Annotated in this window: 60 protein-coding genes (1 of these 60 only partly in view); 28 read left to right on the forward strand and 32 right to left on the reverse strand. The window is 67.7% G+C overall.

Annotated elements, in window-relative coordinates; genetic code table 11:
* Together KDK82_RS22540 and KDK82_RS22545 are read right to left on the reverse strand one after the other, a co-directional pair.
* On the reverse strand, window positions 1–127 hold the start of the coding sequence (locus KDK82_RS22540; protein ID WP_017404209.1) for a MetQ/NlpA family ABC transporter substrate-binding protein. 680 nt of this gene lie to the left of the window's left edge; only the first 127 of its 807 coding nucleotides appear in the window; the start codon lies at window positions 125–127; its stop codon lies off the left edge, out of view.
* A 49-nt stretch (window positions 128–176) separates the two neighbouring features.
* Window positions 177–992: a MetQ/NlpA family ABC transporter substrate-binding protein gene (locus KDK82_RS22545; RefSeq protein WP_016449091.1), complete on the reverse strand. Its 816-nt coding sequence runs from the start codon at window positions 990–992 to the stop codon at window positions 177–179.
* A 362-nt stretch (window positions 993–1,354) separates the two neighbouring features.
* Here KDK82_RS22545 and KDK82_RS22550 point away from each other — a divergent pair, with 362 nt between their 5' ends.
* The gene (locus KDK82_RS22550; protein WP_013803947.1) at window positions 1,355–2,125 is read left to right on the forward strand and encodes an SDR family oxidoreductase; all 771 of its coding nucleotides are present in this window, start codon (window positions 1,355–1,357) and stop codon (window positions 2,123–2,125) included.
* A gap of 18 nt (window positions 2,126–2,143) precedes the next feature.
* On the opposite strand, the gene KDK82_RS22555 is transcribed toward KDK82_RS22550, so the two are convergent.
* The gene (locus KDK82_RS22555) at window positions 2,144–3,151 is read right to left on the reverse strand and encodes an AraC family transcriptional regulator (protein ID WP_088166365.1); all 1,008 of its coding nucleotides are present in this window, start codon (window positions 3,149–3,151) and stop codon (window positions 2,144–2,146) included.
* 192 nt (window positions 3,152–3,343) lie between these two features.
* Between KDK82_RS22555 and KDK82_RS22560 the strand changes: the two genes are divergently transcribed.
* The 8 genes from KDK82_RS22560 (at window position 3,344) to cutA (ending at window position 10,319) form a co-directional block, all read left to right on the forward strand.
* Complete coding sequence (locus KDK82_RS22560) at window positions 3,344–4,135, forward strand: SDR family oxidoreductase (RefSeq protein WP_012203717.1); 792 nt, start codon at window positions 3,344–3,346, stop codon at window positions 4,133–4,135.
* 36 nt (window positions 4,136–4,171) lie between these two features.
* Window positions 4,172–5,467, forward strand: coding sequence for a styrene monooxygenase/indole monooxygenase family protein (locus KDK82_RS22565; protein ID WP_088166232.1), 1,296 nt, complete (start codon window positions 4,172–4,174; stop codon window positions 5,465–5,467).
* A 14-nt stretch (window positions 5,468–5,481) separates the two neighbouring features.
* Window positions 5,482–6,009 carry a flavin reductase family protein gene (locus KDK82_RS22570; RefSeq protein ID WP_088166233.1) on the forward strand — a complete coding sequence of 176 codons (528 nt, stop codon included), beginning with the start codon at window positions 5,482–5,484 and terminating at the stop codon, window positions 6,007–6,009.
* Window positions 6,010–6,069: 60 nt separating this feature from the next.
* Complete coding sequence (locus KDK82_RS22575) at window positions 6,070–7,305, forward strand: dienelactone hydrolase family protein (RefSeq protein ID WP_088166234.1); 1,236 nt, start codon at window positions 6,070–6,072, stop codon at window positions 7,303–7,305.
* 150 nt (window positions 7,306–7,455) lie between these two features.
* Window positions 7,456–8,001, forward strand: a complete 546-nt coding sequence (locus tag KDK82_RS22580) for a MarR family winged helix-turn-helix transcriptional regulator (RefSeq protein WP_016454136.1) — start codon at window positions 7,456–7,458, stop codon at window positions 7,999–8,001.
* The gene (locus KDK82_RS22585) at window positions 7,994–8,827 is read left to right on the forward strand and encodes a class II aldolase/adducin family protein (protein ID WP_256974529.1); all 834 of its coding nucleotides are present in this window, start codon (window positions 7,994–7,996) and stop codon (window positions 8,825–8,827) included. The genes KDK82_RS22580 and KDK82_RS22585 overlap by 8 nt, the downstream gene beginning before the upstream one ends.
* Window positions 8,828–8,845: 18 nt before the next feature.
* Window positions 8,846–9,871 carry a 2-dehydropantoate 2-reductase gene (locus tag KDK82_RS22590; protein WP_088166236.1) on the forward strand — a complete coding sequence of 342 codons (1,026 nt, stop codon included), beginning with the start codon at window positions 8,846–8,848 and terminating at the stop codon, window positions 9,869–9,871.
* 49 nt (window positions 9,872–9,920) lie between these two features.
* Complete coding sequence (gene cutA / locus KDK82_RS22595; RefSeq protein WP_088166237.1) at window positions 9,921–10,319, forward strand: divalent-cation tolerance protein CutA; 399 nt, start codon at window positions 9,921–9,923, stop codon at window positions 10,317–10,319.
* Here the strand turns inward: cutA and KDK82_RS22600 are convergent.
* Window positions 10,306–11,295: a tripartite tricarboxylate transporter substrate binding protein gene (locus KDK82_RS22600; protein WP_088166238.1), complete on the reverse strand. Its 990-nt coding sequence runs from the start codon at window positions 11,293–11,295 to the stop codon at window positions 10,306–10,308. The genes cutA and KDK82_RS22600 overlap by 14 nt on opposite strands.
* Window positions 11,296–11,533: 238 nt before the next feature.
* Window positions 11,534–12,754, reverse strand: coding sequence for a signal recognition particle-docking protein FtsY (gene ftsY, locus KDK82_RS22605; RefSeq protein ID WP_034390747.1), 1,221 nt, complete (start codon window positions 12,752–12,754; stop codon window positions 11,534–11,536).
* A 28-nt stretch (window positions 12,755–12,782) separates the two neighbouring features.
* Between ftsY and KDK82_RS22610 the strand changes: the two genes are divergently transcribed.
* From KDK82_RS22610 to coaD, 4 genes are all read left to right on the forward strand, one after another.
* Entirely contained in the window at window positions 12,783–14,261 is a 1,479-nt protein-coding gene (locus tag KDK82_RS22610) for a pitrilysin family protein (RefSeq protein ID WP_013803936.1), read from the forward strand.
* 26 nt (window positions 14,262–14,287) lie between these two features.
* Window positions 14,288–15,649, forward strand: a complete 1,362-nt coding sequence (locus KDK82_RS22615; RefSeq protein WP_088166239.1) for a pitrilysin family protein — start codon at window positions 14,288–14,290, stop codon at window positions 15,647–15,649.
* Window positions 15,646–16,356: a 16S rRNA (guanine(966)-N(2))-methyltransferase RsmD gene (gene rsmD, locus KDK82_RS22620; RefSeq protein WP_012203729.1), complete on the forward strand. Its 711-nt coding sequence runs from the start codon at window positions 15,646–15,648 to the stop codon at window positions 16,354–16,356. The genes KDK82_RS22615 and rsmD overlap by 4 nt, the downstream gene beginning before the upstream one ends.
* 131 nt (window positions 16,357–16,487) lie before the next feature.
* On the forward strand, window positions 16,488–16,988 hold the full coding sequence (coaD, locus tag KDK82_RS22625; protein ID WP_034398214.1) for a pantetheine-phosphate adenylyltransferase: 501 nt from the start codon (window positions 16,488–16,490) through the stop codon (window positions 16,986–16,988).
* A gap of 105 nt (window positions 16,989–17,093) precedes the next feature.
* On the opposite strand, the gene KDK82_RS22630 is transcribed toward coaD, so the two are convergent.
* From KDK82_RS22630 to KDK82_RS22650, 5 genes are all read right to left on the reverse strand, one after another.
* On the reverse strand, window positions 17,094–18,215 hold the full coding sequence (locus KDK82_RS22630; RefSeq protein WP_034398218.1) for a putative zinc-binding metallopeptidase: 1,122 nt from the start codon (window positions 18,213–18,215) through the stop codon (window positions 17,094–17,096).
* Between the two features lie 172 nt (window positions 18,216–18,387).
* Window positions 18,388–18,708, reverse strand: coding sequence for a BON domain-containing protein (locus KDK82_RS22635; RefSeq protein ID WP_012203732.1), 321 nt, complete (start codon window positions 18,706–18,708; stop codon window positions 18,388–18,390).
* A 79-nt stretch (window positions 18,709–18,787) separates the two neighbouring features.
* Complete coding sequence (locus tag KDK82_RS22640) at window positions 18,788–19,177, reverse strand: hypothetical protein (RefSeq protein WP_013803931.1); 390 nt, start codon at window positions 19,175–19,177, stop codon at window positions 18,788–18,790.
* 111 nt (window positions 19,178–19,288) lie between these two features.
* Complete coding sequence (locus tag KDK82_RS22645) at window positions 19,289–19,450, reverse strand: DUF1328 domain-containing protein (protein ID WP_013803930.1); 162 nt, start codon at window positions 19,448–19,450, stop codon at window positions 19,289–19,291.
* A gap of 276 nt (window positions 19,451–19,726) precedes the next feature.
* Complete coding sequence (locus KDK82_RS22650; RefSeq protein ID WP_013803929.1) at window positions 19,727–21,106, reverse strand: CHASE3 domain-containing protein; 1,380 nt, start codon at window positions 21,104–21,106, stop codon at window positions 19,727–19,729.
* A gap of 143 nt (window positions 21,107–21,249) precedes the next feature.
* Here KDK82_RS22650 and KDK82_RS22655 point away from each other — a divergent pair, with 143 nt between their 5' ends.
* The gene (locus KDK82_RS22655) at window positions 21,250–21,882 is read left to right on the forward strand and encodes a response regulator transcription factor (protein ID WP_012203736.1); all 633 of its coding nucleotides are present in this window, start codon (window positions 21,250–21,252) and stop codon (window positions 21,880–21,882) included.
* An 88-nt stretch (window positions 21,883–21,970) separates the two neighbouring features.
* Here KDK82_RS22655 and KDK82_RS22660 read toward each other — a convergent pair whose 3' ends face one another.
* The 4 genes from KDK82_RS22660 to gpmA all read right to left on the reverse strand — a co-directional run bounded on the left by KDK82_RS22660 (window position 21,971) and on the right by gpmA (window position 25,619).
* Window positions 21,971–22,369 carry a response regulator gene (locus KDK82_RS22660; RefSeq protein ID WP_013803928.1) on the reverse strand — a complete coding sequence of 133 codons (399 nt, stop codon included), beginning with the start codon at window positions 22,367–22,369 and terminating at the stop codon, window positions 21,971–21,973.
* A gap of 119 nt (window positions 22,370–22,488) precedes the next feature.
* Window positions 22,489–23,241, reverse strand: a complete 753-nt coding sequence (locus KDK82_RS22665) for a HesA/MoeB/ThiF family protein (RefSeq protein WP_012203738.1) — start codon at window positions 23,239–23,241, stop codon at window positions 22,489–22,491.
* A 76-nt stretch (window positions 23,242–23,317) separates the two neighbouring features.
* On the reverse strand, window positions 23,318–24,754 hold the full coding sequence (locus tag KDK82_RS22670) for a S41 family peptidase (RefSeq protein WP_013803927.1): 1,437 nt from the start codon (window positions 24,752–24,754) through the stop codon (window positions 23,318–23,320).
* A gap of 121 nt (window positions 24,755–24,875) precedes the next feature.
* Window positions 24,876–25,619 (reverse strand): 2,3-diphosphoglycerate-dependent phosphoglycerate mutase, encoded by a 744-nt coding sequence (gene gpmA, locus KDK82_RS22675; RefSeq protein ID WP_034390756.1) that lies wholly within the window; start codon window positions 25,617–25,619, stop codon window positions 24,876–24,878.
* A gap of 98 nt (window positions 25,620–25,717) precedes the next feature.
* Here gpmA and KDK82_RS22680 point away from each other — a divergent pair, with 98 nt between their 5' ends.
* The 4 genes from KDK82_RS22680 to KDK82_RS22695 all read left to right on the forward strand — a co-directional run bounded on the left by KDK82_RS22680 (window position 25,718) and on the right by KDK82_RS22695 (window position 28,187).
* A complete protein-coding gene (locus KDK82_RS22680; protein ID WP_013803926.1) occupies window positions 25,718–26,125 on the forward strand; it encodes a rhodanese-like domain-containing protein in 408 nt (135 codons plus the stop codon).
* Between the two features lie 88 nt (window positions 26,126–26,213).
* Window positions 26,214–26,471: a glutaredoxin 3 gene (gene grxC, locus KDK82_RS22685; RefSeq protein ID WP_088166240.1), complete on the forward strand. Its 258-nt coding sequence runs from the start codon at window positions 26,214–26,216 to the stop codon at window positions 26,469–26,471.
* Between the two features lie 129 nt (window positions 26,472–26,600).
* On the forward strand, window positions 26,601–27,056 hold the full coding sequence (gene secB, locus KDK82_RS22690; RefSeq protein WP_088166241.1) for a protein-export chaperone SecB: 456 nt from the start codon (window positions 26,601–26,603) through the stop codon (window positions 27,054–27,056).
* A gap of 120 nt (window positions 27,057–27,176) precedes the next feature.
* Complete coding sequence (locus KDK82_RS22695) at window positions 27,177–28,187, forward strand: NAD(P)H-dependent glycerol-3-phosphate dehydrogenase (RefSeq protein WP_013803923.1); 1,011 nt, start codon at window positions 27,177–27,179, stop codon at window positions 28,185–28,187.
* A gap of 190 nt (window positions 28,188–28,377) precedes the next feature.
* Here the strand turns inward: KDK82_RS22695 and lysA are convergent, their stop codons facing one another.
* A complete protein-coding gene (lysA, locus tag KDK82_RS22700) occupies window positions 28,378–29,631 on the reverse strand; it encodes a diaminopimelate decarboxylase (RefSeq protein WP_088166242.1) in 1,254 nt (417 codons plus the stop codon).
* A gap of 102 nt (window positions 29,632–29,733) precedes the next feature.
* Here lysA and KDK82_RS22705 point away from each other — a divergent pair, with 102 nt between their 5' ends.
* Window positions 29,734–30,663, forward strand: a complete 930-nt coding sequence (locus KDK82_RS22705) for a LysR family transcriptional regulator (protein WP_013803921.1) — start codon at window positions 29,734–29,736, stop codon at window positions 30,661–30,663.
* Between the two features lie 12 nt (window positions 30,664–30,675).
* Here the strand turns inward: KDK82_RS22705 and KDK82_RS22710 are convergent, their stop codons facing one another.
* Window positions 30,676–31,632, reverse strand: a complete 957-nt coding sequence (locus KDK82_RS22710; protein ID WP_088166366.1) for a LysR family transcriptional regulator — start codon at window positions 31,630–31,632, stop codon at window positions 30,676–30,678.
* Between the two features lie 122 nt (window positions 31,633–31,754).
* Between KDK82_RS22710 and KDK82_RS22715 the strand changes: the two genes are divergently transcribed.
* Entirely contained in the window at window positions 31,755–32,732 is a 978-nt protein-coding gene (locus KDK82_RS22715; protein WP_256974530.1) for a tripartite tricarboxylate transporter substrate binding protein, read from the forward strand.
* A gap of 8 nt (window positions 32,733–32,740) precedes the next feature.
* The gene (locus KDK82_RS22720; protein WP_088166243.1) at window positions 32,741–33,934 is read left to right on the forward strand and encodes a M20 aminoacylase family protein; all 1,194 of its coding nucleotides are present in this window, start codon (window positions 32,741–32,743) and stop codon (window positions 33,932–33,934) included.
* Here the strand turns inward: KDK82_RS22720 and KDK82_RS22725 are convergent.
* The 5 genes from KDK82_RS22725 to KDK82_RS22745 all read right to left on the reverse strand — a co-directional run bounded on the left by KDK82_RS22725 (window position 33,919) and on the right by KDK82_RS22745 (window position 38,863).
* A complete protein-coding gene (locus tag KDK82_RS22725) occupies window positions 33,919–34,134 on the reverse strand; it encodes a DUF3079 domain-containing protein (RefSeq protein WP_034390767.1) in 216 nt (71 codons plus the stop codon). The genes KDK82_RS22720 and KDK82_RS22725 overlap by 16 nt on opposite strands.
* 45 nt (window positions 34,135–34,179) lie before the next feature.
* The gene (gene panC / locus KDK82_RS22730; RefSeq protein WP_012203748.1) at window positions 34,180–35,031 is read right to left on the reverse strand and encodes a pantoate--beta-alanine ligase; all 852 of its coding nucleotides are present in this window, start codon (window positions 35,029–35,031) and stop codon (window positions 34,180–34,182) included.
* Window positions 35,032–35,098: 67 nt separating this feature from the next.
* Entirely contained in the window at window positions 35,099–35,980 is an 882-nt protein-coding gene (gene panB, locus KDK82_RS22735) for a 3-methyl-2-oxobutanoate hydroxymethyltransferase (RefSeq protein ID WP_012203749.1), read from the reverse strand.
* An 87-nt stretch (window positions 35,981–36,067) separates the two neighbouring features.
* Complete coding sequence (locus KDK82_RS22740; RefSeq protein WP_088166244.1) at window positions 36,068–37,630, reverse strand: hypothetical protein; 1,563 nt, start codon at window positions 37,628–37,630, stop codon at window positions 36,068–36,070.
* Window positions 37,631–37,633: 3 nt separating this feature from the next.
* Window positions 37,634–38,863, reverse strand: a complete 1,230-nt coding sequence (locus KDK82_RS22745) for an ABC transporter ATP-binding protein (RefSeq protein WP_088166245.1) — start codon at window positions 38,861–38,863, stop codon at window positions 37,634–37,636.
* Between the two features lie 165 nt (window positions 38,864–39,028).
* Between KDK82_RS22745 and KDK82_RS22750 the strand changes: the two genes are divergently transcribed.
* The 5 genes from KDK82_RS22750 to KDK82_RS22770 all read left to right on the forward strand — a co-directional run bounded on the left by KDK82_RS22750 (window position 39,029) and on the right by KDK82_RS22770 (window position 43,402).
* On the forward strand, window positions 39,029–39,757 hold the full coding sequence (locus tag KDK82_RS22750; protein ID WP_088166246.1) for a Crp/Fnr family transcriptional regulator: 729 nt from the start codon (window positions 39,029–39,031) through the stop codon (window positions 39,755–39,757).
* Between the two features lie 221 nt (window positions 39,758–39,978).
* On the forward strand, window positions 39,979–40,290 hold the full coding sequence (locus tag KDK82_RS22755) for a DUF4148 domain-containing protein (RefSeq protein ID WP_088166247.1): 312 nt from the start codon (window positions 39,979–39,981) through the stop codon (window positions 40,288–40,290).
* 189 nt (window positions 40,291–40,479) lie between these two features.
* Window positions 40,480–41,637 (forward strand): aminodeoxychorismate synthase component I, encoded by a 1,158-nt coding sequence (gene pabB / locus KDK82_RS22760; protein WP_088166248.1) that lies wholly within the window; start codon window positions 40,480–40,482, stop codon window positions 41,635–41,637.
* 14 nt (window positions 41,638–41,651) lie between these two features.
* The gene (locus KDK82_RS22765; protein ID WP_088166249.1) at window positions 41,652–42,287 is read left to right on the forward strand and encodes an aminotransferase class IV; all 636 of its coding nucleotides are present in this window, start codon (window positions 41,652–41,654) and stop codon (window positions 42,285–42,287) included.
* 131 nt (window positions 42,288–42,418) lie between these two features.
* A complete protein-coding gene (locus KDK82_RS22770; protein WP_088166250.1) occupies window positions 42,419–43,402 on the forward strand; it encodes a tripartite tricarboxylate transporter substrate binding protein in 984 nt (327 codons plus the stop codon).
* 48 nt (window positions 43,403–43,450) lie between these two features.
* Here the strand turns inward: KDK82_RS22770 and KDK82_RS22775 are convergent, their stop codons facing one another.
* From KDK82_RS22775 to KDK82_RS22820, 10 genes are all read right to left on the reverse strand, one after another.
* Window positions 43,451–44,089, reverse strand: coding sequence for a tRNA-uridine aminocarboxypropyltransferase (locus KDK82_RS22775; protein WP_088166251.1), 639 nt, complete (start codon window positions 44,087–44,089; stop codon window positions 43,451–43,453).
* A 15-nt stretch (window positions 44,090–44,104) separates the two neighbouring features.
* Entirely contained in the window at window positions 44,105–44,464 is a 360-nt protein-coding gene (locus KDK82_RS22780; protein WP_034390779.1) for a 5-carboxymethyl-2-hydroxymuconate Delta-isomerase, read from the reverse strand.
* A 31-nt stretch (window positions 44,465–44,495) separates the two neighbouring features.
* Window positions 44,496–45,713 carry an 8-amino-7-oxononanoate synthase gene (bioF, locus tag KDK82_RS22785; protein WP_088166252.1) on the reverse strand — a complete coding sequence of 406 codons (1,218 nt, stop codon included), beginning with the start codon at window positions 45,711–45,713 and terminating at the stop codon, window positions 44,496–44,498.
* Complete coding sequence (bioD, locus tag KDK82_RS22790) at window positions 45,710–46,411, reverse strand: dethiobiotin synthase (RefSeq protein WP_088166253.1); 702 nt, start codon at window positions 46,409–46,411, stop codon at window positions 45,710–45,712. Before bioD ends, bioF begins: the two co-directional genes overlap by 4 nt.
* Window positions 46,408–47,730: an adenosylmethionine--8-amino-7-oxononanoate transaminase gene (bioA, locus tag KDK82_RS22795; RefSeq protein WP_088166254.1), complete on the reverse strand. Its 1,323-nt coding sequence runs from the start codon at window positions 47,728–47,730 to the stop codon at window positions 46,408–46,410. The genes bioD and bioA overlap by 4 nt, the downstream gene beginning before the upstream one ends.
* A gap of 27 nt (window positions 47,731–47,757) precedes the next feature.
* Window positions 47,758–48,138 (reverse strand): aspartate 1-decarboxylase, encoded by a 381-nt coding sequence (gene panD / locus KDK82_RS22800; RefSeq protein WP_012203760.1) that lies wholly within the window; start codon window positions 48,136–48,138, stop codon window positions 47,758–47,760.
* A gap of 142 nt (window positions 48,139–48,280) precedes the next feature.
* On the reverse strand, window positions 48,281–48,646 hold the full coding sequence (locus KDK82_RS22805; RefSeq protein WP_012203761.1) for a 6-carboxytetrahydropterin synthase: 366 nt from the start codon (window positions 48,644–48,646) through the stop codon (window positions 48,281–48,283).
* An 8-nt stretch (window positions 48,647–48,654) separates the two neighbouring features.
* The gene (gene queE, locus KDK82_RS22810) at window positions 48,655–49,293 is read right to left on the reverse strand and encodes a 7-carboxy-7-deazaguanine synthase (RefSeq protein ID WP_088166255.1); all 639 of its coding nucleotides are present in this window, start codon (window positions 49,291–49,293) and stop codon (window positions 48,655–48,657) included.
* 59 nt (window positions 49,294–49,352) lie between these two features.
* The gene (locus tag KDK82_RS22815) at window positions 49,353–50,246 is read right to left on the reverse strand and encodes a ScpA family protein (RefSeq protein ID WP_034390789.1); all 894 of its coding nucleotides are present in this window, start codon (window positions 50,244–50,246) and stop codon (window positions 49,353–49,355) included.
* Window positions 50,247–50,294: 48 nt separating this feature from the next.
* Window positions 50,295–50,498 (reverse strand): DUF3460 family protein, encoded by a 204-nt coding sequence (locus KDK82_RS22820; protein ID WP_012203764.1) that lies wholly within the window; start codon window positions 50,496–50,498, stop codon window positions 50,295–50,297.
* Window positions 50,499–50,544: 46 nt separating this feature from the next.
* Here KDK82_RS22820 and KDK82_RS22825 point away from each other — a divergent pair, with 46 nt between their 5' ends.
* Together KDK82_RS22825 and KDK82_RS22830 are read left to right on the forward strand one after the other, a co-directional pair.
* The gene (locus tag KDK82_RS22825) at window positions 50,545–51,042 is read left to right on the forward strand and encodes an outer membrane protein assembly factor BamE (protein WP_012203765.1); all 498 of its coding nucleotides are present in this window, start codon (window positions 50,545–50,547) and stop codon (window positions 51,040–51,042) included.
* Window positions 51,043–51,215: 173 nt separating this feature from the next.
* Entirely contained in the window at window positions 51,216–51,866 is a 651-nt protein-coding gene (locus KDK82_RS22830) for a YitT family protein (RefSeq protein ID WP_088166256.1), read from the forward strand.
* Between the two features lie 2 nt (window positions 51,867–51,868).
* On the opposite strand, the gene KDK82_RS22835 is transcribed toward KDK82_RS22830, so the two are convergent.
* On the reverse strand, window positions 51,869–52,165 hold the full coding sequence (locus KDK82_RS22835) for a hypothetical protein (protein ID WP_043824581.1): 297 nt from the start codon (window positions 52,163–52,165) through the stop codon (window positions 51,869–51,871).
* Window positions 52,166–52,258 lie beyond the last annotated feature (93 nt).

Genomic DNA, 52,258 nt, shown 5'->3' on the forward strand with positions numbered 1-52,258 from the left:
TGGCGGCCACGGCCACCGAGTCGGCGTAGGCGCCGGGCACCACGCCGATGCGCAGCTTGTCGGCAGCGTGGGCGGAGAACAGGGCCAGGGCGGCCAGCGGGGCGATCAGGGCACGGGAAAGCTTCATCGGGATCTCCGGAAAAAAAAGGGTTCGAAAAAGGCAGGAAGGGGCCGCGTCACGGCTTGCGCCACGGCAGGCTGTACAGCCTGTCGTTGGCGGCGAATGACTTGTGGATCTGCGCCTGCACGGCGCCCGAGGTCTGGTAGATGCGCACGAACTGCGCAATGCGCGGGTCCCGGGCGTTGTCCTGGCGCGAGACGAAGCGGATGGCGTAGTACAGGTCGTCAATGCCCGAATACAGCAGCGCATTGCCGGCCACCTGCGGCCGCCCGGCGTTGACGAAGTGGGCCGGGTAGCCCTGGGCCAGGTCCACATCGTCCAGCGCGCGCACCAGCTGCGGCCCTTCGATCTCGACAAAGCGCAGCCTGCGCGGGTTGGACACGATGTCGTCCAGCCCCGCGCGCGGGCCCTTGCCTTCGCGCAGCTGGATCAGGCCGGCCTTCTCCAGCAGCAGCAGGCCGCGCCCCTGGTTGACGGGGTCGTTGGCCACGCCCACGCGCGCTCCCTCCTTCAGGTCGGCAAAGCGCTGGGTCTTGAGCGAGTACAGGCCGATGTTGGGCAGCAGGCCCGTGGCCACGCTGGTGAAGGCATAGCCGCGCTCGCGGATGGCGTTGTCCAGGAAGGCCTGGTGCTGGAAGTAGTTGAGGTCGATGTCGCCGGCCGCCAGCGCCGTGTTGGGCGTGGTCCAATCGGTGAACTCGATGACCTGCACGTCCAGCCCCTGGGCGCGCGCCTCCTTGGCGGCGACCTCCACGGAGTCGGCCAGCGAGCCGGGTGTGACGCCTATCTTCAGCGCGGCGGCCGCCGCAAGGCCAGGCAGCGCCAGCGTGGCGGCGAGCGACCAGAGCAATGTGTTTCTGCGCGTGGGCAAGGCGTGGTTCCTCCAGCTCGGCCAGGCCCGGCGCCGGCGCCCACATGGCGCCTGCCGGCATGGCCTCTGAAGGCATTGCAACACCCGGCCCCGGCGCGCACCACGACGGAATTCACATTTCCTTATAGCGACTGCGAAGCGCTGCAAGGCCTTGTTTTGAAAGACTTTCCATGCCGCCTGCGCTTGAGCTTATTGCCGCAAGAGCTATGGATGGCTGCCGGTTGTGCGGCGGTGCAGCAATCGCCGTGGGCGACAGTCCACGCACGGACTGCGCCATCGCCGTGGGGGACAATGCAGCGGCGCCGCCCGCCACCGGTGCGCGGGCGGCGCCTGCAACACATGCACTACAGGATGGACAAGCAATGGAGATGAAGAACGCAAAGACGGCCGTGGTCACGGGCGGAGGAACCGGCGTGGGCAAGGCCGTGGCGCTGGCCCTGGCGGGCGCGGGCTACCAGGTGGTGGTGGCAGGCCGCCGCCAGGCGCCGCTGGATGAGACCTGCGCCGAGGCCCAGGCAAAGTACGGCGCGGGCGAGCGCATGCTGGGCATTGCCACCGATGTCAGCGATCCGGCTGCCGTGGAGCAGCTGTTCGCGCGCACGGTGCAGCGCTTCGGTCGCGTGGACCTGCTGTTCAACAACGCGGGCCGGGGCAATCCGCCCGGCTCCTTCCTGGACTGGACGCCCGAGCAGTGGCGCGAGGTGGTCGATGTCAACCTCAACGGCATGTTCTATTGCCTGCAGCAGGCGTTTCGCACCATGCGCGACCAGTCGCCGCGCGGCGGCCGCATCATCAACAACGGCTCCATCTCCGCGCATGCGCCGCGCCCCAATTCCAGCGCCTACACGGCCACCAAGCATGCCGTCATGGGCCTGACCAAGACCGCTGCGCTCGACGGCCGTGCCTACGACATCGCCGTGGGCCAGATCGATATCGGCAATGCCATGACCGAGCTGGCATCGCGCATGGCCAAGGGCGTGCCCCAGGCCAATGGCGAGATCGCGGTGGAGCCGCTGATCGACGCGGATGTGGTGGGCCAGTCCGTGCTCTACATGGCCAGCCTGCCGCTGGAGGCCAATGTGCTGTTCCACACGGTGATGGCCACCAAGATGCCCTTCGTGGGCCGGGGCTGAACCGGCAAAGGCAGGCCCTCAGGCCTGCACGCGGCGGCTCGCCGTCTCGGACGGGAGCTCGCCGAAGCGGCTGCGGTACTGGGCCGCGAAGTGGCCCAGGTGCAGGAAGCCGTATTTCTGCGCCACGTCGCGCACGCCGGAGCCGGCTGCGACGCCCGGGCCCTTGGCTGCCTGGAGTTCGGCGCGCACCCGGTCCAGCCGCAGCTGGCGCAGGAAATCCATGGGCCCCATGCCTGCGTGCTGGCGGAAGGCGGCCTGCAGCGTGCGCGCGCTGCAGCCAGCCTCGCGGCAGACATCGGCCAGCGACAGGGGCTGGTCGGCATGGGCCTGCATGTACTCCTGGGCCTTGCGCACGCCGCGCGGCAGCAGGCTGCGCCGGCTGTCCCCGGCCAGTGCGCGGCTGTGGCTGTGCGTGGCCGACATCAGCAGGCTGGTCAGCAGGTATTCCTCCGCATGCTGGGCCAGTGCCTGCGTGGCCTGCAGGGCGTTGCCCGCATCCAGCGTGTGCCGCAGGCAGTCGATGAAATGCACCAGCGGTGCCAGCGCCGGCTGGTCCAGCGGCACGCCCAGATCGAACACCAGCGGCCGGCCTGCGGGCGCCTGCAGCAGCGCCTCCAGCCGCGCCACCAGGGCCGGGCGGGCCATGCGCACGATCAGGTGCGGGCTGTCGTCGGCCCAGCGCATGGACAGCGGCTCGGTCGGCGAGGGCAGGGAGGCCAGGCGCGGCGTGGCATCCACCTGCTGCGCGCCGCAGCGGATCTCGGCACTGCCGCGCAGGGGAATCTGCAGCAGGAAGAAGTCCCGCAGGTAGCCGGGCTCGATGCGCACGCCGGGACCGTACTGCACATAGTTCAGGCTGACGTTGCGGGAAAGCGGCGCGCTGTGGTGGCAGGCGTCCAGCTCGGCGCGCGGGCGCAGCATGCCCAGGCCATGCGGACAGAAGACGCGCGCCACGCTTTCGCGGGCCTCGTCCATGTCGTGGCTCTCGAAAAGCCGGTAGCGCTGCAGCGGCAGCGGTGTGTGCATGGCGTGTTCCATAGGCTGGGCAGAACGTAGCAAAAACCACCCGCTCCCACAATTCGGACCATTCCCCGGGAGCCAATTTCTGCGCGCCAGGGACAGTGCCTGCGCTTGCCGGATGCCTGCGCGGCCCGGCCCCCCGTAACGTGTGCTGCACAGGCCAGCCCGGCCTGGCATCCACACGGGAGAACAAGCGTCATGTTCAAGGGACTCGAAGGCAAAAGCGCCATCGTCACCGGCGGCTCCACCCTGATAGGCGCCGGCGTGGTGCGTGCGCTGCACGCGGCCGGCGTGAAGGTGGTCATTGCCGACATCGATGCCGACAACGGCCAGGTGCTGGCCGATGCGCTGGGCGAGGGCGCGCTTTTCGTGCGCACCGACATCACCGACGACGCGCAGGTCGCCGCCTGCGTTCAGCAGGCATGCAGCCGGCACGGCGGCGTGCACATCCTGGTCAACCTGGCCTGCTCGTATGTAGACGAAGGCCTGCAGTCGCCGCGCGCTGACTGGCTGGCCTCGTTCAACGTGAACGTGGCCAGCGCCGTGGCCATGCTGCAGGCCGTGCACCCGCACATGGTGGCCGCCGGTGGCGGGGCCGTGGTGAATTTCACCAGCATCTCTTCGGAAGCGGCGCAGACGGGGCGCTGGCTCTACCCGGCCAGCAAGGCGGCCATGAAGCAGCTCACGCGCAGCATGGCCATGGACCTGGCGGCCGATGGCATCCGCGTCAACAGCGTCTGCCCGGGCTGGACCTGGTCGGCGGTGATGGACCGGCTCAGTGGCGGCGACCGCGCCAAGACCGACCGCGTGGCCGCGCCCTTTCACCTGCTGGGCCGCGTGGGCGATCCGCACGAGGTGGCGCAGGTGGTGCTGTTCCTGTGCTCGGACCATGCCAGCTTCGTGACGGGGGCCGACTACGCGGTGGACGGCGGCTACGGCGCCATGGGGCCCGAGCGCGCCGTGGCCGCCATTCCCCAATTGATGGACTAGTACGCAGTACGGACACGGAGCCGCAAGGAGACAGCCATGAAGAAAATCGCCATCGTCGGAGCCGGCCAGTCGGGCCTGCAACTGGGCCTGGGCCTGCTGGCCGCGGGCCATCAGGTCACGATACTGAGCAACCGCACGGCGCAGGACATCGCCCAGGGCCGGGTCATGTCCAGCCAGTGCATGTTCGACAGCGCGCTGCAGATAGAGCGCGGCCTGGGCCTGGACCACTGGTCGCGCGAATGCCCGCTGGTCGAGGGCATCGGCCTGTGCGTGCCGCATCCGGCGCAGCACGGCGGGAAATCGGTCGACAAGGCCATCGACTGGGCCGCGCGGCTGAACGCGGGCGCGCAGTCCGTGGACCAGCGCCTGAAGATCCCCGCATGGATGGACGACTTCCGCCGCCAGGGCGGCGAGCTGGTGCTCAAGGACGCGGGCATCGCCGAGCTGGAGGAATGCACGCGCAGCCATGACCTGACCCTGGTCGCCAGCGGCAAGGGCGAGATATCGAGGCTGTTCGAGCGCGATGCCCATCGCTCGCGCTTCGACCAGCCCCAGCGCGCGCTGGCGCTGACCTATGTGACGGGCATGAAGCCGCGCGAGCCGTTCTCCGCCGTGTCCTTCAACCTGCTGCCGGGTGTGGGCGAGTATTTCGTGTTCCCTGCGCTGACGACCACGGGCCCCTGCGAGATCATGGTGTTCGAGGGCGTGCCCGGCGGCCCCATGGACTGCTGGGGCGATGTGAAGACACCGGAGCAGCACCTGGAGCGCAGCCGCTGGATCCTCGACACCTTCGTGCCCTGGGAGGCCGAACGCTGCCGCGACATTGCGCTGACCGATGACAACGGCATCCTCGCGGGCCGCTTCGCCCCCACGGTGCGCAAGCCCGTGGCCACGCTGCCGTCGGGGCGCAAGGTGCTGGGCATGGGCGACGTGGTGGTGCTCAACGACCCCATCACGGGCCAGGGCTCCAACAACGCGGCCAAGTGCGCCGACACCTATCTGCGCAGCATCCTGGCGCGCGGCAATGGCGACAGCAATGGCGACGGCAATGGCGCATTCGACGCCGCCTGGATGCAGCAGACCTTCGACCGCTACTGGTTCGGCTATGCGCAATGGGTTACGCAGTGGACCAACATGCTGCTGGCGCCACCGCCACCCCATGTGCTCAAGCTGCTGGCCAGCGCGGGCACGCTGGCACCGCTGGCCAGCGCCTTTGCCAACGGCTTCGATGACCCGCGCACCTTCTTCCCCTGGTTCGCGGACGCGGGCGAGGCAGACCACTACATCGACAGCTGCGCGGCCATCGCCGCCATGGCAGCCGTCCCCGCCTAGCTGCAGAGGCCGCCATGAGCACATGCGAAACCCCGGCCGCCGCCACGGCCTGCTCCTTCGATCCGCGCGAGCTGCGCAAGGCCTTCGGCCAGTTCACCACGGGCGTGACCGTCATCACCACGCGCGCGCCGGACGGGCGGCGCGTGGGCATGACGGCCAACTCGTTCTCCTCGGTCTCGCTGGACCCGCCGCTGGTGCTGTGGAGCCTGGCGCGCCAGGCGCCCAGCGTCTGCGATTTCCAGGGCGCCAGCCATTTCGCCATCCACGTGCTGGCTGCGGACCAGCACCTTCTGTCGCGGCGCTTTTCCACGCCGCAGCAAGACAAGTTCGGCGGCCTGGACTGCGCGGAAGGCCCGGCCGGCGTGCCCTTGATCGATGGCGTGCTGGCCCGCTTCGTCTGCCGCAACGTCCGGCAATACGATGGCGGCGACCACCTCATCTTCATCGGCCAGGTCGAGCGCTGCGAGCGCTTCGGCGGCGAGCCCCTGGCCTTTCACGCGGGCTACTATCAGGTGACGGTGCGGCACCCCGAATGCGTATGACGGGTCATGAAAAAAGCGGCACCGCAGCTTTCCCCACCCTTTGAAACGGAGACACCCCCCATGCAGCAGAAAGAACCCCCGGCCAGCCGCCATGTGCACATCAACGCGCTGGACGGCAGCGGCAGCTTCAACGCCTACCTGGCCGTGCCGGCCTCGGGCAGCGGCCCCGGCCTGGTGCTGGCGCAGGAGATCTTCGGCGTCAACGCCACCATGCGCGAGGTGGCCGACTACTACGCCGAAGAAGGCTACGTGGTGCTGGTGCCCGACCTGTTCTGGCGCCAGCAGCCCGATGTGGAGCTGGGCTACACGCCGGCGGACTGGGAGCGCGCCTTCGGCTTCTACAAGGGATTCGACGAGGCCCTGGGCGTGCAGGACATCCAGGCCTGCCTGAACGCCTTGCGCCAGCGCCCCGAGGTCACGGACGGCAAGGCCGGCGTGCTGGGCTTTTGCCTGGGCGGCAAGCTGGCCTACCTGGCCGCCTGCCGCACCGATGCCGATGTGGTGGTCGGCTACTACGGCGTGGGCATCGAGGCGGCGCTGGACGAGGCTGAGCGCATCCGCTGCCCGCTCACCCTGCACGTGGCCGAGCTCGACGCCTTCTGCCCGCCCGAGGCGCGCCAGCGCATCGTCCAGGCGCTGGGCGGGCGTCCCGGCGTGGCCGTGCATGTCTATCCGGGCGTGGACCATGCCTTCGCGCGCAAGGGCGGCGATCACTTCCACCGCGCCTCGGCCCTGATGGCGCACGAACGCAGCATTGCCACGCTCAAGTCCGCCATCGGCCCGCACTTCGACCTGGCCGCGCTGTGGGACAAGCACTGCGAGTACGAGTTCGCCACGCGCAACGTGGACGACACCATGGCCACCATGGTGGCCGAGCCCTATGTGAACCACATCCCCACCATGACCGGCGGCGTGGGCTTCAGCAACCTGCACGCCTTCTACACGAACCACTTCGTCAACAGCAATCCGCCCGACACGTCGCTGACGCCGATTTCACGCACGGTGGGGGCCTCGCAGGTGGTGGACGAGATGCTGTTCTGCTTCACGCACACCACCGAGATCCCGTGGATGCTGCCCGGCGTGCGTCCCACGGGGCGGCGCGTGGAGATCCCGCTGCTGGCCGTGGTCAAGTTCCGGGGCGACAAGCTCTACCACGAGCACATCTACTGGGACCAGGCCAGCGTGCTGGTGCAGGTGGGCCTGCTGGACCCGGCGCTGCTGCCCGTGGCGGGCGTGGAGACGGCCCGCAAGCTGCTGGACGAGACCCTGCCTTCCAACGAACTGCTCAAGCGTTGAGCGCGGCGCGGGCGCATGGGTTTCACCCTGCGCCCGCTTGCGGCCTGCAGGCCGCCAGGGCTCTCAGGGTTGCCACCAATGTTGATATGTCAACATTTGCGGATCATGCGGCCATCGCAATCGCCATCGCCGCCCGGTTCCCTCCGCCCAATGCCCCGCCCACGCACATCCACGATCCCTGCCGCCGATGCCGCCACCGGCCCTGCACCGGACACGCAGGTCTGCAGCCAGACGCTGGCGCTGGAGGACTTCATCACCTTCCGCCTGGGTGCGCTGTCCAATGCGCTGCAGACCCAGGTGACGCGCCACTACATCGCACCGGCATCGCCCGTGGGGCTGACGGAGTGGCGGCTCATGGGCCAGATCCAGCGCCACGGTGAACTGCACGCCAGCGCACTGTCACGCCTGAGCCTGATGGACAAGGCCCAGATCAGCCGCGCGCTGCAGCCGCTGATCGACCGGGGCTGGGTGCTGCGCCGCGCCGATCCGCAGCACGCGCGGCGCCACCTGCTGCAGCTGAGCGAAGCAGGGCAGGCGCTCTTCGACGAGGTGCTGTCCCGCGCCCGCCCCTACCAGGCGGCCCTGCTCAATGCCCTGACGGCCGATGAGCGCGCCATGCTCGACCGCATCCTGGACAAGCTGGGCCGTGCCTCCCAGGCGCTGGACCAGGGGCTGGACCAGGGGCTGGATGCCTGATTTCCCCACAAGCCACTGCACAACCCACCTCAAGACCCACCTCAGAACCCACCCCACGAGCCACACCATGAATTGCTCCATGCACCCTGATGAGCGGGCCGCCCGCATCGAACTGGCCGCCTGCTACCGCGTCTTCGCCATGCTGGGCTGGGACGAGCTGATCTACAACCACATCACGGTGCGCCTGCCCGACAGCGTGACGGGCGGGGAAAAGCAGTTCCTGATCAACCCCTTCGGCCTGCACTACGAAGAGGTCACGGCCAGCAACCTGGTACGCATCAACGTGCGCGGCGAGGTGCTGGACGGCTCGCGGCATCCGGTGAATCCGGCCGGCTTCGTGGTGCATGCGGCCATCCACGACGGGCTGCCGGGCGCCCACTGCGTGATGCACACGCACACCACCTCGGGCATGGGCGTGGCCTGCCTGGAGCAGGGCCTGTCGCAAAGCAACTTCTACAGCGCCCAGCTGCACGGCATGGTGGCCTACCATGACTTCGAGGGCATCACCATCCATGCCGACGAAGGGCCGCGCCTGCTGGCCAGCATCGGCAACCGCAAGGCCGTGATCCTGCGCAACCATGGCCTGCTCAGCTGGGGCAGCGATCTGCCCCAGGCCTTCGTGGTGCTGTGGACGCTGCAGCGCGCCTGCGACGTGCAGATGGCCACCCTGTCCATGGGTGCGCCGCGCATGGTCTCCGACGCCATGGCCCGGCGCTGCAACGAGGACTCGCTGACCTTCAACGACAGCCACGGCGGTGCCCGCGATGTGTTCGACCACCTGGTGCGCCGCGTGAACCGGCGCGACAGCAGCTATCTCGATCTTTGAACCCGGAGCTTCCCGCGCATGATCATGGAACAGACAAGCATTTCATTCGACAAGGCCTGCATCTTCGGCGCCGGTGCCATCGGCGGCTGGATGGGCGCGGCCCTGGCCCGCGCCGGCTGCCAGCTCAGCGCCGTGGCGCGCGGCGCTGCGCTGCAGGCCCTGCGCACCCAGGGCCTGACCCTCGTGCACGGCGAGCAGCGCGAGCACTTCGCGCTGCATGCCGAACAGGACCCGGCCGCCCTGGGCGTGCAGGACCTGGTCATCATCTCCGTCAAGGCGCCGGGCATGCCCGATGTGGCCGAGCGCATCGCCCCGCTGATCGGCCCGCAGACCGTGGTGCTCACGGCCATGAACGGCGTGCCCTGGTGGTTCCTGCACGGCGGTGTCGATGCCAGCGTGCGCGGCAAGCAGCTGAAAGCCGTAGACCCTGAAGGCCGCATTGCGCAAGCCATCCCGCTGGGCCAGGTGCTGGGCTCGGTGGTCCATGCGAGCTGCTCCAACGATGCGCCCGGCGTGGTGCGTCGGCACTTCGGCAACAGCCTCATCCTGGGCGAGCCCCTGGCCACAGGGCCCGGCCAGCTGCCCACGCCGCGCCTGGCGGCACTGGCCCAACTGCTGCAGCGCGGCGGCATCGAGGCCAAGGTCTCCGACAACATCCAGCGCGACGCCTGGTACAAGCTCTGGGGCAACATGACCGTCAACCCCGTCAGCGCGCTGACGGGTGCCACCTCGGACCGCATCCTGGGCGACGACCTGGTGCGCGGCCTGATCACGCGCGTGATGCTGGAGGCCAAGGAAATCGGCGCGCGCATCGGCCTGCCCATCAACGAGTCGCCCGAAGACCGCCATGCGGTCACGCTCAAGCTGGGCGCCTTCAAGACCTCCATGCTGCAGGACGTGGAAGCGGGAAAGCCCGTGGAACTCGACGCCCTGGTGGGCGCGGTGCGCGAGATGGGGCAGCTGTGCGGCGTGGATACGCCCTTCACGGATGCGCTGCTGGGCCTGGCGCGGCTGCAGGCACGGCAAAAGGGGCTGATGGACTGAGGGCCGGAGCAACGTGCCCGCGCGGCCCGCAACCTTAGACTACGCCTCCATGACTTCCGCCAAGAACCCCGCCTCGCCCTGGTCCACGCTGTGCGTGGTGGCCACCACCGTCCCCAGCGCCGAGGAGGCCGCCCATCTGGCGCGCAGCCTGGTGCAGCAGCAGGCCGCGGCCTGCGTGCAGGTGGAGCCCATCACCTCGCACTACGTGTGGGAGGGCGAGCTGCATGCCACGTCCGAATGGCGCCTGGTCTGCAAGACCCTGCCCGACGTGCTGGAGCGCCTGGCCCGGCTGCTGCGTGCCGGGCACCGCTACAGCGTGCCGCAGATCACCATGCGCACCGAGCGCTGCATGGCCGACTATGCGCAGTGGCTGCGCTCCCAGGTCTCGACCCGGGACGTGGCGGACACTGCAGAAAGGGCCGCCGCGCCCCGCATCACTGCGGCGTGACGTTGGCGGCCTTGATCACAGGCACCCAGGTCGCTGTCTCCTTGCGGATCAGCTCGCCGAAGGCGCTGCCCGTGACCACCCACGGCTCGATCCCCTGCAGGTCCAGCTGCCTGACCACGGCCGGCGTGTTGAAGATCTCCTGAATATCCTTTTCCAGCTGCCTGAGCACGGCCGGCGGCGTCTTCTTTGGCGCCATCACGCCGTACCAGGACGATATGGCAATGCCCGGCACGCCCGCCTGGGCCAGAGTGGGCACATCAGGCAGGTACTTGCTGCGCGCCGGGTCTGTCACGGCCAGCGCGCGCAGCTTGCCCGACTGCACATGCGGCAGCAGCGCGGGCACATTGCCCACGATCATTGGCACCGTGCCGCCCAGCACATCGTTGAGGCCGGGCGCCGTGCCCTTGTAGGCCACGTGCAGGATGTCGGCGCCGGTCTGCTGCTTGAACAGCTCACCGGCCAGATGCAGGCTGGAGCCCACGCCGGGCGAGGCATAGCTGATGGTGGCCGGCCTGGCCTTGGACAGGGCCACCAGCTCCTGCACCGTTTTGGCGGGCACGCCAGGGTGCACGGCGATCACATTGGCCGCCCTGGCCAGCGAGGCCACGGGTGCGAAGTCCGCCTCCACGCTGTAGCCGGGCCTGGCCAGCAGCGTGGGATTGATGGTCAGGTTGCCCTGGGGCACGACCAGCAGCGTATGGCCGTCCGGCGCGGCACGCTTGACCATGTCGATGCCGATATTGCCGTTGGCCCCGGGCTTGTTCTCCACCACCGAAGTCTGCTTGTAGCGCTCGGCCAATCCCGTGGACAGCAGGCGGGCCAGCGCATCGACCGGGCCACCGGGCGGAAAGGGCGCGACGATGGTGAAAGGCTTGGCAGCCATTTGCTGCTGGGCGGCGGCATCCTGGGCGAGGGCGCTCTGGCATGCGGCTGCGGCCAGCAGGGCGGCAGTGCCGAGCAAGGTGGGGGCTTTCATGGGGAACTCCGGGGAACAAGGCAAGGCAGGTACAAGCAAAAGGAATGCCTGAGGGTTATTGGTTGTTTCTTATATAAAACAACGTTCTTCTTATAAATCAATGCAAAGCATAAAACCTGCGGCTTGATTCGAATCAAGGGAAAACCCTTGCCTGCATGCCTGGGCCTTCGCTGCGCTCGCATGCCCATGAAAAAAGGAGCGCAGCGCGCTCCTTTGGGTGGTGGTGGGCCGGGTGGCCTCAGGACAGCAGCGCCTGCGCGAATTCCCGGGCGTTGAAGGTTTCCAGGTCCTCGACCTTTTCGCCCACGCCGATGAAGTACACGGGGATCGGCCGTTCCTGGGCAATGGCAGCCAGCACGCCGCCCTTGGCTGTGCCGTCGAGCTTGGTGACGATCAGGCCCGTGAGCTGCAGTGCATCGTCGAAGGCGCGCACCTGGGCCAGCGCGTTCTGGCCGGTGTTGCCGTCAATGACCAGCAGCACCTCGTGCGGCGCCGTGGCGTCGGCCTTGCTGACCACGCGGCGGATCTTGCGCAGCTCTTCCATCAGGTGCAGCTGGGTGGGCAGGCGGCCTGCCGTGTCCACCAGCACCACATCCTTCTTGCGCGCGCGGCCGGCGGTGACGGCATCAAAGCTCACCGCCGCAGGATCGCCCCCTTCCTGGCTGACGATCTCCACCGTGTTGCGGTTGGCCCAGACGCCAAGCTGCTCGCGCGCGGCGGCGCGGAAGGTGTCGGCGGCGGCCAGCAGCACGCTCTGGCCTTCATCGGCCAGGTGACGGGTCAGCTTGCCGATGGAGGTGGTCTTGCCCGCGCCGTTGACGCCAGCCACCATGATCACGGTGGGCTGGTGCTCGCCGATGACCAGCGGCTTTTCCAGCGGGCGCAGCAGGTCGGCCAGGGCATCGGCCAGCAGCGCCTTGACGGCGGCGGGGTCGGTGGCCTTGGCCTCCTTGACGCGGCGGCGCAGGTCGGCGAGCAGGTGCTCGGTGGCCTTGACGCCGGTGTCGGCCATCAGCAGGGCATCTTCCAGTTCCTCGTACAGCGCATCGTTGATCTGCGTGCCCGTGAAGACCGTGGCAATGCTGCTGCCGGTCTTGCGCAGGCCGGTCTTGAGGCGCTGCATCCAGTTCTGGCGGCTGGCACCTTCGGCCTCGGGCTTGGCCGTGGGCTCGGGCGCGGCAATGAAGTCCGCAGGCGCGATGGTGGACGCGGGTGCTGCAGCTGGGGCAGGCGGGGTCTCGGGCGGCGCGGCATCGCCCTTGCTGCCGCCAAAGGGCTTGCGCCACCAGGCACTGCCGGTGTCGGCGGCCGGGGCTGCTGGTGCGGCCGGTGGCAGGGCAGGGGGGCTGTCCTGCGGTGGGGTTGCGGGAATGCCGGCCTTTTCAGGCGCGGCGCTGCTGTCCGTCGGGGAAATCTCGGCGGCGGAGGGGGTGGGCTTTTTCTTGAAAAAACTGAACATCGGCAGGTTCTTAGAATCACAGCATTCTATGAAACATGCACTCACCCTCCTGGGCTTAATGGCCTGCATGGGCACCGGGGCTGCTTTGGCAGCCCCGGATGCATCATCTTCCATCCCTTCATCGCTGCTGCAGACGGTGGCCAGCCAGGCCGCCGGCGGCACGCGCACCGCCACTTCGGCACAGCAATTCACCTTGAAGAACGGCATGCAGCTCATCGTGCAGCCCGACCGGCGCGCGCCCACGGCCGTGCACATGGTCTGGGTGCGCGTGGGCTCCGTGGACGAGGTCGATGGCACCTCGGGCGTGGCCCACGCGCTCGAACACATGATGTTCAAGGGCTCGCGCAAGGTGGCTCCCGGCGAGTTCTCGCGCCGCGTGGCCGCGCTGGGCGGGCAGGAAAACGCCTTCACCAGCCGCGACTACACGGGCTACTACCAGCAGATTCCGTCCAGCCGCCTGGAAGACGTGATGAAGCTCGAATCCGACCGCTTTGCCAACAACCACTGGCCCGACAGCGAGTTCAAGAAAGAGATCGAGGTCATCAAGGAAGAGCGCCGCATGCGCACCGAGGACCAGCCGCGTGCCGTGCTCATGGAGCAGCTGATGGCGGCGACCTTCGTGGCCTCGCCCTACCACCGCCCCGTGATCGGTTGGATGAGCGACCTGGACGCGCTGACGCCCGGCGACGTGCGCGACTTCCACGGCCGCTGGTATGTGCCCGGCAATGCCACCATCGTCATTGCCGGCGACGTGGATGTGGCCAAGGTCCGCGCCTGGGCCGAGAAGTACTACGGCAGCATTCCCGCGCGCGCCCTGCCGGTGCGCAAGCCGCGCACCGAGCCCGCGCAGATCGGCATCCGCCGCATCGAGGTCAAGCAGCCGGCCGAGCAGGCCTTGGTGGCCCTGGCCTTCCGCGCGCCCTCGCTGACGCGCGTCAGCGACCTGCAGGCCGACGACCGGGATGCGCTGGCGCTGCTGGTTCTGTCGGCCGTGCTGGACGGCTATGACGGTGCCCGCCTGGAGCGCGCCCTGGTGCAGGGCGAAGGCCGCGTGGCCGATGGCGCGGGCAGCTCCATGTCCCTCATGGGCCGTGGCCCCGGTCTGTTCATGCTGACGGGCGTGCCCGCCACGGGCAAGACTGCCGCCGAGGTCGAGGCGGCGTTGCGCGCCGAAGTGGCCAAGGTCGCCAAGGATGGTGTGGAGCCCGCCGAGCTGGAGCGCGTGAAGACGCAGTGGATGGCCTCCAATGTCTATGAGCGTGATTCGGTCATGGGCCAGGCTCAGAGCCTGGGCAATTACTGGATACAGGGCATGCCGCTGGATGCGGAAGACCAGCTGCTGACCCAGCTGCGCACCATCACGCCCGATGACGTCAAGCGTGTGGCTGCCAAGTACTTTGGCGATGACCAGCTCACGGTGGGCACCCTGGTGCCGCAACCGCTGCCCGAAGGCGGCAAGCCCCGTCGCCCCGATGCGGGTGCCGGCATCGGCGGACCCCTGCATTGATGCCCCCGAAGCACGCTGGAGTGAAGATGAAGAACATGAAAAAAATGGTGGCCAGCACGGTGCTGGCAGGCGTGGGCATGGGCTTTGGTGCCACGTCCGCATGGGCCCTGCTGCCCATCCAGCACTGGACCCAGCCCAGCGGGGCGCAGGTCTGGCTGGTGGACAGCCCGGGCATTCCCATGGTCGATGTGCAGATGGACTTCGATGCCGGCAGCCGGCGCGATCCCGCCAACCAGGTCGGCCTGGCCAGCGCCGTGGCGCTGATGGCCTCCAAGGGCGTGACCGCCCAGGGCGATGCGCCTGCGCTGGACGAGAACGGCCTGGGCCAGGCCTGGGCCGATCTGGGTGCCAGCTTTGGCGCCCAGGCGGGCCGCGATAGCTTCAGCTACGGGCTGCGCTCCCTGACCGAGCCTGCGCTGCTGCAGCGCGCCGTGGCGCTGGCGGCGCGCCAGATCGCCAGCCCCAGCTGGCCGCAGGACGTGTGGCTGCGCGAGCGCGAGCGCTGGACCGCGGCCATCAAGGAGTCGGACACGCGCCCCGGCACGGTGGCCGGCAAGGCCCTGAGCCAGGGCGTGTTCGGCACCCATCCCTACGGAGCGCGCGCCACGGGCGAGAGCCTCGCGCACATCGACCTGTCCGACATGCAGTCCTTCCACCGCCGCCTGATCGCGGCCTGCCGCGCCAAGGTCAGCATCGTCGGTGCGGTCAGCCGCGAGCAGGCCGACCAGCTGGTGCAGCAACTGCTGGCTCCGCTGCAGGCGGCGCAGGGCCAGGACGCCAGTGCCTGCGCGCCCCTGCCCGACGTGCCCAAGGTGCAGGCGCTCAAGGCGCCGGTCAACGAGAACATCCCCTTCGCCTCGGCCCAGGCGCAGGTGCTGATCGCCCAGCCCGGCATTGCACGCAACAGCCCGGACTTCATGGCCGTGCTGGTGGGCAACCACATCCTGGGCGGCGGCGGCTTCACCTCGCGGCTGACCGAGGAAGTGCGCGAAAAGCGCGGCCTGAGCTACAGCGTCTACAGCGATTTCTCGCCGGGTCTGGACGCAGGCGCCTTCACGATCGCCCTGCAGACGCGCCCCGACCAGGCAGCCGAGGCCCTGAAGGTGTCGCAGGACACGCTGCGCCGCTTCGTGGCCGAAGGCCCGACCGAGAAGGAGCTCAAGGCCGCCAAGGACAACCTGATCGGCGGCTTTGCGCTGCGCATCGACAGCAACCGCAAGCTGCTGGGCAATGTGTCCAACATCGCCTGGAACGGCTTGCCGCTGGACTACCTGGAGCACTGGACCGAGCGCGTGCAGGCGCTCACCGTGCGTGATGTGCGCGAGGCCATGCAGCGCATGCTGCAGCCCGAGCGCATGGTGACCGTCGTCGTGGGAGGCAAACAATGAGCCGCAACAGCATCAAAATTCATACCCCTGCCGGCAAGCGCTGGCTGGAAAAGGCCACGGCCGAGGCCGCAGCACCCAAGGCAGCTGCCGCAGCACCTGCTGCCGCCAAGGCGAAAGCCGGACGGCCGGCGCCGGTGGGCGCAGGCGAGGTCCGCATCATCGGCGGCCAATGGCGCCGCACGCGGCTGCCCGTGGCGCAGCATCCGGGCCTGCGGCCCACGCCGGATCGCGTGCGCGAGACCCTGTTCAACTGGCTGGGCCAGGACCTGACGGGCTGGCACTGCCTGGATGCCTTCGCGGGCACGGGCGCGCTGGGCTTCGAGGCCGCATCGCGCGGCGCGACCAATGTGCTGATGAACGAGCAGGACGCCACTCTGGTCCAGCAGTTGCAGCGCCTGCGCGAGCGCCTGGACGCCCAGTCCGTGCGCGTGCTGCGCGGCGATGGCATCGGCTGCCTGCGCCAGGTGGCGCCGGGCACGCTGGACCTGGTGCTGATCGATCCGCCCTTCGACCATGCCGATCTGTTCGAGCCTGCGCTGAAGGCCGCCGCGCAGGCGGTGTCCGCCACGGGCTATGTCTATCTGGAGGCGCCCCAGGCCTGGACCGAGGAGCAACTGGCCGAGGCCGGTGGCCTGCAGCTGTTCCGCCATCTGAAGGCGGGCGCCGTCCACGCCCATCTGCTGCGCAAGGCACCGCAGGACGAGTAAAGGGCGCAGCGGCGGCCGCGTTCCCTGGCAGGAGCGCGGCTGTCGCACAGCCGACCGGCCATGCTGCAGCGCAATGCATAATGCGCCATCCGTGCCGGACAGGGCACGCGCAGCCAATGAAAGCGACCGCCATGAGCCACGACGTGATTGCCGTCTATCCCGGAACTTTCGATCCGATCACGCTGGGTCATGAAGACGTGGTGCGCCGCGCGACCCAGCTGTTCAGCCACGTCATCGTCGCCGTGGCGGCAGGCCACCACAAGAAGACCATGTTCAATCTTGAGGAGCGCATGGAGATGGTGCGCGAGGCCGTGTCCATCTATCCCCATGTCCAGGTCGAGAGCTTTCATGGCCTGCTGCGCGACTTCGTGGTCGAGCGCGGCGGCAAGGCCATGGTGCGCGGCCTGCGTGCGGTCACCGACTTCGACTACGAGTTCCAGCTCGCCGGCATGAACCGCACGCTGATGCCCGAGGTGGAGACCGTCTTCCTCACGCCCAGCGACCGCTACCAGTTCATCAGCAGCACCTTCGTGCGCGAGATCGCCACGCTGGATGGCGAGATCGACAAGTTCGTCTCTCCCAGCGTGCGTACCCGCCTTCTGCAGAAGGTACAGGCCAATCGTGGGTCGTGATCGCACAACCTGATCGCACGCCTTGATCCCGCGCCCTGATGCCCTGCCGCCTGGCTGTCCTGAGGCCCGGCAAGGGGGCGGCCAGGGCCCTCTCGCAGTTCCTTCTTAGAAGGCAGCCTGCCGCGTGGCGCTCGCATTCACGGCGGCGTGCACGAATTCCAGCTTGCGCCTGGCCCCGGCCGAAAGGGCAAACGGATAGGCATCGCCATGGCCCAGGCTGCGGTTGAGGCTGTTGGTCAGCAGCGTCAGCGGCACCCACTGGTCCAGCATGGTGCCGAAGTCCGGCCGTGCATGGACCGCGAAAGGGTCCTGCACGCACAGCGCGGGCTGCGTGCCCGAGCCTGTACTTGTCCCTGAGCCTCCAGGCATGGTGATGCAGGTGCCATAGCTGGCCGCAGTCTCCAGCAGATCCACCATGTGCAGGTAATGGGCCCAGCTTTCGGCCCAGTCTTCCCACGGGTGGGAGGTGGCATAGGCGCTGACGAAGTTGTCGCGCCACTGCTCATCCATCGGGTCGCGCGCATAGTAGTTCTGCAGGGCCTGGCCATAGTCCTGGCGCTCGTCGCCGAACAGGCGGCGGAATTCCTCGATACGGCCCGCGCCCACCACCAGCCTGTCCCAGAAGAAGTGGCCGGACTCATGGCGCAGATGGCCCACCAGCGTCCGGTAGGGCTCATGCAGGGCCTGGCGGCGCCGGGCACGCTCGGCATCATCTGCCTCCACCACGTTCAGCGTGATGGTGCCGTTGGCATGGCCGGTCATCACGGGTGCCTGCCCCGGCAGGTCGGCCAGCAGCTCGAAGCGCGGCCCATCCTCTCCAGGCCGCGGACCCAGGCCCAGGTGGGCCAGCGTGTAGAACAGCTGGCGCTTGGCGGCCTCGATCCGGGTCCAGCGCAGCGCATTGGACGGGTCTGACAGATCGGGCAGCCAGCGTGTCTGGCGGCAGGACTCGCACAGCGCATGGGGATCGTCTGCGGGCAGGGCGAAGTTGCACTGTCCCACGGGACCCCGGTGGCTGCACATCTTGTAGAGCCGGCCTGGCGGCTTGCCGCTCGTCAGCGAGGACAGGCTCTCCCACAGCACGCTGTCCCGCGTGCCGGAAACCGGGCGCAGGCAGGCCACATGCAGTCGCTCGGGCAGGAAGGCCAGGGTGGCGCCGCAGTGCACGCATTGAACGCTGTCGAAGAAGACCGGGTGGCCACAGGCATCGCAGTTGAAGACTCGCATGTCGGTCACTTTACGCCGTATGTCCGGCGCACGGTGGAAAGGGGTCGTACCTGCCGTCGGCTGCAATGGTCGGCAATCCTTGCGGCGGACCGTGCGGCAGTTGGGGCCCTGGATGAAAAAAGGCCGGAAGTCTCCGGCCTTGTACTTGGATCAGCCCCCGCAGGGGCCTGCATCAGGGGCGAACCACGATGCTGTTGCGCACTTCACGCACGTTCTTGGTGGTGCGGGCGATCTCGGCGGCGCGGGCCTTTTCCGATTCGGACTTGGCAAAGCCCGACAGCTGCACCGTGCCGTTCAGGGTCTCGACGCTGATGGAGGTGGCCGAGACGCTCTTGTCCTCTGCCATCTTGGCCTTCACCGCAGTGGTGATGCCTGCGTCATCCACATACGAACCCACGGTCTGCTGGTCGCGGGCGACGGAGCAGGCGGTGGTGCCGAGCACGGTGGCGCCGGCGACGAGAGCGAAAGCGATGGCACGGGTGTACTTTTGCATGATCAATTCTTTCTTGGGTAAGAAAATTGGGGTAACTGGACTAACGGTACTCGGGAGACTCAGGGAACTGGGCGACCGCTCACTTGCGCGAGCGTGAGCTCATGAAGAACGCGGTGGCAAGGGCTGCGCCCGTGGCCGCGGCCAGCAGGATGGAGCGGCCCGGCTGTTCGATGACGTAGCGCGTGGTGGCCTCGGTGGCCGATTGCAGCTGGCGGCGGGCGCGGTCGGAGCTGTCGGCGCAGAAGTTGATTCCGCGTGTGGCCAATTCCTGGGCACGTGCTGCGAGGTCATCGATGACGGGATTCAGTTCACGCTCGATGGACTGGACACCTTCCTCGGCCTTGTCCAGCGCATTCGCTGCAGTGCGGCGTGTCGTGTTGACGGCTTCCTTGGCGGCATCCGCGACATCCTGGGCAACGTCCTTGGCGGTATCGGCGGCTTTGTTCACGGCTTTCTCGGCTTGGCTCATTGGTTCTATCTCCTCAAAACTGGCATGAATGCGAAAGGCGGTCGGGCTGCCGGGCTGGCTGCCCGCGGTAAGCGGGCTTGGGCTGGCAGGGGGCTGAAGGCGGCGCCGCCGCTACTTCTTGATCAGGCTCATCACAAAGGTGACGACAGCCATGATCACGAAAATATAGAACAGGATCTTGGCGATGCCTACAGCACCTGCCGCAATACCACCAAAACCGAAGATGGCGGCTACCAGGGCGATGACGAAGAACACGATGGCGTAGTGCAGCATGTAAAACTCCTTGGGTTGTTCGTTTCCAAGAAACGGCACGGGGCGGATGGGCCAAGTGCTGTTTGCATGGGTTCGACTGTACTGAGCCGCCAAAGGTGTATCTGACGGTGGCCGGCGTGGCATGGCGTCAGGGTTAGGCGGGGGGGCAGTGTAGGAATGCTCCGGCTGCACAGGGCTTGCCAACCGCCGGCGGCTGCAGCCATCCAGGAGCGCGCATGAAAAAAAGCCCCTGGCGCGTGGGCGCGCAGGGGCTTTTGCATGGCGGGTGCTGCCGCTTCAGGCGGTGGCGACCGTACCGGCGCTTTTGTCCGTGGAGATCGGCGCCAGCGGGATGACGGCGGAGATCGCCGTGCCCTTGCCCAGTTCGGACGAGACGGTCAGGCGGCCGCCTGCGGCCTCCACGCGGTGGCGCATGCCGGCCAGCCCGTGGGAGTTGGGGCGCATGGCCGAGGTCTCGAAGCCTTCGCCGTCGTCCTGGATCTGCACCGTCACATAGGTCGGATAGTTGTGCACGGAGACCAGGACATGGCTGGCCTTGGCATATTTGCCGATGTTGGTCAGCGACTCCTGGACGATGCGGTAGACCGTGAGCTGGGTGGATTCCGGCAGTTCCACCTGCTCCAGGTTGGCCGTGACTTCGATGCCGCTGCGCTCGCCGAACTCGCGCGCCAGGATTTCCAGCGCCGTCGTCAGGCCCAGGTTGGACAGGGAGGAGGGGCGCAGGTCCTCGATGATGCGGCGCTTGAGGGCGATGCCGCTGTTGAGCGTCTCCACCAGATGGCTGACGCGTTCGCCCACGTCAGGCGCGCTGAGGTCGATCTTGGATTTGAGGCGCGCCACGTCGAGCTTGGCGGCCGTCAGCAGCGAGCCCAGCTCGTCGTGCAGTTCGCGCGCCAGGTGTCCGCGCTCGTCCTCGCGCACCTGCTGCAAGTGGTTGGCCAGCTCCGTCAGCGTGGCCGTGCGCTCGCGCACCAGGGCTTCGAGGCGGTTGCGCTCGTCGCGCTGGATCTCCTGCTCGCGCTGGTGGGCCTGTTGCAGCGCGTGGGCCTGGCGCAGGTACATGAAAAAGCCCAGCACGCCCAGGGCCGTGACCGTGGCGATGCCTATGCGTGACAGCGACAGCGTGTGCTCGATGTCCTGCAGGTTCTTGGCCGAGCGCTGGTCTATGCCTGACAGCAGCTTGCCCGTGTAGTCGCGGATGGCGTCCATGTTCTCCATGCCCACGTCGGTGAACATGACGAAGCGCCAGGCCTCCTCGTTGCCCTGGCGGTACAGGCGCAGGCTGAGTTCCATCTCGCTCATCTTGCGTTCGACCTGGCGCGCCAGAGGCGTGAAGATCGCCAGCTCCTGCGGGTCGTAGATGAAGATCTGGCGCAGCTCGTCCATGTTGTAGTTGATGGCCGTGATCGCCTTGCTGTAGGGCTCCAGGTAGCGCTCCTCGCCCGTGAGCAGGTAGCCGCGCAGGCCGGTCTCCGCATCCAGCATCAGCCGCAGCAGCTGGCTGATCTCCGAGCGGGTGTTCTGGGTCTGGGTCATGGCCTCCAGCGCCTTGGTGGAGCGCTTGTAGCTGGCCTCGTTAATGCTCACCAGCAGCACGGCCGCGACGATGGCGAATGCCAGGCTGATCGCAATTCTTCGGAAATTTATCCAACGCATAAGCATCCTCTCACCTACAAGATCTTCGCCGATATTCTGCATAATTCGTGTTATCGGCTGCCGGGGCAGTTCCTGCGCCGGCCGTTACCATATATTGTTTGCACGACCAGCGATCCCGCTGGTCCCCCGAAAAAGAGGTATTCATGATCAGAATTGGCATTGTGGACGACCATGCAATTGTGCGCTCGGGCCTGCGTCAGTTTCTCTCGGAACACGTGGACCTGCGTGTAGTCGGTGAGGCCGCCAATGGCCGCGAGGCCATCGATCTGGTGCGTGCCCACGAGATCGACGTGCTGTTGATGGACCTGTCCATGCCGGGCCAAAGCGGTATCGACGCGCTGGCCATGCTGCGCGCCAAGGCGCCGGACATGGGCATCCTGATCCTGAGCGGCTATCCCGAGGAGCACTACGCGATCAACCTGATCCGCCAAGGCGCCAGCGGCTACCTGAACAAGGAATGCGATCCCCAGGAGATTGCCGAAGCGATCCGCACCGTGGCCCTGGGCCGCCGCTACCTGACGCCCGCCGTGGCCGACCTGCTGGCCCAGCAGCTCAACCGCAAGGATGACGCGCCAGCGCATGAGCAGCTGTCCGAGCGTGAGTTCCAGGTCTTCCTCAAGCTCGCGCGTGGTGAAACCGCAGGTGATATTGCAAAGTCGCTTTCACTGAGCGTAAAGACGGTCAGCACCTATCGCACGCGACTCATGGAGAAAATGGGATTGTCTTCCAACAGCGATCTGACGTATTACGCACTGAAGAACAGGCTGATCGATTGATTTTCAGTCAATAGAAAATACGGGCTGCACGATTATCAAGTCGTGCAGCCTTTTTCTTTGGTGAAAAATCAAATGCAGTGCTTTGGGTTCAGGCTGTTTTGAGTTGATTGAGTGACGCCGCATCGATATTCATGCAATAGTCCATGAGTGCGTCGATTTCATTGGACTTGTCGAAGACGGCATCCACGCCGAGCTGGGCACAGCGGCTGCGGATGTCGGGGGTGGCATAGTTGCTGAGCACCACGATCTTCTGGTGCGGCTGGCGCTCGCGGCAGGCGGTGAGCACACCCAGGCCGCTGCCCTGGCGCAGGAACAGGTCGACGATGGCGAGATCCCATGCGTCGGGGTTCTGCTGAAGCCAGTCCGTCCCCGCGCTCTCCGTCTCGGCGATGCCCACGGCCTCGACATCGGCCAGTTCTTCGAGCGTGGCGATCAGGTTCTCGCGGATCGTAGGGTTGTCTTCAACAAGATAGGTGCGCAATTTCACGGCTGTATCCAATAGGGACGCGGATGGCAATCGGAGTCCGGTGGAGCCCGGCCTTCATTGTCCTGCGCGACAGCGGGCGATTGTGCCAGTGAGGGATCGGCGTGGGGGTCAGCCGATTCCTACGCCTTGTTACCGCAAACGGGACATTCCGGTACACGAGTGGTTTGCATGCTACTCCAATCCAGGCTGCGGCTGTCGAACATGGTCAGGCGGTTTGTTGCAGGCGTGCCAAATCCCGCGATCAGCTTGAGGGCTTCCGCCGCCTGCAGCGTGCCCATGACGCCCACCACGGGCGCGAAGACGCCCATGGTCGAGCACTGCACTTCCTCGAACTGCGCATCGGGCGGGAACACGCAGGCATAGCAGGCGCAGTTCTCGTCGCGCGGGTCCATGACCATGAGCTGGCCGTCCAGCCGGATGGCCGCCCCCGCCACCAGGGGCACCTTGTGCCGCACGCAGGCCGCGTTGATCATGTGGCGCGTGCGGTAGTTGTCCGTGCAGTCCAGCACCAGGCTGGCCTGCGGCACGAGCTCGTCGAGCAGCGCGTCGTCGGCGCGCTGCTGGCGGCAGTCGATGCGGATGCCGGGGTTGATGGCGTGCACGGCCGTGCGTATGGATTCCACCTTGGGCTGGCCCACGCGATCCGTGGTGTGGGCGATCTGGCGCTGCAGGTTGGTCATGTCCACCGCATCGTCGTCCACCAGGGTGATGCGGCCTATGCCGGCCGAGCCCAGGTACAGCGCGGCGGGCGCGCCCAGGCCGCCTGCGCCGATGATGAGCACATGCGCTGCCAGGATGCGCTCCTGGCCTTCGATGCCGATTTCGTCGAGAAGGATGTGGCGCGAGTAGCGCAGCAGTTGATCGTCGTTCATTCGCGACTCCAGACGTGAAAAAGCCGGGCGCAAGGCCCGGCTTGGTGCAGGCGCGGACCCGGTCCGCGCCGCGCTGTCAGTTTTCCTTCTTCTCGGGCTCGCGCTCGGTCAGGGTCTTGCTGACCATGACGGGCTGGCCCTTGAGGCGGTTGAGCGCCTGCTGCAACTGGAAGTCCTTTTCGGTGCCGAACTCGGGCAGGCGGCGCTCGGCCGGCGGCTTCTTGGCTTCCTCTTCCAGGCGCTTGCGGGCTTCCTCGCGGGCCTTCTCGCGCACCTCGTCCTTGACCTCGGCACCCTGTCCGCTGGACAGGTGCTTTTCCAAGTCGGCCTCGCGCATGCGCAGGGCGGCGAACAGGTCGCCTTCGGGCGTCTCATCCACCATCACGTCGGGCACGATGCCCTTGGCCTGGATGGACTTGCCGCTGGGCGTGTAGTAGCGCGCCGTGGTCAGCTTCAGGCCCGTGTCGGGGCCCAGGGGGCGCACGGTCTGCACGGAGCCCTTGCCGAAGGTCTGGCTGCCCATGATGATGGCGCGCTTGTGGTCCTGCAGTGCGCCGGCCACGATCTCGCTGGCCGAGGCCGAGCCTTCGTTGACCAGGACCACCAGCGGCAGCTTCTTGAGCGAGGCGGGCAGGCGCTGCAGCGGGTCACCCATGCCGCGGCGGGCATAGAAGCTGGGGGATGCCTTGTAGGTTTCCTTGCTCTCGGCCAGTTGGCCGTTGGTGGAGACCACGGTCACATCCGGCGGCAGGAAGGCTGCCGAGATGGCGACGGCAGCGTCCAGCAGGCCGCCCGGGTCGTTGCGCAGGTCCAGCACCAGGCCCTTCATGTTGGGGTCCTGCTTGTACAGTTCCTCGACCTTGCGCACGAAGTCGTCCACCGTGCGTTCCTGGAACTGGCTCAGGCGGATCCAGCCGTAGCCGGGCTCGATCACCTTGCCCTTGACGGACTGCGTCTTGATTTCTTCGCGCGTGATGGTCACGGGGAAGCTGCGGCTTTCATCCTTGCGCAGGATGGTCAGCTGCACCTTGGTGTTGGGCTCGCCGCGCATGCGCTTGACGGCGTCGTTGAGCGACAGGCCCTTGACGGCCGTGTCGTCGATCTTGGTGATCAGGTCGCCGGTCTTGAGGCCGGCGCGGAAGGCGGGGGAGCCTTCGATGGGCGAGACGACCTTGATCAGGCCGTCTTCCTGCGTGATCTCGATGCCCACGCCGACGAAGCGGCCCGAGGTGCCCTCGCGGAATTCCTTGTAGGACTTCTTGTCGAAGTACTGCGAATGCGGATCGAGGCTGGACACCATGCCGGAGATGGCATCGGTGATCAGCTTCTTGTCATCGACCGACTCGACATAGTCGGTCTTGATCAGGCCGAAGACGGCGGACAGCTGCTGGATTTCCTCCAGCGGCAGCGGGGTCATGGCACCGCGGGCCACGGTCTGCAAGGAAACCGTGGTCAGTGCTCCGGCGATTACGCCTACGGAAACCCAGCCGGCAATTTTGATTTTCTGGCCCATATCACCCCTTTAACCGCGTCAATATACACCCGCTTGGAAAGGCAAGCGCCCGCGTGGTTCCCTAAAAACGGCGCAGCAAGCGCAATTTCCGCAGCAGGCGCTCACCTCAAGCGGGCCCGGCTCAGGCCTTGCCCTGTGCGGCCACGGCGGCTGCAGCCTTGGCGGCAGCTTCTGCATCGCCCAGGTAATAGTGGCGAATGGGCTTGAGATCGGCATCCAGCTCATAGACCAGCGGAATGCCATTGGGCACGTTGACGCCGACGATGGCGTCATCCGAGATGCCGTCCAGGTACTTGATCAGCGCGCGGATGGAGTTGCCGTGGGCCGCGACCACGACGCGCTTGCCGGACAGGATGGCGGGCGCGATGGACTCGTTCCAGAACGGCAGCACGCGGGCCACCGTGTCCTTCAGGCATTCGGTCAGCGGCACCTGGCTGGGGTCCAGCTGGGCGTAGCGCACGTCGCTGCGCTCGCTGCGCGGGTCTTGCGGCTCCAGGGCCGGCGGGGGCGTGTCGTAGCTGCGGCGCCACACCAGCACCTGGGCGTCGCCGTATTGCTTGGCCATGTCCGCCTTGTTCAGGCCCTGCAGGCCGCCGTAGTGGCGCTCGTTCAGGCGCCAGCTGTGCTGCACGGGCAGCCAGGTGCGGTCCATTTCGTCCAGCGTGTGCCACAGCGTGCGCGTGGCGCGCTTGAGCACGCTGGTGTAGGCCAGGTCGAAGTCATAGCCTTCGGCCTTGAGCAGGCGGCCGGCGTTCTTGGCCTGTTCGACGCCGGTGGCGGTCAGGTCCACATCGGTCCAGCCGGTGAAGCGGTTTTCGAGGTTCCAGGTGGATTCACCGTGGCGGATCAGCACGAGCTTGTACATGGCGGCTTTCTAAGTCTCTCGATGCGACAAAGCTGGGCTGTCGCGGGGGCAAAAGCCAGCATTCTAGAATTGACAGGTTTGCCAACCCAAGGAATGACGTGAAATTCATCATCGATAACTGGTATTTGATCCTGATCGCGCTGGCTTCCGGCGTGATGCTGCTGCTGCCCCTGGTGCGCGGCGCAGGCGGCGGCTCGCTGACGGCGGCGCAGGCCGTGCAACTGATCAACCGCCAAAAGGCCGTGGTCATCGATGTCTGCGAGCCCGAAGAGTACGCGGCCGCCCATGCCAACGGCGCCAAGAATGTGCCGCTGAGCCAGTTCGAGGAAAAGCTGCCCACCACCGTGAAGAACAAGGCGCTGCCGCTGGTGCTGATCTGCACCAAGGGCAACCGCGCCTCCCGTGCCGAAGGCATTGCGAAGAAGCTGGGCTACGAAAAGGCCCAGGCCCTGGCCGGTGGCCTGAAGGCCTGGCGCGATGCCGGCATGCCGGTTGAAAAGGCCTGAGACGCCCCCATCTGACGGCGATGGAAGCCGCTGCTCCGCGCCCCGGGCGCCAGCCGGCGGCACGCCGCAAACTCGAAGAAAGTCGCACATGCAAGCCGTGAAGATGTACACCACCGCTGTCTGCCCCTATTGCATCCGGGCCAAGCAGATCCTCAAGTCCAAGGGCGTGGAGCAGATCGAAGAGATCCGCATCGACACCGATCCGGCCGCGCGCGACGTGATGATGCAGAGCACGGGCCGCCGCACGGTGCCCCAGATCTTCATCGGCGAGCGCCATGTGGGCGGCTGCGACGACCTGATGGCGCTGGACGCCGACGGCGGTCTGGTGCCTCTGCTGCAAAGCTGAAACACGGGCACTGCATAATGCTGGCCCAGGTGCCCGCTGCGCAAGCTCTTGGCAGCGGGCATTTTGTTGGTGATTTTTTTGATGCCCTGGTCACCGCACCAGGGTTTTTTGCCCAGAAAGACTGATTCCATGGCCGAACAGGACACTCCCGTCTTCCAGATCCAGCGCGTCTACCTCAAGGACCTGTCGCTGGAGCAGCCCAACTCGCCCGCCATCCTGCTGGAGCAGGAGCAGCCCAGCGTGGACATCCAGCTTGGCGTCGAGGCGACTCCCGTGGCCGAAGGCATCTACGAAGTGGCCGTGACCGCCACCGTGCAGACCAAGATCCAGGGCAAGACCGTGTTCCTGGTCGAGGCCAAGCAGGCCGGCATCTTCGAGATCCGCAACGTGCCCGAAGACCAGATGGGCGGCGTGATCGGCATTGCCTGCCCCCAGATCATCTATCCCTACCTGCGCGGCAACGTGGCTGACGTGGTCACCCGCGCCGGCTTCCCGCCCGTGCACCTCGCCGAGATCAACTTCCAGGCCATGTACGAGCAGCAGCAGGCAGCCGCCCAGGCGGACGGCAACTCGCTGCCGCAGTAAGCCGGTCCATTCCCGGACGATGTGATTTGCGCCCAGGCGCGTCGCATCGCTGTGGTACAAGAAAAGAGGCCCGAGGGCCTCTTTTTTTCATCAACGTCGCTTCTTCAACGTCGAGCAGATATGAACATAGTGGTGATTGGCGCAGGCGCCTGGGGCACGGCGCTGGCGATGAGCGCGGCCTCGCGCGGTGACGGGCGTGTCGTGACCCTTTGGGCGCGCGACGCCGCCCAGGCGCAGGCCATGCACGGCAGCGGCGAGAACGCACGCTACCTGCCGGGCGTGGCACTGCCTGCCGCGCTGCAGGTGGTGCATGGCGAGATCGACGGCCATCTGGCGGCCGCCGACCTGATCGTGATCGGCACGCCCATGGCTGCCCTGCGCGAATGGCTGGGCCGGCTGCAGCATGTGCCCGCACCCGTGGCCTGGCTGTGCAAGGGCTTCGAGGCCGTGCCCGCAGGCGCTTCGGCCGCCGCCCATGGACTGATGGCGCACGAGGTCTGCGCCGAGGTGGCGCCCGATCTGCTGTGCGGCGTGCTCAGCGGCCCCAGCTTCGCGGCCGAGGTGGCACGCCACCAGCCCACGGCCCTGGTGGCGGCCAGCCGGCATGCCCAGGTCAATGACGCCCTGGTGGCCGCCTTCCACGGCGGCGCCATGCGCGTCTATGCCAATGCCGACATCGTGGGAGTGGAAGTGGGCGGCGCCGTGAAGAACGTGCTGGCCATTGCCACCGGCCTGTGCGACGGCCTGCAGCTGGGCCTGAACGCCCGCGCCGCGCTGATCACGCGCGGCCTGGCCGAGATGACGCGTTTGGGCCTGGCCCTGGGCGCGCGCACTGAGACCTTCATGGGCCTGTCGGGCCTGGGCGATCTGGTGCTGACGGCCACGGGCGACCTGTCGCGCAATCGCAAGGTGGGCCTGCTGCTGGCCCAGGGCCGCACGCTGGAGCAGGCCGTGGCTTCGCTGGGCCATGTGGCCGAGGGCGTGTACAGCGCGCGCACCGTGCTGGCACGCGCGCGGCTGCTGAACGTGGAGATGCCGATCACCGAAACCGTGGTCGAGCTGCTGGACGGCCGGCTTCAGGCGGCCGAGGCCGTGCAGCACCTGATGGCGCGCGATCCACGCGGCGAGTGATTCTTCGGTGTCCATGAAAAATGGCCCCCACGCTCCCCTTGCTGCGCAAGGTCCACTGCCCCCCGAGGGGGCCGCTTTTCATCTTGGGGCGGCCCGGCGATGAAAAAGCCCCGGGGCTGGAAGGCCCCGGGGCTTTTTTGCGTCAGAAATCCTGGCGTCTGGCGCGCTACATGCCCAGTTACAGGCCCAGTTACAGGCCTAGCTCCAGGCCCAGCAGTTCCTCCACCGTCTGGCGGCGGCGGATCAGGCGGGTGCTGTCGCCATCGACCAGCACCTCGGCGGCCAGCGGGCGCGTGTTGTAGTTGCTGGACATGGAGCTGCCATAGGCGCCCGTGTCATGGATGACCAGCAGGTCGCCCACCGAGGCGCCTGCCAGCGCGCGCGGCAGCACCACGCCGCCGTCGCCCTGGGTGAACACGTCGCCCGATTCGCACAGCGGGCCGGCGACCACGGCATCGCGCAGGGGCATGGCCTGGCCGTCGCGGCGCAGCACTTCCATGCCGTGCCAGCTGCCGTACATGGAAGGGCGCATCAGTTCGTTGAAGCCCGTGTCGACCAGCACGAAATGGTTGCTCCCCGCGTTTTTGGTGGCGCGCACCTGGCCCAGCAGCACGCCCGACTCGGCCACCAGGAAGCGGCCGGGTTCGATCTCCAGGCCCAGCGCGTGGCCCACGATGGCCTCGGCGTCCTTGCGTGCCGCATCCCACAGGCCGTGGTAGTGGGCGGTGTCGATGGTGGCGTCGCCATCGCGGTAGGGAATGGACAGGCCGCCGCCGGCCGAGATGGCCTGCAGGTCATGGCCTGCCCGGCGGGTGGCGCGCACCAGCTCGACCATGGCGCCGCAGACCTGCTGCAGATGGCCGTAGTCCACGCCCGAGCCGATGTGCATGTGCAGGCCGGCCAGCTTCAGGCCGCCGTCGCGGATGGCCTGCAGCGCCGCCAGCAGGTCGCTGTGCCAGATGCCGTGCTTGCTGTGCTCGCCGCCCGTGTTGGTCTTGTTGCTGTGGCCGTGGCCGAAGCCGGGGTTGATGCGCAGCCACACGGGATGGCCGGGCGAGGCCTGGGCCAGCTGGTGCAGCATGTCGATGGAGCCGGCGTTCACGGGCACCTTGTGCTCGGCCACGCAGGCCAGCGTGGCCTCGTCCATCACGTCGGCGGTGAACACGATGTCGCTGTGCAGGTCGTCGCCATGGCCGGCCGCGTAGCCGGCGGCCAGCGCGCGCAGGATTTCGCCGCGCGAGACGGCGTCCACCTTCACACCCTGCTCGCGCATCAGCCGCAGGATGTGGATGTTGGAGCAGGCCTTCTGTGCAAAGCGGATGGTGTCGAAGGCCTTGAGCTGGGCGATGCGTGCGCGGATGGTGGCGGCGTCATAGACCCACAGCGGCGTGCCGTGCTGGTCGGCCAGGGCCCAGAGCTGGGCGGGCGAGAAGGGATTGGACATGGTGTCTCTTTCAGGGGAACTGCCGCGCATGATGGTGGATGGCGGTCATTCAGTCCAATGCTTGTTCTTATGGTGTCTATTTGATTTGGATATGCTCTTGCCATGCAAGACCCCGCGCTGCCGCACACGTCTCCCGAACCCCGCATCTCCCACCGCCACCTGGAGGTGTTTCGCGCGCTCATGCTCAGCGGCAGCGCCACGGCGGCGGCGCAGATGCTGTTCAGCTCCCAGCCCACCGTCAGCCGCGAACTGGCGCGGATGGAGAGCCTGCTGGGCTATGCGCTGTTCGAGCGTGCCCAGGGCCGGCTGCGGCCCACGGCACGCGCCCTGTCGCTGTGGGCCGAGGTGCAGCGCAGCTGGCAGGGGCTGGACCGGGTGGTGGAGCATGCGCTGGCCCTGGGCCGACCGCACCAGGCGCGCATCAACGTGCTGTGCCTGCCTGCCCTCAGCCATGCGCTGCTGCCCGCAGCGCTGGCACGCCTGCATGCGGAGCACGGCCCGGTGGCCGTCAGCGTGGCCACGCAGGAGGCGCCGCTGCTGCAGGAGTGGATGGCCGCCCAGCGCTACGACCTGGGCCTGGCCGAGCTGGCCGAGGCGCCTCCGGGCACGCGCGCCCTTGCGCTGCCCGCCATGGACGAGGTGGCCGTGCTGCCCGCAGGCCATGCGCTGGCCGCAAGGCCGGTGCTGGAGGTGGCTGACTTTGCCGGGGAAAGCTTTGTCAGCCTGGCGCGCGACGATCCCTATCGCCAGCAGATCGATGCCGTGTTCGAGCAGGCCGGCGTGCAGCGCCAGCTGCACCTGGAGACCCACAGCGCCGTGGCGGTCTGCGCCATGGTCCAGCATGGCCTGGGCGTGGCCATCGTCAATCCGCTGACGGCGCGTGCCTGCGCCGGGCCGCAGCTGGTGGTGCGGCCGCTGGCGTTTTCCATTCCCTTCCAGGTCCATGCGCTGCTGCCGCTGCACCGGCCGGCCGTGGCCGAGGTGCAGTGGCTGGTGGACGCGCTCGCCGCCGAGGTGGCCGCGGTCGGCTGAAGGCGTCAGTGCCTAGGCCGAAGGGGTGCGCACCATGTCGGCAGGAACGATGGCCTGGGCGCTGCGCTCCAGGCGCTGGCGCAGCCACCGGTGGGCGCTGTCCTCATGGCTGCGCGCATGCCAGACCAGCTCTACGGGGAAGGACGGAAAGGCAAACGGAAGCGGGCTGATGGCCAGGCCGAACAGCGGCGCATAGTGGCGTGCCACGATGGCCGGCACCGTGGTCAGCAACGGTGCGCGTGCCACGGTGGCGAACAGCGTGAGGAAGTTGGATGCCGCGAGCACCGGGTTGATGGCCACTCCGGCCGCCTCCAGCGCATCTTCCAGGTAGCCGTACAGGCTGTCCTTGGCCGAGATCATGGCGTGGCGGCCAGCCTGGTACTGCGCCATGCTCAGCGGCGCGGCAAACGGCAGCAGGGCCGGGTGGTAGCAGCAGACCACACCCAGGTCGAACAGCATCTGCCGGCGGTGCCAGCCGCTGCCGCCGGGCAGGTAGCCAATGGCCAGGTCGATCTGCTCGGCATCCAGCGCGTCGAAGGCCCGCTCGCGGCTGGTGGGGCTGAGCAGCAGCTTCACGCGCGGTGCGGACACGGCCAGGTCGGCAAACAGCTCGGAGACCAGCAGCGATTCGGACTGGATGGAGATGCCGATGCGGAAGGTGTGTTCATCGGTGGCCGGATCGAAGCTGCGGCGCGACAGCAGCAGCCTCTGCGAGGCCTCCAGCAGCTCGCGCACCGGGGCGTGCAGTTCGCGGGCCATCAGCGTGGGCTCCATGTGGTAGCCCACGCGCACGAACAGTTCATCGTCCATCAGCAGGCGCAGCGTGGACAGCGCATGGCTCATGGCCGGTTGCTTGATGCGCAGGCAGGCGGCGGCGCGCGTCACGCTGCGCTCCTGCATCAGCGCGTCGAAAGCCAGCAGCAAGTTCAGGTCGAAGGAGCGCAGATTGAAATGATCGATGCGAGACATCATTCATATCGATTTGTTGAATCAAGACCCGAAACCTACACTGAATTTCAATTTCACGCGGCCAGTCAGACACAGGGCGGCCCGGTCCGGAAAGACGCCATTCAAGAGCCATACGAGGAAACATGATCGTGATACACCCCCGCCTCATCCTGCCGGCCCTGGGCTGCGCGCTGGCCACCGCCGCAGGCGCGCAGGAGCCGCGCTTTCCCATGCAGCCCATACAGATCATCGTCGGCTTCACGCCGGGCGGCTCGGCCGACACCACGGCTCGCCTGGTCGGCGACTGGCTGGGCCGCGAGCTGGGCCAGGCCGTCATCGTGGTGAACAAGCCGGGGGCCGGCACCAACATCGCTGCGCAGTTCGTCGCCAAGGCGCCTGCCGATGGCCATACGCTGCTGTTCGGCGGGACCTCGCTGGTCTACAGCCCGGGCTTGCTGTACCCCTCGATGAAGGCCAATCTGGCCAGGGACTTCGCGCCCGTGGGCGGCCTGGTCAAGGTGCCCAACATCCTGGTCGTTCGGCAGGACTCGCCGCTGCGCGATGTGCGCCAGCTCGTGGCGCAGGCCAAGTCCCGGCCCGGCGGGGTCAACTACGGGTCCACGGGCGCCGGCGTGAGCCCGCAGATCGCCATGGAGATGCTCAGTGCCCGCGCAGGCATGCGCATGACCCATGTGCCGTACAAGGGCACGGCCCCCATGCTCACGGGCATCCTGGCCGGGGATGTGGATGTGGCCTTCGACATCGCCTCGTCCTCGGGCCCCATGATCCAGGCCGGCAAGATGCGCGGCCTGGCCGTCTCGGGGGCCACGCGGCTCAAGACCCTGCCCCAGATCCCGACGATCGCTGAATCCGGCTACCCGGGCTTCGACGTCACTTCCTGGTACGGACTGGTCGCGCCCCAGGGAACGCCCGAGGCCGTCATCCACAAACTCAACGCTGCCCTGCAAAAAGTGCTGGCACAGCCGGACATCCAGACCACGCTGGCGGCCACCGGCAACGAAGTCATGCCGGGAACGCCGGCCGATTTCCAGGCCTTCCTGGCGGCCGAGCACCGCAAATGGAACGATGCCGTCAGGCAGCTGGACCTGCGCCCCGAGTGAGCCCAAGCATGAACCAGACCACAAGACACCAGAAACTGGCCGAACTGGCCGGGGACATGCCCGAGATCCGGGCCATCCGCCACCGCATCCACAGCCATCCCGAGATCGCATTCGAGGAGCGCAGCACGGCTGCGCTGGTCGCCGAAAAGCTGGCCGAATGGGGCTTCGAGGTGGCCACCGGCGTGGGTACCACGGGCGTGGTCGGCACGCTGAGCGCGGGCACGGGCGGCCGCCGCATCGGCCTGCGCGCCGACATGGACGCCCTGTCCATGCAGGAAAAGACCGGCCTGCCCTATGCCAGCCGCATCGAGGGCAAGATGCACGCCTGCGGCCACGATGGCCACACCGCCATGCTGCTGGGCGCTGCCCGGTACCTGGCCAGGACGCGCAATTTCTCGGGCACGCTGCACCTGTACTTCCAGCCGGCCGAGGAGCGCGGCCATGACAGCGGGGCCGAGCGCATGATCGCCGACGGCCTGTTCGAGCGCTTCCCCTGCGATGCCGTGTTCGGCATGCACAACCATCCGGGCGCGGAGCTGGGGCACTTCATGATGCGCAAGGGTGCCTTTCAGCCGGCGACGGACAAGATCGCCATCCGCGTCATCGGCAAGGGCGGGCATGTGGCGCGCCCCCATCTCACGGTGGACCCGTCGGTGGTCTCGGCCAGCATCGTGATGGCGCTGCAAAGCATCGTTTCGCGCAATGTCGATCCCATGCAGACGGCGGTGCTGTCCGTGTGCTCGCTGCAATCGGGCGGCTTCTATGGCGTTATTCCCGATGAGGCGCGCATCGAGCTGAGCGTGCGCTGCTTCGATCCCGGCGTGAGGGTGCAGCTGCGCGAGCGCATCGAGGCCATTGCCCAGGGGCAGGCGCAAAGCTATGGCGCCAGCGTGCAGATTGAGCACCAGCAGGGCTATCCGGTGCTGGTGAACACCGGGCGCGAGGTCGATTTCGCCGTGGAGGTCGCGCGCGAGCTGGTGGGGCCGCAGCGCGTGGACCCGGACTTCGGCCCGATCACGCCGGGCGAGGATTTCGCCTTCATGCTGGAGCGCCGGCCGGGCTGCTACCTGCGCCTGGGCAATGGCCTGTTCAGCGAGCACTGCCACCCCGTGCACCACCCGCGCTACGACTTCAACGACGACAACCTGCTGACCGGTGCCGCGTACTGGAGCCTGCTGGTGGAGCGCTATCTGGTGGATTGAGGCCGGGGTTCGGCGGCGGGCTCGGGGGCCAGGCACGGGCCCGGACCCCACTCCATCCAGTCGTCGCCAAAGATCTCCACCGGGTGCTGTGTGCGGTCCGATCCGTTGCCGCAGGCCAGCTCGTCGCGGGCGCAGTAGCGGTCACAGCCCCAGCATGTGCGCTCGGGATGGGCGGGGTGGATGGGGAATTTCTTGGCCATGGCATCCAGCTTGGACCGCCATAGCCGCCAGGGTTTTGCGCTGGATCAGAACTCCAGGTTGTCGATCAGGCGCGTCTTGCCCAGGCGCGCGGCGCCCAGGGCCACCAGTGGTGCACCGGCCAGTTGCGCGCCCTCGGCGGGGGGCTGCAGGTCACGGCGCAGGCGCACGGTCAGGTAGTCGGGCTCCCAGCCCTGGGCGGCCAGGGATTGCATGGCCCAGGCTTCCAGTTCGGCCAGCGGCGCCTGGCCCGCACGCGCGGCATCGGCCAGTTGCTTGAGCGCCAGCGACAGCGCCATGGCCTGCTGCCGCTCGTCGTCGCTCAGGTAGCCGTTGCGCGAACTCAGCGCCAGGCCGTCGTCGGCGCGCGCCGTGTCGCCGGCCACGATGTTCACGGGCAGGGCGAACTGCTCGACCATGCGGCGGATCACCATCAACTGCTGGTAGTCCTTTTTGCCGAACACGGCCGTTCCGCCGCCGCTGGCGAAGAATACGGCCGAGAACAGCTTCATCACCACGGTGCACACGCCCGTGAAGAAGCCGGGGCGGAAATGGCCTTCGAGGATGTCGGCCAGCTGCGCATCGGGCTGGATCTTGAAGGTCTGCGGCTCGGGGTAGAGATCGGCTTCGCGCGGGGCGAACAGCAGGTCGCAGCCTTCGGCCTCCAGCTTGGCGCAGTCGGCCTCCCAGGTGCGCGGATAGCTGTCGAAATCCTCGTGCGGCAGGAACTGCAGGCGGTTCACGAAGATGCTGGCCACGGCAATGTCGCCGTGCTGGCGCGCGGCGCGCACCAGGGACAGGTGGCCGTCGTGCAGATTGCCCATGGTGGGCACGAAGGCGGGGCGGCCCTTGCTCGACAGGATGGCGCGCAGGTCGGCGATGGAGTGGACGATTTGCATGGGAAAACCGGGGAACGGGAAAACGGGGAAGCGGGAAGCGGAAAAACGGACCGTGCAGCCTGCCGGACTACCAGGCGTGCTTGCTGTCGTCGGGGAAGCTGCCGTTCTTCACGGCATGCACATAGGCCTCGAAGGCGCCCTTGACGCTGCCCGCATCGGCCATGAAGTTGTGCACGAAGCGGGCCATCTTGCCCAGGTTTACGCCCAGCATGTCGTGCAGCACCAGGACCTGTCCGGCCGTGCCGCTGCCCGCGCCGATGCCGATGGTGTGGCAGTGCGGCAGCTCGGCCGTGAGTTCGCGCGACAGCTGTGCTGGCACCATCTCCAGCACCAGCATGGAGGCGCCTGCATCCTGCAGCTCCAGCGCATGGCGGCGCAGCGTGGCCGCGCCCTCGTCGCTCTTGCCCTGGACGCGGTAGCCGCCCAGCGCATGCACGGTCTGCGGCGTCAGTCCCAGGTGGGCGCAGACGGGCACGCCGCGCTCGACCAGGAATTGCACTGTGGGCGCGGTCCAGCCGCCGCCTTCGAGCTTGACCATATGGGCGCCGGCCTGCATCAGCTCGCAGGCGCTGCGCATGGCCTGCTCGCGGCTTTCGGCATAGCTGCCATAGGGCATGTCGGCGATCAGCCAGGCCGTGCCCTGCACGCGGTGCAGGCCGCGCGCCACGCTGGCCGTGTGGTAGCACATGTCCTGCAGCGACACGCCCACGGTGCTGTGCAGGCCCTGGCAGACCATGCCCAGCGAATCGCCCACCAAAATGCACTCCACGCCGGCCGCATCGGCCACGGCCGCGAAGGTGGCGTCATAGGCGGTGACCATGGTGATCTTCTCGCCGGCCTCGCGCATCTGCGCCAGGCGCGGAAGGCTCACGGGGCGGCGCTGGGGCAGCGGCGAGGCGGGAGGGATGGTGCCGTAGGGCGTGCCGGCGGTGACGGGTGCTTGGGTCATGGGGCGCTCGGAGGGGGATGGAATTGCCGCGAGTCTATGCGATGCGCGCGGGGGGCACCTGTCCCTGAGCTGTCCTTTGCTTTTCCGTCACCTTTCGGGCAGGCCACGCCATCGGCGCCACAGCGGAGACAGCAGGGCCACGAGCATGGCCGTGCTGGCTGCCACGGCAGGCGCGCTCATCAGCAGGTCCAGCCAGTGCTGGGTATCCGTCCAGGGGCCTGCGCTGCCGGTGGGGTGTGGCAACAGCAGTGCGGACCACTCAGACCAGGCGGCGGCGAGCCATATCAGGGCCAGCGACATGCCCAGGGCCAGCAGCACCGCGCCTGCCCAGGGGCGCTTGAGCACACGGATGCGCAGCCAGGCGACCGATATCAGCGCGGCTGGAAACAGCCCCAGCACATAGAGGCTGGTGATTCCCAGCATCCCGGCCAGCACGCTGCCAAGCAAGGTCAGGACCAGGCATGCGCCCCAGGCCACCAGCTGCATGGCAGGCATCAGGCGCACCAGCACCAGGGCCAAGGCGAGGAAAAAGCCAACGCTGACGGTCGCCAGCAACTGGGACATCCTTGGCCATTCGTCGTCGCGGGACCTGTCAGCGCGCCGCAGATGGCTTTCCTGGTAGGCAGGCAGGGCGAGGCCGTAGCGCGCGTGCTTCCATTGCACATGCTGCATCGGGCTCCATCGGCTGTCGAACATCTCCAGCAGCATGAGCCACTCACGGTTGCTCTGGGCCAGATAGGTACCGAAGCATTTGCGCGGTTCCGGCTCCAGATCCAAAGGCCTGCTGCGACCCAGGGCTGGTTTGCAGTTGGAGTTCTGCGCTCTGGATACCTTCTCGCCAGTCTCTGATGGTGGGTTGGCGGCCAGGTAGGCGCGCCATTCCTCGGCCAGGGGGGATTGCAGCGCGCTGCGGTAGCTGGCCAGCAGGTGCTCCGCCTCGTCCTGGGCGGAGCTGGCAGACTGGCGCACATAGCCTCTGGCCTGCAATGGCTGGCCGTAGCGCTCCAGCGTCGCGGCAATCGCGGCCTGGTCTCCGCGCATCAACCAGACCAGGGCCTGGATGCTCGGGTACTTCGCCGGATCGACCTCTTCCTCGCGCAGCACACGTATCCATTCCACGAGCATGGCCGCCTGGCGTGGCGCGACAAGCGCCTCCAGGGCTGCGACTTGCTCGACAGTCTGGATCTGTGCACTGACATCCGTGTCCGACCATTGGCGCTGAATCCGCATTTCATAGATGGGCGAAAAGGCGATCGCAGGCGCGAACAATAGCGATAGGAACAAGGCTCCCCACAGGTACTCCCACCACAGGCCCCAGCGGCCCACGGGGGCGTGTTCGCGCCAGCGGTTGTGGATGCGCACGCGCAGCAACCACCACAGCGCCAGGCCGATCGCCACGATCCAGGCCACGACGGAGCCGATGTCCAGTGCCAATTGCTCGGGCGTTTGCTGTGCCGTGGACGCAACGCCGGGCAGGGAGCCCATCCAGCGCGCGGGTTCGGCCATCCATTGCATCCAAACGCCGAGCACCAGCACGCACCACAGCAGCGCCAGCGGCAGATACCAGTGCAGGCGCAGCTGCCACAGCAGGGGGCAGCGCATCAGCACCCATTGGTCCCAGCGGTTCGTCATATCGGAAAAACGTGGCATGGCTCAGTCCCTCACGAACAGGCGGCGGGTGGATGCGGTGATGTCGCGGAAATAGCGCACGGGCATCTCTGCCTGCACGGCCTGCGCCAGGAACTGCGCTGCCGTGAACGGCACGTGAAAGCTCACTATGTGGGTCTGGCCACTGAGCTGGTGCGTATGGGATGGCAGCCGGTCCAGCCAGGGTTTCAGTTGCGCCATGGCCCAGCCGGTCTCGAACTCGATGGCGCAGCCTTCCATGGCGGCAAAGCTCTGCTGCACGCTGCGCGGCTGGCCTTGCTCCAGGAACAGCACCTGATCGGCCACCTTTTCCACCTCGTACAGCTGCTGTGAACTCAGCACCAGGGCCATGGGTTGCCAGGGCGAGCGCGCCAGCGACTGCAGATCGGTCAGCAGGGTCTGCTGGGCGTTGATGTCCAGATTGGCCAGCGGCTCGTCCAGCAGCAGCACGCGCGGCCGGCAGAGCAGGGCGCGCGCCAGCTCGAAGCGCATCTTGTAGCCCGAGGACAGCTGTTTCCACTGGTGGCCCCGGAAGGCGCGCAGCCCCAGCTGCGCGATGACCAGCTGTACCAGGCAGATGTTGCGTGGGCCCACGGCGCCATGGCTGCGCGCGGCGAATTGCAGATGGTCCATCAGGCGCCCGCTCCAGACGGCCGGGCGCTGGGGGATATAGGCGAGCTGGGTGCGCAGCAGGTAGGCATCAGTGGCGGGAACACCCCAGTCCAGCTGCCCTGCGTCGGGCGCCAGATCGGCGGCCAGCAGGCGCAGCAAGGTGGTCTTGCCGTTGCCGTTCTCGCCCACCAGTCCCAGGATGGTGCCGGGCTCCACGGCCACATCCACCGGCCCCAGCGCAAAGCCGCCGCGCCGGTAGCGCTTGACCAGTTGCCGTCCCTGTACACGGTACGCGCGGTGCGCACGGTGCGCGCGGGAAGGTGCGGAATCGGCCTGCAGCGCCTGGCCTGGGGCATGGGCGGCATGCAGGGCATCGAAGGCCTGCTGCACCAGCGCGCGGCGTGGCTCTGCGCCGGAATCGGCCGCAAGGCCATCCCAGGCATCCAGCGCAGTCAGCAGGCTCTGCTGCACGGCGGTTTCGGCCGGCAGGGCGGCGTCTATGAGTGCACGCCACGCGCCATGCCATTGCTGGCTGGCGATCGCCTGTTCCACGGATTGCGCCCAGGCCACTACGGCGGACTGTGGCGGCGTAGGTGGTCGTACTGATTCAATGCTCGGTTCCATGAACCCCTCCCTTTTTTATGTGCTGCGCGGTACGGCCATCCGAGGGGCCGGACGGTGCGATTCCCGGCGCGCGACGAGTCTATGCGATCCCGCTATGCTGTGATTCCCGCGACGGACGACAGGGCCCGCACAGGCCCTGCGGATGCGCTTCAACGGTGTTGCACCATGTCCGGTTCCTTACAGACATCTCCGCTTCTTCCCGCCGTGGCCTGGCAGGGCCTGCGCCAGGTCCATGTGCTGCAAAGCCTGACCGACGAGCGCCTGGCCGAACTGGCCGCGCAATGCCGCTGGCAGCAACTGGCCACGCACCAGAGGCTGGAGGGCGCCTATGCCGACCAGCGCATGTACATGCTCGTCCACGGTAGCCTGCGCGTCAGCAGCTATGCCGCGAACGGACGCGGGCTGACGCTCGGTGAAATTGCCACAGGCATGTTCGTCGGCGGCCAGATGCAGCAGCAGCAAAACGAATGCGGGGGCATACCGCTGGTCGTCGAGGCGGGAGAACCCAGCCTGGTGGCCTCGCTTGCGCCCGAGGATGTGGAAGCACTGCTGATGAGCGAGCCCCTGGTGCTGCGCGCCTTCATCGTGCGGCTCAGCAGCCTGGCCGTGACGCTGGCGCGGCGCATGGTCAATCTGGGAACCCTCAGCGTGCGCAGCCGACTGCATGCCCTGCTGCTGGAGCGCGCCGAATTGGCCGGAGAGGAGCAGGGGCAGGCCCTGCTCGCCCCCGCGCCCCGGCAGACCGACCTGGCCCTGATGCTGGGCTCCAGCCGCGAGGAAGTGGCGCGCGAGATGTCGCGCCTGGTGCGCCTGGGCCTGCTGCGGCGCGAAGGCCGCAACCTGCGCATCTGCCATGTCGAAGGCCTGCGCGTGCTGCTCGAGGAAGCGCGCTGAGCCTTGTCTGCCGCGGCTGTTTCAAGCCGCGAAAAACACTGTTTCTAGAACGCGTGAATTCGCCTTCTGTCGAGGGGAGCACGGGTGAAAAGGCAGCGGGCCGCCCGGGCCGGATGCGAAAACACGTGAGAAAACGCACAGACGAAGAATGCTGCAGCGCCGCATAGTACGTCCATGCCGTGAGGAAATGAATGCCGAGCGGCCTTTTGAAAGGATCTGACATGCGTACCCTCTCCGCTGCACTGGCCGCCGTGACCCTGGGCCTCGCCGGGACTGCAATGGCCCAAGAAGCCGTTTCCCCCTCGTCCTCCGCCACCGCAGGCCTGAGCCGCGCCGAAGTGCTGGCCGACCTCGAAATGTGGCACCAGGCGGGCATGACCTACCTGCCCTCGCCTTCGGCTGACCGCGACATCAGCTACAACTCGGCCGAATACCAGCGCGGCCTGGCCCGCTACCAGCAACTGCGCAGCGGCCCCGCCTACCGTGAGGCCGTGGCCCGCCTGGAAGGCCAGCACACCGTCACGCAGAAGTGATGTGAATGGATATGGGTCCGGCATGGTGCCGGGCCTGTTGGTGGAAAGCGTCCTTTCGGGATGCTTGGTTTGGCGCCCTTCGGGGCGCTTTTTTGTTTCCCGCGCTCTACACTGGGCGGCCCCGTGTCAGTGGCTGCTATCGATAGCGAAGCTGCTGATGCAAGTACAGCATGCGTTGACGGCCGTTTTGTGAAGTTTCTGATCGATTTTCCCAACCCCCATGACGGTTCGGCCGCCCGGCTGCGCCATGGCTTCGGGCCGCCGCTGCGCAGCCTGGCAGCCCATGCGCCCGAGCAGGTGCGCGGTGTGCTTGACGCCGTGCAGCAGGCCGCCCAGGCCGGCCTGTGGTGCCTGGGCTGGGTGCGCTACGAGGCGGCGGCGGCGTTTGACGCGGCCTACGCGGGCGCCTTGCATGCCACGCCGCCAGGCGAGCCGCTGGCCTGGTTTGCCGTCTTCGACGGCCCCCGGCCCTGGCCTGAAGACGCGGACGCAGTCGATACCGGCCCTCAGGCGCAATCTCAGGTGCAATGGCAGCCCGGCCTGGAGCGTGCCGATTTCGATGCCGCCATTGCGCGCATCCACGAGGCGATTGCGGCCGGTGACTGCTATCAGATCAATTACACGGCCCAGTTCATGGGCCGGCTGCGGGGCGACATTCCATCGCTGTTCGCCGCGCTGCGCCGCGCCCAGCCCGGTGGCTACGTAGCCTGCATGGACAGCGGCGACGAGCAGGTGCTGTCCGTCTCGCCCGAGCTGTTCTTCGACTGGGATGGCGAGCGCATCCTCACGCGCCCCATGAAGGGCACGGCGCCCCGTGGCGCCACGCCTGCACAGGACGAGGCGAATGTCCAGGCCATGCGGTCCTCGCCCAAGGAGCGGGCCGAGAACGTGATGATCGTGGACCTGCTGCGCAACGATGTCTCGCGCATTGCCGAGCCTTTCAGCGTCCAGGTGCCGCGCCTGTTCCATGCCGAACCCCTGCCCACCGTGTGGCAGATGACGTCCGACGTGCAGGCGCGCACGCGGCCCGGCACTGGCCTGGCAGACGTGTTTGCGGCACTGTTTCCCTGCGGCTCCATCACGGGCGCGCCCAAGCGCCAGGCCATGCGGCTCATCCACGAGCTGGAACCGGGTCCGCGCGGCGTGTACTGCGGCGCCGTGGGCGTTGTGCGGCCCGGCATCGCCGCGGGGCGCGTGCACGCCACCTTCAATGTGCCCATACGCACTGTGGTGGCGCGTGGCACGGAACTGCGCTGCGGCATCGGCAGCGGCATCACCTCGGGCGCCGAGGCGCCTGCCGAATGGCAGGAATGGCGCCACAAGAGGGCTTTTCTGGACAAGGTGTGAAAGGGCGTGCAGCCATGGCGGATACGGACTTCGATTTCGACATTCTGGAAACACTGGCCCTGCGGGATGGCGGTTTCATCCATCTGCAGCGCCATGTGACGCGCATGCAGGACGCGGCGCGGCATTTCGGCCGGCCCTGCACGGATGACGTGCTGGAGCAGGCATTGCAGCAGCTGCGCCAGGCGCACGCCAGCGGCCACTGGCGCGTGCGCCTGGCGCTGGATGCCACGGGGCGGATACAGACCCAGGCGGCGCCGCTGCCGCCTTCCGCCACGCCTGTTCGGCTGGCGCTGGCCGACCGGCCCATCGCCAATGCGGTGGCGCGTGGCGACTGGGTGCGTTTCAAGACCTCGCGCCGCGCGCACTACGACAGCCTGCAGCCCACCGATGCCTCGGTGTTCGACACCGTGCTCCACAACGAGGACGGCGAGATCACCGAAGGCACGCGCGGCAACATCGCCGTGCTGCTGGCGGGCCGCTGGGTGACCCCGCCGCTGTCCAGCGGCCTGCTGCCCGGCGTGGGCCGCGCGGTGGCGCTGGACGAGGGCCGCGTGGTGGAGCACCCGGTGCGGCTGGACGATCTGCCGCGCGTGCAGGGCTGGGCCTTCGTCAACAGCCTGCGCGGCTGGCTGCCGGCAGTTCTGCGCTGAACTGCAGGCCGGGGTGGAACTCATGGTTTTCAGGGATGGATTCCACAAGGCAATGTCAGACAATCGGTGAATATTGTTGAGCAATATCATTTTGATTGTTGGCTGATGCCTGTCTCCCTTGAGATCGATCCATGCATGAATTCCGTATTTCCCGCCGCGCGCTGATCACCGCCGCGGCTGTCCTGGCGGCGGGCCCGCTGTGCGCCCAGACCACCTATCCCAACAAGCCCATTCGCGTCGTCGTCGGCTACGCGGCAGGCGGCTCGGTCGACCTGGTGGGGCGCGTGGTGGGTGACATCCTGGCCAAGCACCTCAATGCGACCGTCGTGGTCGACAACGTGCCCGGTGCCGCCGGCGTGGTGGCCGCGCAGCGCGTGGTCGGTGCCAAGGCCGACGGCTATACCCTGCTCGCAGGCTCCAGCAACGAATTGGCGGGCACGAAGTTCGTCAACGCCGCGCAGAAGTACGACCCGGCCACGGACCTGACCGGCATCGCGCTGACCGGCGTGCTGCCCAACCTGTGGGTGGCCGGCACCAAGATGCCGGCCAGGACCATCGACGAGTTCATCGCCCTGGCCAAGGCCCATCCCGGCAAGTACAGCTACGGCAGCCCGGGCATCGGGTCAACGCCGCATTTCTCGGGCGAGCTGATCAAGAAGATTGCCGGGGTGGACATCGTCCATGTGCCCTACAAGGGATCGGCCGCGATGACCAGCGACCTGGCGGGCGGCAACCTGGATTTCGCCATCGTCTCTCCCTCGGTGGCGGCTCCGTTCATCCAGAGCGGCAAGATCAAGGCCCTGGGCGTGACCACGGCCCACCGCATCGCCATGATGAAGGACGTGCCCGCACTGGGCGAGAACGCGGCACTCAAGGGCTACGCGCTGAGCGGCTGGTTCGGGCTGGCGGGACCCAAGGACCTGCCTGCCGAGGTGGTGGCCAGCCTGCAGAAGGCCTTGAAGGCGGGCCTGGCCGATCCGGCGATGCGCGCGCGCCTGGAAGGGGCTGGCATCATTGCCCCCACGGGCGACGAAAACTTGGCCCAGATCATCCGTACCGACATGGGCAAGTACGCCGAACTGGTCAAGTTCGCCAGGATCACGCCGGAAAACTGAAGCACGGCCTGCCGCCATGAAAAACGCCTCGTTCCCCGAGGCGTTTTTTCATTCGGGCCTGTGCAGGGCATGCAGGGACAGCAGCCCCTCGAACGCATCGCGCAGCGGCTGCAGCGACGGGCCGGCAGGCGCCAGCCGTTGCAGCGCGCAGGCCGCTGCCTCCAGCGTGGACAGCTGGCCCGGCGCATGGGCCTTGCGCAGGGCGCCGTAGCGCGAGGCGGGAAGGTCGCCCTGCAGTGCCAGGCGCGGCAGGGCCTGCAGGCCGGGGTTGAGGTAGAGCATCTTGCGGCTCTTGCGCCAGGTGGCGTCCAGCACCACCAGGCGCAGGTCCTCGGGGCATGGCGCGGGCTGCGGCCAGGGCGCTTGCCTGGCCAGGCCCAGCTGGTCGCCGTGCGGTGTTTCCGGATAGAGCAGTACGGCCTGCCGCGGGGCGTCGCCCGACTGCCAGGGCGCGTGCAGCAGTGCCTGCAACTGCGCTGGCTCGAAGGCCTCGCCCACCGCCAGGCGGCTGGCGGGCAGGCACAGGTGCAGCAGCCGGCCCGTGCCCTTGGCCTGCAGTTCTTCCTCGGGATGCTGGAGCACCAGCAGCTGCACCGCATGCGGCACCGGCTGCACCAGGGGGCACAGGCAGGTGCGCTCAGGGCGCAGGCATTGCGCGCAGCGTGCGCGGGTGCTCACGGCGGACAAGGCCCGGCGCCTGCCTTACAGGCGACCCTTGTAGTAGCTGGGCTTGTCCATGTCGGCGATTTCCACGCTGAGCTGGACCATCATGCCGGCCGGCTGGGGCGTGAGGCGGCGCAGCACCGCGGCAATGCCTTCGGACAGCTCCTTCTTGGCCGTGTCGGTACGGCCCGCCAGCAGGCGCAGCTGCACATGGACGAAGCCGCGGTTGGCAGGAGCGGAGCCGATCTCGAACTGGCTGACCGGCAGCAGGCGGGCCTTGACGTCGGCCTCGTCCAGGATGCTGGGGTGGCTGCAGACGAAGGCATTGAGTTCGGTCAGCAGTTGCTGGCCGGGCAGGCCGGCGAGGTTGTCGGTGTATTCGACGTAGAGATGGGGCATGGATGTCTCCGTTCCGGTGGTGAAGAGGGATTCAGGGGATGGGTGGGGCCAGGCGCGAGACCTCGTCCAGCGCCGTCAGCAGCAGCTGCACGTCGATGCGCGTGTGGGAGGCCGACAGCGCGATGCGCAGCCGCGCCGTGCCTTCGGGCACGGTGGGCGGGCGGATGGCGGGCACCCACAGGCCGCGCTCGCGCAGGCCCTCCATCACGGCCAGGGCCGTGGCGTTGGAGCCTATGACCAGGGCCTGCACGGCGGTGCGCGAGGGCAGCAGCTGCCAGCCCGTGCGCGCCAGCAGCGGCGTGAGGCCGGCGCGCAGCTCGGCAATGCGTTCGGCCAGGGCCTCGCGGCGCTCGTCCTCGGCCTCGATCAGGGCCACGCTGGCCTGCAGCGCGCTGGCCAGCATGGGCGGCGCGGCCGTGGCGAAGATGTAGCTGCGCGTCTTTTGCAGCAGCCACTCGACCAGCATGTCGCTGCCCGCGACAAAGGCACCGGCCACGCCAGCGGCCTTGCCCAGCGTGGCCATGTAGAGCACGCGCGGCGAGGCGTTTGCGCCCGTCAGTCCCGCCTCGGCCAGGCTGCCCCGGCCCTGGGGGCCGAGTACGCCGAAGCCATGCGCGTCGTCGAGCAGCAGCAGCGCGTCGTACTGCTCGCACAGCGCCAGCAGGCCGCGGATGTCTGCCACGTTGCCATCCATGCTGAACACGGCATCGCTGATGACCAGCTTGCGCCGGGCCGTGCTGGCGGCCAGTTGCGCGGCCAGGTCGCCCAGGTCGGCATGGGCATAGCGGTGGACCTGGGCGCGCGACAGGCGGGCGCCGTCGATCAGGCAGGCGTGGTTGAGCGCATCGGAGAACAGGGCATCGCCCGCGCCCACCAGGGCCGGCACGATGCCGGCATTGGTGGCGTAGCCCGCATAGAAGTAGAGCGCGCGCGGCAGTTGCACGAAGTGCGCCAGCTGTTCCTCCAGCGCGGCGTTGGCCGTGCTGTGGCCGCTGACCAGGGGCGAGCCGCCCGAGCCCACGCCAAAGGCCTGGGCGCCCGCGCAGGCGGCGCGCACCAGGGTGGGGTGGCCGGCCAGGCCCAGGTAGTCGTTGCTGCAAAAGGCCAGCATGGGGTGGCCGTCCACCTCCATGTGGGCGCCGCTGGCGGCGCCCTGCAGCGGCGCCGTGGCGCGGCGGCGGCGGCGCAGGTGGGCCGCGTCGAGCTCGGCGATGCGCGCGGGAATGTCGTCCAGCCAGGAGCCGCTCATTGCCATTGCTCCGGCAGGGTATAGGTGGTGGCGCGCGGGTCGGGGTGCTGCTGGAAGGGGATGTCGGCCAGCAGCGGCGCCTGCAGTTGCCGGTCCAGGTGCTGGCGCAGCCAGGCCATGTTTTCCTCGGGCACCAGCATGGCGGGGTCCACGCGGCTGGCAATCCAGCCGGCCAGGCGCAGTCCGCGCGTGCGGATGGCCTCGGCCGTGAGGGCGGCGTGGTTCAGGCAGCCCAGCCGCAGGCCCACGACCATGACCACGGGCAGGTCCAGCGCGCAGGCCAGGTCGGCGCCCGAGAGCTGGTCGGACAGCGGCACGAGAAAGCCGCCCGCGCCTTCCACCACCACGGCGTCGGCCTGTTCGGCCAGGCGCCGGTAGCTGTCCACGATGTGTGCGATCTCTATGGAGCGGCCCGCGCGCTGCGCGGCGATGTGCGGCGACATGGGATCGGGCAGCAGCACGGGGTTGTCCAGTTCGGGCGGAACGGCCAGGGTGGAGGCGGCGCGCAGCGCCAGCGTGTCCTCGTTGGCCCAGCCGCCCTGGCCGTCGGGCTCGGCGCCTGCGGCCACGGCCTTCATGCCCACCACGCGGGCATGGTGGCGGGCCAGCGCATGCAGCAGCCCGCAGGAGGCCAGGGTCTTGCCCACGCCCGTGTCGGTGCCGGTGACAAAGCAGCCAATGGTGCGGTGGGCGTTCACGAATGGTTCTCCTGGGCCAGTGTGTCTTCAAGGGCGGCCAGCGCGCTGGCGGCCAGGTGCTGCACGGCCTCTTCGTCCAGCAAATAGGGAGGCATGGCGTAGAGGGTGTTGCTGATAGGGCGCAGCAGCAGCCCGCGCTCCAGTGCGGCTGCGCTGTAGCGGCGCGAGAAGTCGGGCAGCGAGGTCTGCACATCCCAGGCCCAGATCATTCCCTGGCGCCGTGCGTGGCGCACGCGGGCGTGCTGGTTCAAAGGGGCGAAGGCGCCGTCAAGCCTTTGCGCCAGCGCGAGGTTGGCATTGATGGCATCGGTCTGCTCGAACAGCTCCAGCGTGGCCAGGGCCGCGCGGCAGGCCAGCGGGTTGCCGGTGTACGAGTGCGAGTGCAGGAAGCCGCGCGCCACGGAATCGTCGTAGAAGGCGGCGTAGACGGTCTCGGTGGTCAGCACGGCCGACAGGGCCAGCGTGCCGCCCGTCAGGCCCTTGGACAGGCAGATGAAGTCCGGCCGTATGCCGGCCTGCTGGTGGGCGAACATGCTGCCCGTGCGGCCGAAGCCCACGGCGATCTCGTCCACCACCAGGTGCACCTCGTAGCGGTCGCACAGGGCGCGCGCCAGGCGCAGGTATTCGGGGTCGTGCATGGCCATGCCGGCCGCGCACTGCACCAGCGGCTCGACGATGAGGGCGGCCGTGGTCTCGTGGTGCTGCTCCAGCCACTGGCGCAGGCCTTCGGCGGCGCGCCGTGCCACATCGACCGGGCTTTCGCCGTCTTGCGCGCCGCGTGCATCGGGGCTGGGCACGGTGTCGGCCAGGCGCACCAGGGGCGCATAGGCTTCGCGGAAGATGGGAATATCGGTCACGGCCAGCGCGCCCACGGTTTCGCCGTGGTAGCCGCCGGCCAGGCCTGCAAAGCGGCTCTTGGCAGGGCGGCCCAGGTTGCGCCAGTAATGCGCGCTCATCTTGAGGGCGATCTCGGTGGCCGATGCGCCGTCGCTGCCGTAGAAGGCATGGCCCAGGCCGGTGAGCGTGGCCAGCCGTTCGGACAGCTCGACCACGGGCGCGTGCGTGAAGCCGGCCAGCATCACATGGTCAAGCTGGGCGAGCTGGTCGGTGAGCGCGGCCTGGATGTGCGGATGGCTGTGGCCGAAGAGGTTGACCCACCAGGAGCTGACGCCATCCAGGTAGCGGCGTCCTTCGGTGTCGTGGAGCCAGGGCCCCTGTGCGCGCGCGATGGCGATGGGGGGCGCGGCCTCGTGCCGCTTCATCTGGGTGCAGGGGTGCCACACAGCCGCAAGGCTGCGGGCGGCAAGCGATTGAGTCATCGCGCGATTGTCACACCGCAGCGCAGCTCACAGCTGCTGCGTGGGAACGTGGTGGCGCAGTTCGACCTGGCGGTTGGCATCGTCCACGAAGACCAGCTGCGGCTGGTGCGTGGCCACGTCGGTCTCATGCACCTGGGCGAAGGACGCAATGATCAGCAGGTCGCCCACGGCGGCACGGCGCGCGGCCGAGCCGTTGACCGAGATCATGCCGCTGCCGCGCTGGCCCTTGATGGCATAGGTGACGAAGCGCTCGCCGTTGTCGATGTTCCAGATGTGCACCTGCTCGTTCTCGACGATGTTGGCGGCGTCCAGCAGGTCCTCGTCGATGGCGCAGGAGCCTTCATAGTGCAGCTCGCATTGCGTGGTCTTGACGCGGTGGATCTTGGATTTGAGCAGGGTGCGGAACATGTTTGTCTCTCGAGGGGCGCTTTGCGCGGTCTTGATGGGGCCTGGGCTGGCAAAAAAAGCCACCAAGTCTATATGCGAAGGAGAAATCCCATGAAGGCCGTGAAGTTGTTCAACGGCAGCGGCGCCGCTGCGGGGCCTGGCTTCAGTTCAGGTCGAGCACGCAGCCATCGCCGATGCTGTCGCGCCATACGCGGATGCGGCTGGGAGCGGGCTGCAGGTCGGCCAGGGAATCGGCAATGAACAGGCACAGGTTTTCCAGCGTGGGCTTGCCCAGGCCGGGGATTTCGTCGAGAAAGCGGTGGTCCAGCGCGTCGCCCAGGGTCTTCAGGCGCGAGCGCAGGTAGCCCAGGTCGATCACCATGCCGTTGTCCGGGTTGCGCGGGCCGGTGACGCTGACTTCGGCGTAGTAGGTGTGGCCGTGGATGCGGCGGCTGCTCTCGGTCTCGATGGCGCGCTCCAGCGTGTGGGCGGCATCGAAGAAAAAGCGCTGGTGTACGGTGAACTGCATGGCAAAAATCAGCGGATGCCGGTGAGCTTGTGGGTCTGCAGGCTCAGGCGCCAGGCCGGGCGCTGCAGGCATTGCGCTATGCAGGCGGCCGTGTTGTCGGCCTGCAGGACGTTGTCCATGGGCTGCAGGAAATAGCGGTCGAAACGGGTGCCTGCCTCGATGGCCTGCAGATCGAAGCCGGGCTGCGGCCAGACCAGCTTGAGCTCCTGGCCGCTGCGCTGGACCCATTCGGCGCCCGCCTTGGGGCTGATGCACAGCCAGTCGATGCCCTCGGGCGCGGCCACGGTGCCATTGCTTTCCACGGAAATGCGAAAGCCGCGCGCATGCAGGGCGGCGATCAGGGGCTCGTCCACCTGCAGCAGGGGCTCCCCCCCGGTCAGCACCACCATACGGTGCTGGCTGTCGCCGGCCGGCCACTGGGACAGGATACGTTCGGCCAGGGCGTCGGCCGTGGCGAACTTGCCGCCCAGCGTGCCGTCGGTGCCCACGAAGTCTGTGTCGCAGAACTGGCAGATGGCGCTGGAGCGGTCCTGCTCGCGGCCGGTCCAGAGGTTGCAGCCTGCAAAGCGGCAGAAGATGGCCGGCGTGCCGGCCTGGCCGCCCTCGCCCTGCAGGGTGTAGAAGATTTCTTTGACGCTGTAAGTCATGGTGCATGGAGGCCGGTGGAGCCGGCCTGTCGGTGTGCGCGTGCCTGTATCCGTGCCCGCTAGACGGGCGTATAGGCCAGGCGCACGTAGATGGGCGCAAAGGCTTCGGCCTGGGTGATCTCGATCAGCGTTTCCTTGGCCAGCTCCAGCAGGGCGATGAAGGTCACGACCAGCACGGTCGAGCCTTTCTCGGGCTGGAACAGGGTCTCGAACTCGACGAAGCGCCGGCCCTGCAGGGCCTTGAGCACCTGGCTCATGTACTCGCGCACCGAGAGTTCCTCGCGCGTGATCTTGTGGCTTTGCACGAGCTTGGCGCGCTTGAGAATGTCGCGCCAGGCCGATTGCAGCTCGGCCACATCCACATCGGGAAAGCGCGGCTGCAGGTTCTGCTCGATGTGGATCTGGGCCCGGAGGAAGTCACGCCCGTAGTGCGGCACCTGGCCGAGCTGGTGGGCAGCGAGCTTGATCTGCTCGTACTCGAGCAGCCGGCGCACCAGCTCGGCGCGCGGGTCCTCGGCCTCTTCGCCGCCTTCCTGCTTCTTGGGCGGCAGCAGCATGCGCGACTTGATCTCGATGAGCATGGCCGCCATCAGCAGGTACTCGGCCGCCAGTTCGAGGTTGCGGCTGCGGATCTCGTCGACATAGCGCATGTACTGGCGCGTCACGTCCAGCATGGGTATGTCGAGGATGTTGAAGTTCTGCTTGCGGATCAGGTACAGCAACAGGTCCAGCGGCCCTTCGAAGGCTTCGAGGAAGACCTCCAGCGCATCGGGCGGGATGTACAGGTCCTGCGGCAGGGCGAACAGCGGCTCGCCGTACAGGCGCGCCAAAGCCACCTGGTCGATCACGACCGGGGTGCCGTCGCCAGGAGGGGGGGATGTGGCGGAGGCGCCCGCAGGCGCCAGCGCGGATTCAGCCTCGGCCATGCCTTGCTGCCTGGGCGAATGCCGCATGCGCAGGGTGCACGGTGGGAACAGGCTGATTTTTCATCGCATGGGCAATCAGGAGTTCGTCTGGTAGACGTAGGGCTTCTGGTCCACGCGGCCGGCGCGCAGGTCTTCCCAGACTTCGTGGTTCACGTCCTTGTCCCACAGCAGCGAGCGGCCGGCCAGCTGCTGGCTGGGCAGCTCGGGCTTTTGCTTCTTCAGGTCATTGATGAAGTTGGTGGCGTCGGAGCGATAGTCGGGGCGGCGAAAGAATGACATAGTCTGATAACCTCTTGAATCGCGTGATTTTACCGGGACACCGCCGATGAACCTAGTCTCCCGTCTTCTGGGGGTTGCCGTGGCCGTGATGGGCATGCTCTCGCTGCCCGGCTGCGATCCCCAAAACATCAAGGAACTCGAAGAAGGCCTGTCCACCGAGGCCGACGTCCGCGCCCGCTTTGGCGAGCCCGAACGCATCTGGACCGAGCCCGACGGCTCGCGCACCTTCGAGTACAACCGCCAGCCCGCCGGCAGCCGCAACTACATGATCACCATCGGCACCGATGGCCGCATGAGCGCGCTGCGCCAGGTGCTGGCGCCGCACAACTTCGAGAAGATCCGCCCCGGCATGGACGAGGAGCAGGTGCGCCGCATGCTGGGCAAGCCCGCCAAGATCACGCCCTACCAGCTCAAGCAGGAAACCGACTGGGACTGGAACTACATCGATCCCCCCACGCGCGACATGGAGTTCACCGTGACCTTCGGCCCCGACGGCCGCGTGCTGCGCAGCGCGGGCCGCGAGAAACTGCACGGCGGAGCCTGACAACAGGCCCCCGCAAACTCCTGCAAGCTCCTGCGGTGCGCTGTACCCTGCACGCCACAGCGCGCCGGGGCAACAGTCTCTAGAATCCGGGTTTGTACCTATGACACCCCATGGGTACGGTGAAGGCTCCGATCCGGGGCCTTTGCGACGATAGATCTGTCATCACCCCGACAATGTCCACGCCTTCCCTACCCGCTGCCGCGCCCGCTGCGCCTGTTTCGGCCACCGCTTCGCTGCGCCATGGCCTCTTCGAGGATGTCCAGGCCCTCTTCACCGGAACCCTGTTCGTGGGCATCGCCATGATGATGTTCGCCCAGGCGGGGCTTTTGACGGGCAGCACGGCGGGCCTGGCCTTCGTGCTGCACTACGCCACGGGCTGGCCGTTCGGCCTGGTCTTCTTCGCGATCAACATCCCGTTCTACTGGTTTGCCTGGACGCGCGTGGGCCGTACCTTCACGGTCAAGACCTTCATCTGCGTGGGCGCGCTGTCGCTGATCACCGAAATGGGGCCGCGCCTCATCCACATCGACTACCTGCACCCGGCCTTTGCCGCCATTGCGGGCGGCCTGCTCATGGGCTCGGGCCTGCTGTTCCTGGCGCGCCACCGCTCCAGCCTGGGCGGCGCCACCATTGCCTCGCTCTACCTGCAGGACCGCTACGGCATCCGCGCCGGCAAGGTGCAGATGGCCATCGACTGCTGCGTGGTGCTGCTGGCGCTGTGGGTCGTGCCCTTCGAGCGCGTGGCCTGGTCGGTGCTGGCGGCCGTGGTCATGGGCGTGTTCCTGGCCGTGAGCCACCGGCCCGGGCGCTACGCCGGGCAGTAGCCTCAGGGCGTCAGAGGCTGCCCATCGGGCGTGCGGTAGCGGACCGTGATGCCGCTGTTGTCTGCGGCTGCCCCGTCATCGCTCATCGCATCGACGGCCTTGCCCACTCCCTTGCCGACGATTTTTACCGTGCCCACAGCCGCATCCGCGGCCAGCCCCACGGCCGAGGCCGTGACGCTGACCGCCGTGGCGGTCACGGCCACCACGGTGCAGCCGGACAGCAGGGCCGCGGCGCACAGGCAAAGAAAAGCCCCCAGGGCCGGGGACCGTGAGGGCTTGCGGGACTTTGCAGACTTCATGATTGTCGTCCAACACACTGTGCGCAATCTTTGAAACCGGCAGAGCCTAAGTCAGGGACGCCGAGGAAGGGCCGCCCCGCACCGAGGGTGTCG

Source organism: Delftia sp. K82, assembly GCF_002193035.1.
Taxonomy (GTDB): Bacteria; Pseudomonadota; Gammaproteobacteria; order Burkholderiales; family Burkholderiaceae_C; genus Comamonas; species Comamonas acidovorans.

Excerpts from the sequence above, each read along its gene's own strand:
- KDK82_RS22825 (WP_012203765.1), top strand. The coding sequence starts at position 50,545 with ATGAACCTAGTCTCCCGTCTTCTGGGGGTTGCCGTGGCCGTGATGGGC.
- KDK82_RS22635 (WP_012203732.1), bottom strand. The coding sequence starts at position 18,708 with ATGCAAAAGTACACCCGTGCCATCGCTTTCGCTCTCGTCGCCGGCGCC.
- KDK82_RS22655 (WP_012203736.1), top strand. The coding sequence starts at position 21,250 with ATGATCAGAATTGGCATTGTGGACGACCATGCAATTGTGCGCTCGGGC.
- KDK82_RS22640 (WP_013803931.1), bottom strand. The coding sequence starts at position 19,177 with ATGAGCCAAGCCGAGAAAGCCGTGAACAAAGCCGCCGATACCGCCAAG.
- bioA (WP_088166254.1), bottom strand. The coding sequence starts at position 47,730 with ATGACTCAATCGCTTGCCGCCCGCAGCCTTGCGGCTGTGTGGCACCCC.
- KDK82_RS22815 (WP_034390789.1), bottom strand. The coding sequence starts at position 50,246 with ATGCGGCATTCGCCCAGGCAGCAAGGCATGGCCGAGGCTGAATCCGCG.
- secB (WP_088166241.1), top strand. The coding sequence starts at position 26,601 with ATGGCCGAACAGGACACTCCCGTCTTCCAGATCCAGCGCGTCTACCTC.
- KDK82_RS22830 (WP_088166256.1), top strand. The coding sequence starts at position 51,216 with ATGTCCACGCCTTCCCTACCCGCTGCCGCGCCCGCTGCGCCTGTTTCG.
- KDK82_RS22590 (WP_088166236.1), top strand. The coding sequence starts at position 8,846 with ATGATCATGGAACAGACAAGCATTTCATTCGACAAGGCCTGCATCTTC.
- grxC (WP_088166240.1), top strand. The coding sequence starts at position 26,214 with ATGCAAGCCGTGAAGATGTACACCACCGCTGTCTGCCCCTATTGCATC.
- KDK82_RS22705 (WP_013803921.1), top strand. The coding sequence starts at position 29,734 with ATGCAAGACCCCGCGCTGCCGCACACGTCTCCCGAACCCCGCATCTCC.
- KDK82_RS22820 (WP_012203764.1), bottom strand. The coding sequence starts at position 50,498 with ATGTCATTCTTTCGCCGCCCCGACTATCGCTCCGACGCCACCAACTTC.
- panD (WP_012203760.1), bottom strand. The coding sequence starts at position 48,138 with ATGTTCCGCACCCTGCTCAAATCCAAGATCCACCGCGTCAAGACCACG.
- KDK82_RS22560 (WP_012203717.1), top strand. The coding sequence starts at position 3,344 with ATGTTCAAGGGACTCGAAGGCAAAAGCGCCATCGTCACCGGCGGCTCC.
- KDK82_RS22740 (WP_088166244.1), bottom strand. The coding sequence starts at position 37,630 with ATGCCACGTTTTTCCGATATGACGAACCGCTGGGACCAATGGGTGCTG.
- KDK82_RS22575 (WP_088166234.1), top strand. The coding sequence starts at position 6,070 with ATGCAGCAGAAAGAACCCCCGGCCAGCCGCCATGTGCACATCAACGCG.
- KDK82_RS22555 (WP_088166365.1), bottom strand. The coding sequence starts at position 3,151 with ATGCACACACCGCTGCCGCTGCAGCGCTACCGGCTTTTCGAGAGCCAC.
- KDK82_RS22580 (WP_016454136.1), top strand. The coding sequence starts at position 7,456 with ATGCCCCGCCCACGCACATCCACGATCCCTGCCGCCGATGCCGCCACC.
- bioF (WP_088166252.1), bottom strand. The coding sequence starts at position 45,713 with ATGAGCGGCTCCTGGCTGGACGACATTCCCGCGCGCATCGCCGAGCTC.
- KDK82_RS22765 (WP_088166249.1), top strand. The coding sequence starts at position 41,652 with ATGGCGGATACGGACTTCGATTTCGACATTCTGGAAACACTGGCCCTG.
- KDK82_RS22645 (WP_013803930.1), bottom strand. The coding sequence starts at position 19,450 with ATGCTGCACTACGCCATCGTGTTCTTCGTCATCGCCCTGGTAGCCGCC.
- KDK82_RS22805 (WP_012203761.1), bottom strand. The coding sequence starts at position 48,646 with ATGCAGTTCACCGTACACCAGCGCTTTTTCTTCGATGCCGCCCACACG.
- coaD (WP_034398214.1), top strand. The coding sequence starts at position 16,488 with ATGAGCCACGACGTGATTGCCGTCTATCCCGGAACTTTCGATCCGATC.
- KDK82_RS22755 (WP_088166247.1), top strand. The coding sequence starts at position 39,979 with ATGCGTACCCTCTCCGCTGCACTGGCCGCCGTGACCCTGGGCCTCGCC.
- cutA (WP_088166237.1), top strand. The coding sequence starts at position 9,921 with ATGACTTCCGCCAAGAACCCCGCCTCGCCCTGGTCCACGCTGTGCGTG.
- gpmA (WP_034390756.1), bottom strand. The coding sequence starts at position 25,619 with ATGTACAAGCTCGTGCTGATCCGCCACGGTGAATCCACCTGGAACCTC.
- panB (WP_012203749.1), bottom strand. The coding sequence starts at position 35,980 with ATGACCCAAGCACCCGTCACCGCCGGCACGCCCTACGGCACCATCCCT.
- KDK82_RS22715 (WP_256974530.1), top strand. The coding sequence starts at position 31,755 with ATGATCGTGATACACCCCCGCCTCATCCTGCCGGCCCTGGGCTGCGCG.
- lysA (WP_088166242.1), bottom strand. The coding sequence starts at position 29,631 with ATGTCCAATCCCTTCTCGCCCGCCCAGCTCTGGGCCCTGGCCGACCAG.
- KDK82_RS22780 (WP_034390779.1), bottom strand. The coding sequence starts at position 44,464 with ATGCCCCATCTCTACGTCGAATACACCGACAACCTCGCCGGCCTGCCC.
- KDK82_RS22570 (WP_088166233.1), top strand. The coding sequence starts at position 5,482 with ATGAGCACATGCGAAACCCCGGCCGCCGCCACGGCCTGCTCCTTCGAT.
- KDK82_RS22610 (WP_013803936.1), top strand. The coding sequence starts at position 12,783 with ATGAAACATGCACTCACCCTCCTGGGCTTAATGGCCTGCATGGGCACC.
- KDK82_RS22750 (WP_088166246.1), top strand. The coding sequence starts at position 39,029 with ATGTCCGGTTCCTTACAGACATCTCCGCTTCTTCCCGCCGTGGCCTGG.
- KDK82_RS22745 (WP_088166245.1), bottom strand. The coding sequence starts at position 38,863 with ATGGAACCGAGCATTGAATCAGTACGACCACCTACGCCGCCACAGTCC.
- KDK82_RS22835 (WP_043824581.1), bottom strand. The coding sequence starts at position 52,165 with ATGAAGTCTGCAAAGTCCCGCAAGCCCTCACGGTCCCCGGCCCTGGGG.
- KDK82_RS22565 (WP_088166232.1), top strand. The coding sequence starts at position 4,172 with ATGAAGAAAATCGCCATCGTCGGAGCCGGCCAGTCGGGCCTGCAACTG.
- KDK82_RS22695 (WP_013803923.1), top strand. The coding sequence starts at position 27,177 with ATGAACATAGTGGTGATTGGCGCAGGCGCCTGGGGCACGGCGCTGGCG.
- KDK82_RS22615 (WP_088166239.1), top strand. The coding sequence starts at position 14,288 with ATGAAGAACATGAAAAAAATGGTGGCCAGCACGGTGCTGGCAGGCGTG.
- KDK82_RS22670 (WP_013803927.1), bottom strand. The coding sequence starts at position 24,754 with ATGGGCCAGAAAATCAAAATTGCCGGCTGGGTTTCCGTAGGCGTAATC.
- rsmD (WP_012203729.1), top strand. The coding sequence starts at position 15,646 with ATGAGCCGCAACAGCATCAAAATTCATACCCCTGCCGGCAAGCGCTGG.
- queE (WP_088166255.1), bottom strand. The coding sequence starts at position 49,293 with ATGACTTACAGCGTCAAAGAAATCTTCTACACCCTGCAGGGCGAGGGC.
- KDK82_RS22720 (WP_088166243.1), top strand. The coding sequence starts at position 32,741 with ATGAACCAGACCACAAGACACCAGAAACTGGCCGAACTGGCCGGGGAC.
- KDK82_RS22665 (WP_012203738.1), bottom strand. The coding sequence starts at position 23,241 with ATGAACGACGATCAACTGCTGCGCTACTCGCGCCACATCCTTCTCGAC.
- KDK82_RS22550 (WP_013803947.1), top strand. The coding sequence starts at position 1,355 with ATGGAGATGAAGAACGCAAAGACGGCCGTGGTCACGGGCGGAGGAACC.
- KDK82_RS22725 (WP_034390767.1), bottom strand. The coding sequence starts at position 34,134 with ATGGCCAAGAAATTCCCCATCCACCCCGCCCATCCCGAGCGCACATGC.
- panC (WP_012203748.1), bottom strand. The coding sequence starts at position 35,031 with ATGCAAATCGTCCACTCCATCGCCGACCTGCGCGCCATCCTGTCGAGC.
- KDK82_RS22650 (WP_013803929.1), bottom strand. The coding sequence starts at position 21,106 with ATGCGTTGGATAAATTTCCGAAGAATTGCGATCAGCCTGGCATTCGCC.
- KDK82_RS22770 (WP_088166250.1), top strand. The coding sequence starts at position 42,419 with ATGCATGAATTCCGTATTTCCCGCCGCGCGCTGATCACCGCCGCGGCT.
- ftsY (WP_034390747.1), bottom strand. The coding sequence starts at position 12,754 with ATGTTCAGTTTTTTCAAGAAAAAGCCCACCCCCTCCGCCGCCGAGATT.
- KDK82_RS22630 (WP_034398218.1), bottom strand. The coding sequence starts at position 18,215 with ATGCGAGTCTTCAACTGCGATGCCTGTGGCCACCCGGTCTTCTTCGAC.
- KDK82_RS22600 (WP_088166238.1), bottom strand. The coding sequence starts at position 11,295 with ATGAAAGCCCCCACCTTGCTCGGCACTGCCGCCCTGCTGGCCGCAGCC.
- KDK82_RS22710 (WP_088166366.1), bottom strand. The coding sequence starts at position 31,632 with ATGTCTCGCATCGATCATTTCAATCTGCGCTCCTTCGACCTGAACTTG.
- KDK82_RS22585 (WP_256974529.1), top strand. The coding sequence starts at position 7,994 with ATGCCTGATTTCCCCACAAGCCACTGCACAACCCACCTCAAGACCCAC.